The sequence below is a fragment of the Actinophytocola sp. genome (assembly GCF_049647105.1).
Classification (GTDB): Bacteria; Actinomycetota; Actinomycetes; order Mycobacteriales; family Pseudonocardiaceae; genus Actinophytocola.
Window position 1 is genome coordinate 1 of the sequence record NZ_JBARWZ010000136.1, and the last position, 46,932, is coordinate 46,932.

At 70.4% G+C, this 46,932-nt stretch carries 44 protein-coding genes; 31 read left to right on the plus strand and 13 right to left on the minus strand.

The genetic code is table 11. The annotated features are described in order from the left end of the window. The 6 genes from WBA97_RS16075 to WBA97_RS16100 all read left to right on the plus strand — a co-directional run. Window positions 1-619 (plus strand): hypothetical protein (locus tag WBA97_RS16075; protein WP_424231620.1); only part of this gene is annotated, 619 nt, incomplete at its 5' end. 121 nt (window positions 620-740) lie between these two features. Continuing rightward, the gene (locus tag WBA97_RS16080) at window positions 741-1,337 is read left to right on the plus strand and encodes a response regulator transcription factor (protein ID WP_133907713.1); all 597 of its coding nucleotides are present in this window, start codon (window positions 741-743) and stop codon (window positions 1,335-1,337) included. Window positions 1,338-1,527: 190 nt separating this feature from the next. Further along, a complete protein-coding gene (locus WBA97_RS16085; RefSeq protein ID WP_424231621.1) occupies window positions 1,528-1,998 on the plus strand; it encodes a hypothetical protein in 471 nt (156 codons plus the stop codon). Window positions 1,999-2,137: 139 nt separating this feature from the next. Then, a complete protein-coding gene (locus tag WBA97_RS16090) occupies window positions 2,138-2,710 on the plus strand; it encodes a sigma-70 family RNA polymerase sigma factor (RefSeq protein ID WP_424231622.1) in 573 nt (190 codons plus the stop codon). Then, window positions 2,711-3,649, plus strand: a complete 939-nt coding sequence (locus WBA97_RS16095; protein ID WP_424231623.1) for an anti-sigma-D factor RsdA — start codon at window positions 2,711-2,713, stop codon at window positions 3,647-3,649. 22 nt (window positions 3,650-3,671) lie between these two features. Then, window positions 3,672-3,851 (plus strand): hypothetical protein, encoded by a 180-nt coding sequence (locus WBA97_RS16100; RefSeq protein ID WP_424231624.1) that lies wholly within the window; start codon window positions 3,672-3,674, stop codon window positions 3,849-3,851. 5 nt (window positions 3,852-3,856) lie between these two features. Here WBA97_RS16100 and WBA97_RS16105 read toward each other — a convergent pair whose 3' ends face one another. Then, window positions 3,857-4,255: a DUF5319 domain-containing protein gene (locus WBA97_RS16105; protein ID WP_424231625.1), complete on the minus strand. Its 399-nt coding sequence runs from the start codon at window positions 4,253-4,255 to the stop codon at window positions 3,857-3,859. 86 nt (window positions 4,256-4,341) lie between these two features. Between WBA97_RS16105 and guaB the strand changes: the two genes are divergently transcribed. The 6 genes from guaB to WBA97_RS16135 all read left to right on the plus strand — a co-directional run bounded on the left by guaB (window position 4,342) and on the right by WBA97_RS16135 (window position 12,002). Further along, the gene (gene guaB / locus WBA97_RS16110; protein ID WP_424231626.1) at window positions 4,342-5,844 is read left to right on the plus strand and encodes an IMP dehydrogenase; all 1,503 of its coding nucleotides are present in this window, start codon (window positions 4,342-4,344) and stop codon (window positions 5,842-5,844) included. 17 nt (window positions 5,845-5,861) lie between these two features. Beyond that, window positions 5,862-6,995: a GuaB3 family IMP dehydrogenase-related protein gene (locus WBA97_RS16115; protein WP_424231627.1), complete on the plus strand. Its 1,134-nt coding sequence runs from the start codon at window positions 5,862-5,864 to the stop codon at window positions 6,993-6,995. A gap of 19 nt (window positions 6,996-7,014) precedes the next feature. Next, entirely contained in the window at window positions 7,015-8,553 is a 1,539-nt protein-coding gene (locus WBA97_RS16120; protein ID WP_424231628.1) for a GNAT family N-acetyltransferase, read from the plus strand. A gap of 84 nt (window positions 8,554-8,637) precedes the next feature. Then, window positions 8,638-10,320 (plus strand): GMC family oxidoreductase N-terminal domain-containing protein, encoded by a 1,683-nt coding sequence (locus WBA97_RS16125; RefSeq protein ID WP_424231629.1) that lies wholly within the window; start codon window positions 8,638-8,640, stop codon window positions 10,318-10,320. A 28-nt stretch (window positions 10,321-10,348) separates the two neighbouring features. Continuing rightward, entirely contained in the window at window positions 10,349-10,471 is a 123-nt protein-coding gene (locus tag WBA97_RS16130; RefSeq protein WP_424231630.1) for a hypothetical protein, read from the plus strand. A gap of 79 nt (window positions 10,472-10,550) precedes the next feature. Then, window positions 10,551-12,002, plus strand: coding sequence for an FAD-binding oxidoreductase (locus WBA97_RS16135; RefSeq protein ID WP_424231631.1), 1,452 nt, complete (start codon window positions 10,551-10,553; stop codon window positions 12,000-12,002). Between the two features lie 15 nt (window positions 12,003-12,017). On the opposite strand, the gene WBA97_RS16140 is transcribed toward WBA97_RS16135, so the two are convergent. After that, entirely contained in the window at window positions 12,018-13,472 is a 1,455-nt protein-coding gene (locus WBA97_RS16140) for an aldehyde dehydrogenase family protein (protein WP_424231632.1), read from the minus strand. A 51-nt stretch (window positions 13,473-13,523) separates the two neighbouring features. Here WBA97_RS16140 and guaA point away from each other — a divergent pair, with 51 nt between their 5' ends. After that, window positions 13,524-15,077, plus strand: a complete 1,554-nt coding sequence (gene guaA, locus WBA97_RS16145; protein ID WP_424231633.1) for a glutamine-hydrolyzing GMP synthase — start codon at window positions 13,524-13,526, stop codon at window positions 15,075-15,077. Window positions 15,078-15,124: 47 nt separating this feature from the next. On the opposite strand, the gene WBA97_RS16150 is transcribed toward guaA, so the two are convergent. Together WBA97_RS16150 and WBA97_RS16155 are read right to left on the minus strand one after the other, a co-directional pair. After that, entirely contained in the window at window positions 15,125-15,328 is a 204-nt protein-coding gene (locus WBA97_RS16150; RefSeq protein WP_424231634.1) for a hypothetical protein, read from the minus strand. Further along, the gene (locus WBA97_RS16155) at window positions 15,321-16,682 is read right to left on the minus strand and encodes a PspC domain-containing protein (RefSeq protein WP_424231635.1); all 1,362 of its coding nucleotides are present in this window, start codon (window positions 16,680-16,682) and stop codon (window positions 15,321-15,323) included. Before WBA97_RS16155 ends, WBA97_RS16150 begins: the two co-directional genes overlap by 8 nt. Before the next feature lie 212 nt (window positions 16,683-16,894). Here WBA97_RS16155 and WBA97_RS16160 point away from each other — a divergent pair, with 212 nt between their 5' ends. The 4 genes from WBA97_RS16160 (at window position 16,895) to WBA97_RS16175 (ending at window position 20,704) form a co-directional block, all read left to right on the plus strand. Next, complete coding sequence (locus WBA97_RS16160) at window positions 16,895-18,130, plus strand: PspC domain-containing protein (protein ID WP_424231661.1); 1,236 nt, start codon at window positions 16,895-16,897, stop codon at window positions 18,128-18,130. Window positions 18,131-18,143: 13 nt separating this feature from the next. Next, window positions 18,144-18,803, plus strand: coding sequence for a response regulator (locus tag WBA97_RS16165; RefSeq protein WP_424231636.1), 660 nt, complete (start codon window positions 18,144-18,146; stop codon window positions 18,801-18,803). A 54-nt stretch (window positions 18,804-18,857) separates the two neighbouring features. Beyond that, the gene (locus WBA97_RS16170; RefSeq protein ID WP_424231637.1) at window positions 18,858-19,664 is read left to right on the plus strand and encodes a MerR family transcriptional regulator; all 807 of its coding nucleotides are present in this window, start codon (window positions 18,858-18,860) and stop codon (window positions 19,662-19,664) included. 302 nt (window positions 19,665-19,966) lie between these two features. After that, complete coding sequence (locus WBA97_RS16175) at window positions 19,967-20,704, plus strand: nitroreductase/quinone reductase family protein (protein WP_424231638.1); 738 nt, start codon at window positions 19,967-19,969, stop codon at window positions 20,702-20,704. A gap of 62 nt (window positions 20,705-20,766) precedes the next feature. On the opposite strand, the gene WBA97_RS16180 is transcribed toward WBA97_RS16175, so the two are convergent. The 8 genes from WBA97_RS16180 to WBA97_RS16215 form a co-directional block, all read right to left on the minus strand. Further along, window positions 20,767-21,651: a DMT family transporter gene (locus WBA97_RS16180; protein WP_424231639.1), complete on the minus strand. Its 885-nt coding sequence runs from the start codon at window positions 21,649-21,651 to the stop codon at window positions 20,767-20,769. 120 nt (window positions 21,652-21,771) lie between these two features. Next, on the minus strand, window positions 21,772-23,376 hold the full coding sequence (locus WBA97_RS16185; RefSeq protein ID WP_424231640.1) for a serine/threonine-protein kinase: 1,605 nt from the start codon (window positions 23,374-23,376) through the stop codon (window positions 21,772-21,774). 25 nt (window positions 23,377-23,401) lie between these two features. Further along, window positions 23,402-24,742, minus strand: a complete 1,341-nt coding sequence (locus WBA97_RS16190; protein WP_424231641.1) for a serine/threonine-protein kinase — start codon at window positions 24,740-24,742, stop codon at window positions 23,402-23,404. A gap of 202 nt (window positions 24,743-24,944) precedes the next feature. Further along, window positions 24,945-25,781, minus strand: a complete 837-nt coding sequence (locus tag WBA97_RS16195) for a hypothetical protein (RefSeq protein ID WP_424231642.1) — start codon at window positions 25,779-25,781, stop codon at window positions 24,945-24,947. A 147-nt stretch (window positions 25,782-25,928) separates the two neighbouring features. Beyond that, window positions 25,929-27,140 carry a hypothetical protein gene (locus WBA97_RS16200; RefSeq protein WP_424231643.1) on the minus strand — a complete coding sequence of 404 codons (1,212 nt, stop codon included), beginning with the start codon at window positions 27,138-27,140 and terminating at the stop codon, window positions 25,929-25,931. Between the two features lie 51 nt (window positions 27,141-27,191). Continuing rightward, window positions 27,192-27,908, minus strand: coding sequence for a PIG-L deacetylase family protein (locus WBA97_RS16205; protein WP_424231644.1), 717 nt, complete (start codon window positions 27,906-27,908; stop codon window positions 27,192-27,194). A 99-nt stretch (window positions 27,909-28,007) separates the two neighbouring features. Next, window positions 28,008-28,316 (minus strand): hypothetical protein, encoded by a 309-nt coding sequence (locus WBA97_RS16210; RefSeq protein WP_424231645.1) that lies wholly within the window; start codon window positions 28,314-28,316, stop codon window positions 28,008-28,010. A gap of 62 nt (window positions 28,317-28,378) precedes the next feature. Continuing rightward, window positions 28,379-28,675: a chorismate mutase gene (locus WBA97_RS16215; RefSeq protein WP_424231646.1), complete on the minus strand. Its 297-nt coding sequence runs from the start codon at window positions 28,673-28,675 to the stop codon at window positions 28,379-28,381. A 233-nt stretch (window positions 28,676-28,908) separates the two neighbouring features. Between WBA97_RS16215 and pcrA the strand changes: the two genes are divergently transcribed. Beyond that, window positions 28,909-31,293: a DNA helicase PcrA gene (gene pcrA, locus WBA97_RS16220; protein ID WP_424231647.1), complete on the plus strand. Its 2,385-nt coding sequence runs from the start codon at window positions 28,909-28,911 to the stop codon at window positions 31,291-31,293. 127 nt (window positions 31,294-31,420) lie between these two features. Continuing rightward, window positions 31,421-31,666: a hypothetical protein gene (locus tag WBA97_RS16225; RefSeq protein ID WP_424231648.1), complete on the plus strand. Its 246-nt coding sequence runs from the start codon at window positions 31,421-31,423 to the stop codon at window positions 31,664-31,666. A gap of 88 nt (window positions 31,667-31,754) precedes the next feature. Here the strand turns inward: WBA97_RS16225 and WBA97_RS16230 are convergent, their stop codons facing one another. After that, window positions 31,755-32,429 carry a M23 family metallopeptidase gene (locus WBA97_RS16230; RefSeq protein WP_424231649.1) on the minus strand — a complete coding sequence of 225 codons (675 nt, stop codon included), beginning with the start codon at window positions 32,427-32,429 and terminating at the stop codon, window positions 31,755-31,757. Window positions 32,430-33,667: 1,238 nt separating this feature from the next. On the opposite strand from WBA97_RS16230, the gene WBA97_RS16235 reads away from it, so the two are divergent. The 12 genes from WBA97_RS16235 to WBA97_RS16290 form a co-directional block, all read left to right on the plus strand. Beyond that, window positions 33,668-35,320, plus strand: coding sequence for a hypothetical protein (locus WBA97_RS16235; RefSeq protein WP_424231650.1), 1,653 nt, complete (start codon window positions 33,668-33,670; stop codon window positions 35,318-35,320). 102 nt (window positions 35,321-35,422) lie between these two features. Then, window positions 35,423-36,601: an ADP-forming succinate--CoA ligase subunit beta gene (sucC, locus tag WBA97_RS16240; RefSeq protein ID WP_424231651.1), complete on the plus strand. Its 1,179-nt coding sequence runs from the start codon at window positions 35,423-35,425 to the stop codon at window positions 36,599-36,601. Window positions 36,602-36,608: 7 nt separating this feature from the next. Next, a complete protein-coding gene (gene sucD / locus WBA97_RS16245; protein ID WP_424231652.1) occupies window positions 36,609-37,511 on the plus strand; it encodes a succinate--CoA ligase subunit alpha in 903 nt (300 codons plus the stop codon). Window positions 37,512-37,679: 168 nt separating this feature from the next. Beyond that, on the plus strand, window positions 37,680-38,342 hold the full coding sequence (locus WBA97_RS16250) for a DUF5336 domain-containing protein (RefSeq protein ID WP_424231653.1): 663 nt from the start codon (window positions 37,680-37,682) through the stop codon (window positions 38,340-38,342). A 132-nt stretch (window positions 38,343-38,474) separates the two neighbouring features. Continuing rightward, a complete protein-coding gene (locus tag WBA97_RS16255) occupies window positions 38,475-39,758 on the plus strand; it encodes a DUF6350 family protein (RefSeq protein ID WP_424231654.1) in 1,284 nt (427 codons plus the stop codon). 82 nt (window positions 39,759-39,840) lie between these two features. Further along, a complete protein-coding gene (purN, locus tag WBA97_RS16260) occupies window positions 39,841-40,470 on the plus strand; it encodes a phosphoribosylglycinamide formyltransferase (protein ID WP_424231655.1) in 630 nt (209 codons plus the stop codon). Beyond that, the gene (gene purH / locus WBA97_RS16265; RefSeq protein WP_424231656.1) at window positions 40,467-42,020 is read left to right on the plus strand and encodes a bifunctional phosphoribosylaminoimidazolecarboxamide formyltransferase/IMP cyclohydrolase; all 1,554 of its coding nucleotides are present in this window, start codon (window positions 40,467-40,469) and stop codon (window positions 42,018-42,020) included. Before purN ends, purH begins: the two co-directional genes overlap by 4 nt. A gap of 212 nt (window positions 42,021-42,232) precedes the next feature. Then, window positions 42,233-43,024, plus strand: coding sequence for a class I SAM-dependent methyltransferase (locus WBA97_RS16270; protein ID WP_424231657.1), 792 nt, complete (start codon window positions 42,233-42,235; stop codon window positions 43,022-43,024). 146 nt (window positions 43,025-43,170) lie between these two features. Further along, window positions 43,171-44,187: an ABC transporter ATP-binding protein gene (locus WBA97_RS16275; protein WP_424231662.1), complete on the plus strand. Its 1,017-nt coding sequence runs from the start codon at window positions 43,171-43,173 to the stop codon at window positions 44,185-44,187. Further along, window positions 44,184-44,969, plus strand: coding sequence for an MlaE family ABC transporter permease (locus tag WBA97_RS16280; protein ID WP_424231658.1), 786 nt, complete (start codon window positions 44,184-44,186; stop codon window positions 44,967-44,969). Before WBA97_RS16275 ends, WBA97_RS16280 begins: the two co-directional genes overlap by 4 nt. Continuing rightward, window positions 44,969-45,826, plus strand: a complete 858-nt coding sequence (locus WBA97_RS16285) for an MlaE family ABC transporter permease (protein WP_424231659.1) — start codon at window positions 44,969-44,971, stop codon at window positions 45,824-45,826. The genes WBA97_RS16280 and WBA97_RS16285 overlap by 1 nt, the downstream gene beginning before the upstream one ends. 61 nt (window positions 45,827-45,887) lie before the next feature. Further along, a partial coding sequence (locus WBA97_RS16290) for an MCE family protein (RefSeq protein ID WP_424231660.1) occupies window positions 45,888-46,932 on the plus strand: 1,045 nt, incomplete at its 3' end.

A 46,932-nucleotide genomic window follows, 5' to 3' on the forward strand; every position in this document is an offset into this window, starting at 1 on the left:
CGCCGCGCTCGCCTCGGCCACGCTCGCCTCCCACCGCCGCCAGCTCGGTGGGCACGCGGCCGCGCGAACCCACGACGCGCGGGGCCTCGCCGCCGCGCGGTCCGACGACGCCATGGCCGACGTACTACTGGGTCTCGCCGCCGACGCCGTGGGCACAGGGCGGCTCGACGAGGCGCGCAGGCTGCGGGACCGCGTACCGCTGACCACCTGGCGCGCCAGGGTCCGGCACGGCTGGGTCTCGGCTGAGATCTGCTTGAGCGCAGGGGAAGCGGCGCGGCAGCATGCCGAGCGTGCTCTCGAGGAAGCGGCGGCGGTCAACGCGACCAGGCACCGGATCAAGTCCGAGATCGTGCTCGCCGCGGCGCTCGCCGCGTCTGAACCGGTCATGGCACGAAAGCTGGTCACCCGCGCGCGGGACGACGCTACAGATCTGCACCTGTCGTCCCTGGTCTGGCCTGCGTCATTGGTACTGGCCGAGGTAGACCCGTCCGAGGCATCCCTGCACACCCGTAACGCCGCCGTGGTCTTGCACGGTCTGTTACTGAGAGCCGATCCACGTGGGCGTGAGCTCGCCGGACGCTCTCCGTGGGTGCCCGAGCCCGCTGGCCCAACCGGGTGAACACGGTCGCTCGGACATCTGGGCGAACTGGTCAGCAGATTTACCACCAGATCGTGTCAAGGTTCGCCCCGAAGCGTCCGATAGGGAGTAGTACGTCACTCGGCTGCAGGAAGGAGTCCCCGTGACGACGGTCTTGATTTGCGACGACCGCCGCGGCGTGCGGGAAGGATTGACCCGTGTCATGTCCGCGGTTCCAGGGGTTAGTCGCATCGACTGCGTAGCGCACGGTGACGAGCTGCTCGCCCGCTTCTCCCGTGCGCCAGTCGACGTCGTGCTTGTCGGTACCCAGCGTGCGGTCCCCACCGGTGTGGAGGCTACCCGTCGCCTGGTCTCGGCGAACCCGACGGCGAACGTCATCGTGTTCGGTGCCCCGGACGATGCCAGCAGCATCGCGGCCGCCATCGCAGGCGGCGCGCGTGGTTACCTGCGGTGGGACGCCTCGCGTCCCGAGCTGGTCGCCGCGCTCGCGCACACGCTGGCGAGCACGTCGGTACCCGCGCCACGGCAGCCATCCGATCCCGGTGTCCAGCTCACCGACCGGGAGCTGCAGGTGCTGCGCGGCATGGCTATGGGCAAGAGCAATGGTCAGATCGGGCGGGAGCTGTACCTGTCCGAAGACACAGTGAAGACGCACGCGCGTCGCCTGTTCCGCAAGCTTGGTGTGCGGGACCGGGCGCAGGCCGTGGCGCACGGCTTCCGCCGGGGGCTCGTCTCCTAGGCTTTGCCGTGTGACGTCAGTCGGTGGGTCCGGTGCGACCGGACCGAGTGGTACCGGAGTGCGTGGGGATGGGTCTGGCGACAGGGATGGGTCTGCCAGGCCCTCTTCCGCTGATGAGGGGTCGGCGGACTCAGAGATCGAAGACGAGTTCGAGTTCCGGCCTTGGTGGGCCCGGACGTCGACGCTCGTCATGGTCGTCGCCATTCTGTTCGTCGTCTCCGGCGGCGTGACCGCCTGGTTGCGGATCTCCGACCTGCAGGAACGCGTTGACGCCCTTGAGGCGCAAACGTTTGCGGCCGAAACCGCCCGGCAGGACGCGGTCCTCCTCGCCGAGGATCTCGCCACCTATGACTATCGCGACCTCGGGGGTAATTTCCGCCACGTCGCGTCGCGGGCGACCGCGCGGTTCGCGGGTCAGCTCCGTGCGCTGACCGAGGAGCTGGGGCCTGAGTTGCAACAGACGAGAGCGGTCGCCACCGCCACCGCGCGTTCGGCGGGGGTGGTCCGGTCCGACACCGGAAAAGCCGTGGTAGCGGTGTTTGTCGACCAGACCGTCACCAACTCGAAGAGTCCGCGACCGAAAGTAGAGCGGAGCCGGGTGGAGCTCACTCTCGTACGAGAGGACGGGGTGTGGTGGTTAGACCAGGCGGGGGAACTCTGACGTGTCCCTTCCGGCCGGAAGGGCGTGGATTGTGTTGCGCGGTACGGTGGGTGAACCCCCGCGAGTGACGGCACAGTCCCCTCGGGGTGTGACATAGAACTGACCGTACCTGCACGTAACGTTGAGGCTGCTCGCTGCGATGACCACATTGGGGGACGGACTGGACGCATCTGTGGGCGCTGCCGTCGACGGCGATCCACGCGCCATTGACCGGGTGCTTGCGTCGATCCGGCCCCTCGTCGTGCGGTATTGCCGCGCGCGCGTAGGCAGGCAGGAGCGTTCCTTCGCTTCGGCGGACGACGTCGCACAGGAGGTGTGTCTCGCGGTGCTAACGGCATTGCCCAGCTACCGCGACCAGGGGCGACCTTTCCTGGCCTTTGTGTACGGCATCGCCGCGCACAAAGTGGCTGACGCACATCGTGCCGCTGGGCGTAACCGATCAGAGCCCGTTGCCGACGTACCTGATGAGCCCGAGACCGACGCCGGGCCAGAGCAGCGCGCCATGCAGCAGGATCTCAGCCGCCGGATGAAGGACCTGCTCGACGTGCTGCCCGAGAAGCAACGTGACATCGTGCTGCTGCGAGTGGTGGTCGGACTCTCCGCGGAGGAGACAGCGGAGGCGATCGGCTCCACCCCGGGCGCGGTACGGGTGGCTCAACACCGGGCACTGGCCCGGTTGCGGAAGACTCTGTCAGCGGAGGAGGTGGTCTGAGTGAGTGATCGAAGAGATCATGCCAAGCCCGAACTCACGGACTTCGACGAGAACGCGGACACCGAGGCCATCGACCTCGCGCTGGTGCACGCCGACGACGAATACCTCGACCTGCTCGGTGGCTCCCGTCTGGTGGACGACGAAGCGTCGTTCGGCGAGTTCGGCGACGAGCGGCTCACGGAACTTCTCATGTCCTGGCGCCGTGACGTGGACGCGGAGCCCATCGGCGACCTCGTCGACACCAAGCTCGCGACCGTGACCGTGCATGCCGCCAGGATGCGCAAGAAGCGCAGGCCTCGGCTGCTCGTGCCGGTCGCCGCCGCCGCTGCCGTGCTGGCGATCGCGTTCGCCGGCATCGGGCTCGCGGCCAGGGACGCCCAGCCAGGCGACACCCTTTGGGCACTCTCCAAGGTTCTCTACTCCGAACGTGCCCGCTCGGTCGAGGCCGCGGAGACCGTCAAGCAGGACCTCGCGCAGGCGCGTGCCGCGCTGACCGAGGGCAACGTCGAGGTGGCCAAGTCCAAGCTCGAGGAAGCCAACGACGCGCTGCCGACCGTGATGAGCGAGGACGGCAAGGACGAGCTGGAGGCGCAACACCAGGCGCTGCTCGCCCAGCTGCCCGGCAGCCCGTCCGGCGACCCAGGCGCGCCGCCGGTGCCCGACCCGTCGACACAGCCCGACCCGGGCACCGACGGCAGCTCCAGCGACGAGAACTCGAGCGACCCGGAGGCCACCAACCCGCCGGACACCACGTCCCCGAGCATCCCGCCGGACACGAGCGACACCCCCTCGCCGCCGACCACCGAGCCCACCACCGAGACCTCCCGCAGCGACCCGCACCCCGGTTCCGGCACGCCGAGCGGCGGCGGGGAGACCGGTGGCGAGCCCGCGAACATCGAGGGTTCGGCCGCCGACGAGAGCCTCTCGATCGCGGACTAGAGATCCGGGGAGGCGGCCGAGCATGACGGCGGGTCACGTGTACAGCCAGGCCCCTCGCTGCTCCCGCTGCGAGGGGCGGGCGCTGCTCACCAAGGAGGCAGCGCAGGCGCTCGTCGACGAGTCACTGGGCGGACTGTCCTCGGAGCAGTGTCCCGCCGAGGACGGCTGGCACGTGCACGCGCCGGCCAGGGACCCGAAGTAGCCGGGTCACTTGGATTTGGCCGCCTGCTTCGCCGCCGCCGTGATGCCGTCGATGAACCCGCGGCAGTACTCCCAGCTCACGTACGCGGCCGGGTTCGGGTCGAACGCCGGCTCGTGCGGGCGCATCTTGCCGTCGGCCAGCAGCTGCTCCAGTGAGGCTCGCAGCAGCGCCCAGTCGTGGTAGTGCGGTTCCTGGCACTCCGCGCAGTCGACCACGACCCCGCGCACGGACCGCTGCTCCAGCAGTGCCTGGTAGACGGCCAGGTCCCGCAGGTCGGCCAGCAGCTCGTCGCGCTCCGCGGCCGATACCGGCTCCGCGGCGGCGGGTTCCTCGTCTGAGAAGGCCCACACGGGGTCGTTCGGGTCGCCCGCGAACGGGTCCGGTGGCAGTGCGTCGTCCCTCACGCCCCGCACGGTACCGGGAAGGACCGTCGTATGGTCCAGATACCATGGGTCAACTGCGGAAACCCCGTTACCAATGAAGGGCCACGATGACCACCGCTGAGGGGATCCCGGCAAAGTTCGCCACGCTCGGCCTCACCTTCGACGACGTGCTGCTGCAGCCGTCGGAGTCCGACGTCGTCCCCAGCGAGGTCGACACGAGTACCCGCCTGACCCGCAACATCACCCTGCGCATCCCGCTGGTGTCCGCGGCGATGGACACCGTCACCGAGTCGCGCATGGCGATCGCCATGGCCCGCCAGGGTGGTATCGGCATCCTGCAGCGCAACCTCTCCATCGAGGAGCAGTCGCGGCAGGCCGAGACCGTCAAGCGGTCGGAGGCAGGCATGGTCACCGACCCGGTCACCTGCTCGCCGACCGACACGCTCGCGGAGGTCGACGCGCTCTGCGCGCGCTTCCGCATCTCCGGCGTCCCCGTCACCGACGCCGACGGCACGCTCGTCGGCATCATCACCAACCGCGACATGCGCTTCGAGGTCGACCACACGAAGCCGGTCAGCGAGGTGATGACGAAGGGCCCGCTGATCACCGCCCAGGTGGGGGTGTCGGCCGACGCCGCGCTGGGGCTGCTGCGCCGCCACAAGGTGGAGAAGCTGCCGATCGTGGATGGCGCGGGCAAGATCCGCGGCCTCATCACGGTCAAGGACTTCGTCAAGACCGAGCAGTTCCCGAACGCCACCAAGGATCCGGACGGCCGTCTGGTGTGCGGCGCGGCGGTCGGGGTCGGCGACGACTCCTGGAAGCGCGCGATGACGCTCGTCGAGGCCGGGGTGGACGTGCTCATGGTCGACACCGCGCACGGCCACTCCAGAGGCGTGCTCGACATGGTCGCCAAGCTGAAGAAGGAACTGGGCGACACCGTGGACGTGGTCGGCGGCAACGTCGCCACCACCGAGGGCGCGCAGGCTCTGGTCGAGGCGGGCGCGGACGGCGTGAAGGTCGGCGTCGGGCCCGGCTCGATCTGCACCACGCGTGTGGTCGCCGGGGTCGGGGTGCCGCAGATCACCGCGATCTACAACGCGGACCTCGCGTGCCGGCCCGCCGGTATCCCGGTGATCGGCGACGGCGGCATCCAGTACTCGGGTGACATCGCCAAGGCCATCGCGTCCGGCGCGTCCTCGGTCATGCTCGGCAGCCTGCTCGCGGGCACCGCCGAGGCGCCGGGTGACGTGATCCTGGTCAACGGCAAGCAGTTCAAGACCTACCGGGGCATGGGCAGCCTCGCCGCCATGCAGTCCCGTGGTGTTGGCAAGTCCTACTCGAAGGACCGCTACTTCCAGGACGACGTGCTGAGCGAGGACAAGCTGGTGCCGGAGGGCATCGAAGGGCGGATCCCCTTCCGTGGCCCGCTGTCGCAGGTCGTGCACCAGCTCGTCGGCGGCCTGCGGTCCGGCATGGGCTACACCGGCTCGCGCGGCATCTCCGACCTGCAGAGGGCCCAGCTGGTCCGGATCACCGCCGCGGGCCTCAAGGAGAGCCACCCGCACGACGTGACCATGACCGTCGAGGCCCCCAACTACACCACTCGCTGAGCCAGAAAGGACCTCCTGTGCCGGATCTAGTCGAGATCGGCATGGGGCGAACCGCCCGTCGCGGCTACGCGCTGCACGAGGTGGAGATCGTCCCGTCCCGCCGGACCCGCTCGTCGCAGGACGTGTCGACCGAGTGGAAGATCGACGCGTACCGCTTCGACATCCCGCTGCTGACGCACCCGACCGACGCGACCGTGTCGCCGTCGGTCGCGGTGGAGGTCGGCAAGCTCGGCGGCCTCGGTGTGCTGAACGCCGAGGGCCTGTGGGCGCGGCACACCAACGTGGAGCAGGTGCTCGCGCGGATCATCGCCACCCTCGACGACCTGGACCACACCGCGCTGACCCGGCTGCTGCAGGAGCTGCACGCGGCGCCGATCAAGCCGGAACTGATCGTCGAGGCGGTCAAGCAGGTCACCGAGGCCGGCGTGACGGCGGCGGCGCGGGTCAGCCCGCAGGGGGCCGCGCAGCTGACCCCGGACCTGCTGGCCGCCGGCGTGGAGATCCTGGTCGTGCAGGGCACGATCGTGTCCGCGGAGCACGTGTCGCGAGCCGGTGAGCCGCTGAACCTGAAGTCGTTCATCGCGGAGCTGGACGTGCCGGTGATCGCCGGTGGCGTGCACGACTACCGCACCGCCATGCACCTCATGCGCACCGGCGCGGCAGGCGTGCTCGTCGGCTACGGCACGGGTGTCGCCACGACCACGGACAGCGTGCTGGGCATCGGTGTGCCGATGGCGACCGCGATCGTCGACGCGGCCGCCGCGCGCCGCGACTACCTCGACGAGACCGGCGGCCGGTACGTGCACGTCATCGCCGACGGCGAGGTGGACGGCAGCGGCGACATCGCGAAGTCCATCGCCTGCGGCGCGGACGCGGTCATGCTGGGCAGCCCGCTCGCCACCGCCAAGGAGGCCCCTGGCAAGGGCCTGTACTGGACCGCGGCGGCGGCGCACCCGTCGTTGCCGCGCAGCCGCGTGATCCCGGCCGCCGCCGAGGAGGAGATCACCGATCTCCGCACGCTGCTGTTCGGCCCGTCCTCCGACCCGGACGGCATGATCAACCTGTTCGGTGCGCTGCGGCGGGCGATGGCCAAGACCGGTTACTCGGACCTGAAGGAGTTCCAGAAGGTCGGCCTGTCGGTCCGCGGGTGAGCGGAGCCTGGTCGCTGCCATGGAGAGAGAACTTGTCGCCTCGCGGGACGGCGTGGGGCTCGCCGCACTGACCGATGACGACCGTCGCGTGCTCGACGAGCAGGGCGACGGCGCCTACGACGTCGACCCCGACGACCGCCCGGCACCGCACCTCACGTTCGAGGTGCACCGGCTCGCGATAGTCGGCGCCGAGACCGGTGCCGTGCTGGGTGCGGTCAACTGGCACGCCGTCGGCTACGGCCGCACCGCCGCCTGCACCTCGTGGAACGTCGGCATCGGCCTGCTGCCCGGCGCGCGCGGCAAGGGCGCGGGCGCCACCGCGTTGCGGCTGCTGGTCGAGCACCTGTTCGCCACCACCGAGGTGGACCGGATCGAGGCCAGCGCCGATGTCGAGAACGTGCCGTCCCAGAAGGCGCTGCGCAAGGCGGGTATGCGGCGCGAGGGTGTGCTCCGCGGTGCGCAGCTGCGGGGCGGCGAGCGGCGCGACATGGCCGGCTACGGGATCCTGCGGTCGGATCTGCCCGACCCGGGCCAGGCCAGGGAGATCGTCGCGACCGGCGACGGCATCGCGCTCGGCACGCCGCTGCCCGGCGACGACGAGGCGCTCCGCGAGCGGTACACGAGCGACTACGACCTCGACCCCGACGATCGGCCGCTGCGTCACCACCCGAGCGTGGCGCGGCTCGTCGTGCTCGACCGGCACACCGAGGAGCCGCTGGGCACCGTCAGCTGGCACGCCGTCGGCTACGGCCCGACCGCGGCGTGCGAGGCGTGGAACATCGGTCTCGCGCTGACGCCCGGCGTGCGTGGCCGTGGCGCGGGCACGACCGCCACCCGCCTGCTCGCCGGGTACCTGTTCGCCACCACCGACGTCGACCGCCTGGAGGCGGGCACCGACCGGGAGAACGTGCCCGCGCAGCGCGTGCTCGCCAAGGCGGGCTTCCGGCCGGAGGGCCTGATCCGCGGCGCGCAGCTGCGGGGCGGCCGCCGCCGCGACATGCTGTCCTACAGCCTGCTGCGCACCGACGTCATCGAGGGCGCGGAGTCCCAGGAGCGGCACGTGGTGCTCGAGCGTGACGGTGTGGTGCTGGCCGAGCCGGGACCCGGTGACCGTGAGGCGTTCTACGTGGCGGCGGGCGGTGACTTCGCCATCGACCCGGACGACCGGCCCCGCGTCGCAGGACCGGCCAGGACGTCGCTGCTCAGCGTGCTCGACGCGGAGACCGGCGACCTGCTCGGCGGCGTCAGCTGGCACGCGGTCGACTACGGCGGCACCGTGTCGTCCTCGGCGTGGAACATCGGCATCGGCCTGCTGCCCGAGGCGCGTGGCCGCGGTGTCGGCACGCTCGCGCAGCGGCTGCTGGTCGAGCACCTGTTCGCCACGACCGAGCTGGACCGCATCGAGGCCAGCACCGACATCGACAACGTCGCCGAGCGGCGGGCACTGGAGACGGCGGGCTTCCGGCAGGAGGGCGTGCTCCGCGGTGCGCAGCTGCGCGGGGGTGTCCGGCGGGACCTCGTGCATTACGGAGTGGTCAGGAGCGACCTGGAGAGATAGCGCCCCGGCCCGGACATGGTGGCTGTCGAGTAGGTGTTCCGGTTTCCCGGCGCGGGGCGCTAGCCTCGGGGTATGGGTGAACTCATGAGTAGGACTTCGGGTAACACCCACGACTACGACGTCGTGGTCGTGGGCTCCGGGTTCGGCGGCAGCGTGGCCGCGCTACGGCTCACCGAGAAGGGCTACCGGGTCGCGGTCGTCGAGGCCGGCCGCCGGTTCGCGGACGACGAGTTCGCCAAGACCTCGTGGGACCTGCGGCGCTACCTGTGGGCGCCCGCGCTCGGCTGCTTCGGCATCCAGCGCATCCACCTGCTCAACGACGTGATGGTGCTGGCCGGGTCGGGCGTTGGCGGCGGGTCGCTGGTGTACGCGAACACGCTGTACCGGCCGCTGAAGCCGTTCTACGCCGACAAGCAGTGGGCGCACATCACCGACTGGGAGACCGAGCTCGCGCCGCACTACGACCAGGCGTCGAAGATGTTCGGGGTCGTGGAGAACCCGACGATCACCCCGGCTGACGAGGTGATGCAGAAGGTCGCGGCCGACATGGGCGTCGCCGACTCGTTCCACCCGACACCCGTCGGCGTGTTCTTCGGCACCCCGGGGTTCGAGGTCCCTGACCCGTTCTTCGGCGGCGCCGGACCACGCAGGACGGGCTGCACCGAATGCGGCTCCTGCATGACCGGCTGCCGGGTCGGCGCGAAGAACACGCTGGTCAAGAACTACCTGTACCTGGCGGAACAGCGCGGCGCGAAGGTCCTCCCGCTGTCCACGGTGACCGCGGTCCGGCCGTCGCCATCGGGTTTCGCGGTCGACCTGCGCCGTACCGGCGGCCGCGCACGGGTGACCCTCACCGCCGGGCAGGTCGTGCTGGCGGCGGGCACGTGGGGCACGCAGCGGCTGCTGCACGAGATGAAGGACAGCGGTGTGCTGCCCCGTCTTTCGCCACGGCTGGGCGAACTGACCCGCACCAACTCGGAGGCGATCATCGGCGCGGGCCGCCCGTCGGTCGACCCGGCGCGCGACTTCAGCCGGGGCGTGGCGATAACGTCGTCGATCCACCCGGACGAGACCACGCACATCGAGCCGGTCCGGTACGGCAAGGGCAGCAACGCCATGGGACTGCTGCAGACCATCGCGACGGACGGCGCCGCGTCGGTGCCGCGCTGGCTGCAGGCGGTGCGGTTCATCGCGCGGCACCCGGTGCGGACCGCGCAGCTGCTGGCGACCCACCGGTGGAGCGAGCGGACCGTCATCCTGCTGGTGATGCAGAGCCTCGACAACTCGATCACCACCTACACCCGGCCCGGCCTGTTCGGCAGGCGGAAGTACACGTCGCGCCAGGGCCACGGCGACCCGAACCCGGCGTTCATCCCGACCGGCTACGAGGCGAACCAGCTGGCGGCCAAGCACATCGACGGCATCGCGGGCGGCACGTGGGGCGAGATCTTCAACATCCCGCTGACCGCGCACTTCATCGGCGGCTGCCCGATCGGTTCTTCGGCGGAGGAGGGGGTCATCGATCCGTACCACCGCGTGCACGGCTACCCGGGACTGTCGATTGTGGACGGTTCGGCGATCTCGGCGAACCTCGGGGTGAACCCGTCGTTGACGATCACCGCCCAGGCGGAGCGCGCGTTCTCCTTCTGGCCCAACAAGGGCGAGGCCGATCCTCGTCCGGAGTCGGGATACGAACGGCTGACGCCGGTCCCGCCACGCGACCCGGCCGTCCCGGACAACGCCCCGGCCGCACTGTGGATCCGTTGACGACGGCCCCCGCTCCGCCGCGCTCGGGTTGCGGCGCAGGCAGGCGGCGGTCGTGCGCCCGGACGGCCACGTGGCCGCGGTGCTGACCGAACCACCGGGCGGCATGTCGCCGCTGATCACCAAGGCCCTGCGCCGGGCAACGGGCTGGTAGCCCCTGGCTGTCCTCGATCGGGTGGCGGTGGACAACCTCCCGCGAGCCCGCGCGTCTGATCTTCGTGGGAGGTGTCGGGGTGATCAGTCGACGGCGTTTTCTGGGGGCCGTGGCGACAGGCGCGGTGGTGTCGGCGTGCTCCTCGAAACCGGGGAACGCGCCGCCGCCGACCACGAGTACCACCCCGCCGCCGACCACCACGCAGGCGGTGGTCCCGCCCGACTGGAACGCGCTTCGCGCCCAGCTTCCCGGCGGTCTCGTCCTCCCAGGTGACAGTGGCTACCCGGTCGCCAGCCAGTCGTACAACCCGCTGTTCGACAACCACCAGCCCGCCGCCATCGCCCACTGCACCACCGCGGCGGACGTCCAGCGCTGCGTCGACGTCGCCCGCGCGGCCCGCATGCCGGTCGCCGCGCGGTCCGGTGGGCACAGCTATGCCGGCTACAGCACCCCCGACAAGGGTCTGGTGATCGATCTGCGGCCCATGGCGACCGTCCAGGTCGACGGCGAGACCGCGGCGATCGGCGCCGGTGCGCGCCTGATGGAGGTCTACACCGCGCTCGCCGCCGAGGGCCGCGCACTGCCTGCCGGGTCCTGCCCGACCGTCGGCATCAGTGGGCTCACGCTCGGCGGAGGTGTCGGTGTCACCGCCCGCAAGTTTGGCCTGACCTGCGACAAGCTCGTGTCCGCGCAGGTCGTGACCGCCGACGGCGAGCGGCAGACCGTGGACGGCGGTGACCTCCTCTGGGCGCTCAAGGGCGGCGGTGGCGGCAACTTCGCCATCGTCACGTCGTTCACGTTCGCCACCGACCCCGCACCGGACATCACCGTGTTCTCGCTCGAGTACCCGGCGGGCGCCACCACCGACGTCGTCGGGGCCTGGCAGGACTGGATCGCCCGGCAGCCGGACGAGATGTGGTCCAACTGCGTCGTGTCGGCGGGCTCGCCGCCCAGCTGCCGGGTCGGCGGCGCGCTCATCGGCGGCGAAGCACAGTGCAGGGACCTGCTCCGGGCCCTGCCGCGCGCGTCGTCCGTGCTCATCGAGGGCAAGGGTTACCTCGACGCCATGCGCTACTTCGGCGGCTGCTCACAGCGCAGCGCCGCCCAGTGCAGGCCAGAGGCCGAGGGCGGGCAACTGGGCCGCGACCTGTTCACCGCGTCGTCCCGGATCATCGGTGAACCCGTCGACCCGGCCGCGTTCGTCGAGCTGCTCGACGGTCGCGAGCAACTCGACGTACTCCTGGACGCGCTCGGCGGCGCCGTGGCCGAGGTGACGCCCGGCGAGACCGCGTTCCCGCACCGGAAGGCGCTGGCCACCGTGCAGATCTACTCAGCGGGTGACCCCCAGGCGGTGGCCCAGGTACGCGACGGGATCGGTCAGCTCAGCGGTCAGCACGGTTACGTCAACTACATCGACCCGGGCATGCCCGACTGGGCGACCGCGTACTACGGCGACAACCTCCCGCGCCTGCGGAAGGTCGCCGCCACCTACGACCCCGACAAGGTCTTCACCTTCGCCCAAGCGGTCTAGGGCGCGCCTGCTCTACTACAACTCCAGGCCGGTGAGCACCATGACGCGTTCCTCGGTCATGTCCGCCATCGCGGAACGGACGCCCTCGCGGCCGAAGCCGGAGCCCTTCACACCGCCGTAGGGCATCTGGTCCGCGCGGAACGACGGCACGTCGCCGACGATCACGCCGCCCACCTCCAGCTCGGCGCGTGCCCGGAACGCCACCTGCACGTCGCGGGTGAACAACCCGGCCTGCAGCCCGTACTTCGAGTCGTTGACCTGCGCGAACGCCTCGTCCACGCTGTCGACCACCGACACCGCCAGCACCGGCCCGAAGACCTCCTCGGCCCAGACGTTCTGGTCGAACGGCACCTCCGACAGCACGGTCGGCTCGACCGTCGCGCCGTCGCGCTTGCCGCCCGCGAGGAGCTTCGCGCCCGAGGAAACCGCTTCGTTGACCCACTTCTCGACGCGCTCGGCGGCCGACTCGTCGACCAGCGGGCCAACGTCGACGTTCGGGTCGTGCGGGTCGCCGGTGCGCAGCGCGCCGATCGCGTCGAGCAGCTTGGGCAGGAACGCGTCCGCCACCGGGCGCTCGACGATCACCCGCTGCACCGCGATGCACGACTGGCCGGCCTGGTAGTTGGAGAACGTCGCGATCCGCTTGGCCGCGAAGTCCAGGTCGGTCCAGTCCGCGCACACGACCGCCGCGCCGTTGCCGCCCAGCTCCAGCACGACCTGCTTGCGTGGCGCCGCGTCCATCAGCGACCAGCCGACCGGGCCGGAACCGGTGAACGACACCACCGGCAGCCGGGGGTCCTTGACCAGCGCCATCGTCTCCTCGTTGCCGACCGTCAGCACCGACCACGAGCCCTCCGGCAGGTCGGTCTCACCCAGCAGCTCACCCAGCAGCAGCGCGGAAAGCGGCGTGCGCGGCGCGGGCTTCACGATGATCGGCGCGCCCGAGGCGAGCGCGGGTGCGATCTTGTGCGCCACCAGGTTCAGCGGGAAGTTGAACGGCGCGATGCCCAGCACCGGCCCGCGCGGCACCCTGCGCACCACCGCGAGCCGCCCCTCGGCGTTCGGGTCGGTGTCCAGCCGCTGCAGCTCTCCGGAGAACCGGCGCGCCTCCTCCGCCGCGAAGCGGAACGTCGAGATCGCCCTGGTCACCTCGAGCGCTGCCCAGCGGAGCGGTTTGCCGTTCTCCGCTGTGATCATCTCCGCGATCTCCTCCGCGCGGGCGGCGAGCCGGCGGGACACGTGGTCCAGCGCGGCGGCACGCACGTGCGCGGGGGTGGTCCGGAACGTCAGCTGCGCGTCAACGGCCGCCGCGACGGCACGTTCGACCTGGTCGGCGCTCGGCACGCAGACGGTCGCGATCTCGTTTCCGTCATACGGGTGATGGACGGCGAGGGTCTGGTCACTCTGTTCCGCACGACCCGCGATCCAGGCAGGACGCGGAGTAGGCAGGTGCTGCTCGGTCGCGTTCATGACCCCACCGTAGTTCCATCATGGCCGTGGGGCCCATGCGATGCTGTCGCCGTGACCGACAACTTCCACCGGCCAGTCATCGTCGTCGACTTCGGTGCGCAGTATGCGCAGCTCATCGCCCGCCGCGTGCGCGAGGCGCAGGTGTACTCCGAGGTGGTGCCGCACACCGCGGCGGTGGCCGAACTGCTCGACAAGGACCCGCTGGCGATCGTGCTGTCCGGTGGTCCGTCGAGTGTGTACTCCGATGGCGCGCCCGCCGTGGACCCGAAGCTGTTCGAGGCGGGGGTGCCGGTGTTCGGCATCTGCTACGGCTTCCAGGCGATGGCGCAGGCGCTCGGTGGCACGGTCGAGCACACCGGGACACGTGAGTTCGGCCGCACCGACCTGGCGTCGCAGGGCGGGGTGCTGCACACCGACCTGCCCGCCAAGCACCCGGTGTGGATGTCGCACGGCGACTCGGTGACGAAGGCGCCGCCCGGTTTCACGGTGACCGCGTCGTCCTCCGGTGCGCCGGTCGCCGGGTTCGAGGACACCGAGCGCCGCTTCGCGGGTGTGCAGTACCACCCGGAGGTCGCGCACTCGCCGCACGGCCAGGAGGTGCTGCGCCGGTTCCTGCACGAGGTGGCCGGCATCCGGCCACAGTGGACGATCGCGTCCATCGTGGACGAACAGGTCACGAGGATCCGCGAGCAGATCGGCGACGGCCGGGCGATCTGCGGGCTGTCCGGCGGCGTCGACTCCTCGGTCGCGGCGGCCCTGGTGCAGCGGGCCATCGGCGACCGGCTGACGTGCGTGTTCGTCGACCACGGCCTGCTGCGCGCGGGGGAACGCGGCCAGGTGGAACGCGACTACGTGTCGGCGACCGGGGTGAACCTCGTGACCGTCGACGCCCGCGAACGGTTCATGACCGCGCTCGACGGCGTCACCGACCCCGAGCACAAGCGCAAGGTCATCGGCCGCGAGTTCATCCGCGTGTTCGAACAGGCGGAACGCGACCTCAAGGCCAAGGGCGACTACCGGTTCCTGGTGCAGGGCACGCTGTACCCGGACGTGGTCGAGTCCGGCGGCGGCACCGGCGCGGCGAACATCAAGAGCCATCACAACGTCGGCGGCCTGCCCGACGACCTGCAGTTCGAGCTGGTCGAGCCGCTGCGTGAGCTGTTCAAGGACGAGGTCCGGCGGGTGGGTATCGAACTCGGCCTGCCGGAGACCATCGTGCACCGGCAGCCGTTCCCCGGCCCTGGCCTCGGTATCCGGATCATCGGCGCGGTCACGGCCGAGCGCCTGGACATCCTGCGGTCTGCCGACTCGATCGCCCGCGAGGAACTGACCGCGGCCGGGCTCGACCGCGACATCTGGCAGTGCCCGGTGGTGCTGCTGGCGGACGTGCACAGCGTCGGCGTGCAGGGCGACTTCCGGACCTACGGGCACCCGGTCGTGCTGCGCCCGGTGTCGTCAGAGGACGCCATGACCGCCGACTGGACCCGCCTCCCGTACGACGTGCTGGAACGCATCTCGACGCGCATCACGAACGAGGTCGCGGAGGTCAACCGCGTCGTCCTCGACGTGACGTCCAAGCCCCCCGGCACCATCGAGTGGGAGTGAGCACAGCGAAAGGCGCCCCTCGCGAGGGGCGCCTTTCGCCTGCTGTGTCAGCGTTTGCCGCGTAGCGACGAGGCCAGCAGCAGTACTCCCACCAGTAGTGCGCCGCCAGCCAGGAGCCACGTCGGGTTCGGGATGTTGAACGCGCCGTCGGTCAGGACGTAGGCCGACACCAGCAGGGTGCCGATGCCCGCGAGGCCGGTCAGCAGGTCCGGGAAGCCCCGGCGTGTCTCGTTCTGGTCGCGCTCAGCCACGACGCACCTCCACGTTCCCCGTGTTCGCCTCGGCCTTGAGCTCGATCCGCAGCCCGCCGCGGCCGTCGTCGCCGAGGCTTTCGAAGTCCTCGATCCTCGACTCGAGGCCAGACTGCTCCTGGCCGAGGCACTCCACGTTGCCACGTTCGGCCTCGCACGTCACGATCACGTCCGCGTAGGCCGGCACGATCACCTCGACGTTGCCGATGTCGGTGCGTGCCTTGAGCTCCACCTCATCGTCGGTCATCGGCAGGGCGGTCAGGTCCACGGTCACGTCGCCGACCGACCGCTCGTACTCGTGGCCCACCTGCGCCAGCGTCGTCGGCTGCGCGGTCAGGTTGCCGAGGCCGTTGTACTCGCTGGGGTTGATGCTCGTCAGCGCCAGACCGGCCACCGACAGCGGTACCGCCAGTGCGATCAGCCCTCGGCCGCCGCGGACGAACGCGCCTGCCACCATGCCGAGGCCGAGGATGGCCAGCACCACGCCGACGATGTGCTGCGGCGTGATCCACCCGCCCATCGCGAACGACATGCCTGCCGCGGCCATCAGCGCGAGCCCGATCGTCATCGTGCCGATCCGCGACTTGCGCCTGCGTACCGGCGGCTCCGACGGTTCCTCCGGTGCCGGCGTGGCCGGTTCCGGCAGGTCCCACGCGAACGGGGCCGCGCCGAGCGGGTCCCACGCGGGTGGCGCGGTGCGGTCGTCCACCGGCGGGGGTGCGTCGACCGGCGCACCGGACGGTGGGGTGAGCGGCAGGTCGGCTCGCGCCGCGGGCTGCGGTGGTGTGGTCGGTGCTGTCATCGGTGCTGTCATCGGTGCTGTCATTGGTGCCGTCATCGGTGCCGCCGTCGTGGTCGGCGTCGGTGCCGCCGGGTCCGGCGCGGGCGCAGACGTTGGCACCTGGCCGAGATGGCCGCGGCTCTGGTGCAGCAGGTAGAGCAGCCCGCCGATCACCACGATGCTCATCCACGTCGGGAACGTGCCGATGGGTGAGCCGCCGAAGAACCAGCCCAGCGTCGGCACCAGGATGATGCCCAGCAGGATGGTGAACCCGGACGACGTGGAGCTGCGGCCCTTGCCGAGCAGCGCCTCAGCGGGCGAGGACTCGTCGTCCTCCTCGGGCAGGAACAGCCAGCCGAGCAGGTAGAAGAGGATCCCCGCGCCGCCGTAGATGGCGGCAACGACGAACCCGACCCGCACCAGCACCGGATCGATCCGGTAGCGGTTGCCGATGCCCGCGGCAACACCCGCGATCTTGCGGCCACGTCGCGGTCGCCGTGGCCGGGTGGCCCAGAAGTCCTTGACCGCGTCCTCGGCGCGCATCGCGCCGCTGTGTCCCTGTGTCGCACTCACGATAGAAAGCATGCGTCGCCACCCCCACGTCGCACATCCGGGAATCACCCTGAACCGCACAGTCGGGGTTTTTCCCTGATGGAGGGCGCGCACGGGCGTGTGACGATGGCACAGTGACTGTGCAGGCCGAGACACGAGAGCCGACACGAGAGCCGGTGGTGGACGCGGACCTCGAACGCGTGGGGCGGAACCAGGTCGACGACGAGGTGAAGATGCGTCGCCGGCGGACCGGTCGTGCCGTGGCGGGGGTCGCGGGCGGCCTCGCCGACCACCTCGGCGTCGGTGTGCTGTGGACGCGCATGGCGTTCGCGCTGCTCGCCGCGTTCGGCGGTGCCGGGGTGCTCGCGTACGGCCTGCTCTGGGTGTTCGTCCCGCAGTCACGCAACGAGAGCAAGCCGGTCGAGGTCTCGGTCAAGGAGAAGCAGCAGGCCCGTGGCCTGCTCGCGATGGGCATCGGGCTCGCGGTCGGGGTCGGCGCGCTGTCCGGGATGCTCAACGGCTGGGTCGCGAGCGGCATCGCCGTCACACTGCTCGGTGCCGCGCTGGTCTGGCGGGAGGCCGACGAGCAGCAGCGCCGCCGCTGGACCAAGTCGGGTGTGGTCGGCGCGGTCGTCGGCTCGGGCGGCCGGTCCGCGCTGGTGCGGGTGCTGACCGGTGCGGTGCTGGTCATCACCGGGATCGCGGTGTTCCTGGCCCGCAGCGTGAACCTCGACCAGATGCAGTTCGCGCTGCTCGCGGTGCTGGCCGCGCTGATCGGCGTGGCCGTGCTGACGGTCCCGTTCTGGCTGCGCCTGGTCCGCGATCTCGGCGAGGAGCGCACGCAGCGCATCCGCACAGAGGAACGCGCCGAGATCGCCGCCCACCTGCACGACTCCGTGCTGCAGACGCTCGCGCTGATCCAGAAGCAGTCCGAGACGCCCCGCGAGGTGCTGCGGCTCGCACGGGGTCAGGAACGGCAGCTGCGTGGCTGGTTGTACGGGCCGAGCGGGTACGGCCGCGGTCGGCCCGTCGAGGGCGCCCAGGCGGGCGGCGGGGGCGGTACCGCGGCGGCGACGTCGCTGTCCGAGGCGATCGCGTGGGCCTGTGGCGAGGTGGAGGACCAGTTCGCGATCAAGGTCCAGCACGTCGTGGTCGGCGACTGCCAGCTCGACGAACGGCTCTCCGGCCTGGTGTACGCGGCCCGCGAGGCGACGGTCAACGCCGCCAAGCACGCCGGTGTCGGCGAGGTCAGCGTGTACGCCGAGGTCGAGCCGGACAGCGTCGACATCTTCGTGCGGGACCGGGGCAAGGGTTTCGACCCGGACACCATTCCGGCGGACCGGCATGGCCTTGCCGACTCCATCCGGGGCAGGATGGAGCGCAACGGCGGTGAGCTGCGCCTTCGTACCGGGCCCGGTGAGGGCACCGAGGTGCAGCTGCGCATGCCGCGTGTCACAGTCGGTTCGTAGAGGGGTGTCAGCGATGGCGGAGAAGCCCGTCCGGGTGTTCCTGGTGGACGACCACGGCCTGTTCCGGGCCGGGGTGCGTGCCGAGCTGGACTCCATCACCGACGAGGTCGAGGTCGTCGGTGAGGCGGGCACGGTCGGTGAGGCGGTCGCCGGGATCGCGCACAAGAAGCCGGACGTCGTGCTGCTGGACGTGCACATGCCCGACGGCGGCGGCGCCGAGGTGCTGCGCAAGTCACGGCCCGACAACCCCGAGGTCGTGTTCCTGGCGCTGTCGGTGTCCGACGCGGCCGAGGACGTCATCGCGGTGATCCGCGCCGGTGCCCGCGGCTACGTCACCAAGACGATCTCCAGCCACGAGCTGGTCCGCGCGGTCGTGCGGGTGTCGGAAGGCGACGCGGTGTTCAGCCCGCGCCTGGCCGGGTTCGTGCTGGACGTGTTCGCCGACCGGCCCGGCGCCGCGCCGATCTCCGATCCCGAGCTGGACCTGCTGACCCCGCGTGAGCGTGACGTGCTGCGGCTGCTCGCGCGTGGCTACGCCTACAAGGAGATCGCGGCCGAGCTGTTCATCTCGGTGAAGACGGTGGAGACGCACGTGTCCAGCGTCCTGCGCAAGACGCAGCTGTCGAACCGCTACGAGCTGTCCCGCTGGGCGTCGGATCGACGTCTGGTGTGAGCGAACATCGTCATTGACCCTGACACCATGTGAGGCCATAGACCTGGGTCCATCATGTTCAGTATCGGAGACTTCGCCAGACACGGCCGCGTTTCGGTCCGCATGCTTCGGCACTACGACGCGATCGGCCTGTTGCGGCCTGCCAGCGTGGACCCGCACTCCGGGTACCGCGGGTACACGGCCGCGCAGCTGTCGCGCCTGAACCGCGTCGTCGCGTTGAAGGACCTGGGTTTCACGCTGGAGCAGGTCGCGTCGATCATCGACGAGAAGGTCGGGATCGACGAGCTGCGCGGCATGCTGCGACTGCGGCACGCCGAGCTGCGCAACCAGCTCGTGGCGGACCAGGCCAGGCTGGCGGCGGTCGAGGCGAGGCTCCGGTCGATCGAGACGGAGGGTGCCATGCCGATCCACGATGTGCAGGTCAAGAAGGTTCCGCCGGTGCGGGTCGCGGAGGTCAGCGGTGTCGCCGCCGGCTTCGAGCCGGCGTCCATCACCCCGGTCATCAACCCGCTGTACGAGGAGCTGTTCTGGCACCTGAAGGCGGCCGGGGTCGAGCCCGTCGGACCGATGATCGCCTACTACGAGGACGCGCCGGACGGTGGTGTGCTGGTGCACGCCACGTGCCCGGTCAACGTCGATGCGGTCGAGGGCGCGACGGTGGTGGACCTGCCGGGCATCGAGCGGGCGGCCACGATCGTGCACCACGGCGCGATGAACAACGTGCTGTCCACCATCCAGACGCTCGCGACGTGGATCGAGGAGAACGGGCACACGTCGGCGGGCTACAACCGCGAGGTGTACCTGGAGTGCACGGGTGATCTGAACACGTGGGTCACCGAGCTGCAGGAACCGCTGAAGTAGTCCTGAGCGGAGCTACTGGACCGGCTCCAGCGGTGCCTGGTTCAATGGCCGGGTGCCGCGTGGCCTCGCCGGTACCGAAGGGCGAGGACGGGCGAGCACCTTACTTTCCAAGGGGATGATGTCCGTGGCCAACCACAACATCGGCGCCGCCTGACCGCTGACGCCCGCGCGGTCATCCCTTTCTCCCCTCCGCAGCACTGTCTGCACAGTTATGCCCTCTTTGGCGATCGGGAGACGCCGCGCACACGCCTGTGCTCATTTCGCCTTTCCCGAAAGCAGAAAGAGGAACATTGATCATTTCGTTGACCACGACCGGTGCGCGCAGCGGCCGGTCCCACACCGTGGAGCTGGGCGCGGTGCCGGACGGGGACACGTTGCTCGTCGTCGCGTCCTCGGGCGGCGCGCCGAGGCACCCCGCCTGGTTCCACAACCTGACCGCCAACCCGAGGGTCACCGTCGACGGCCGGGGTACCGCGATCGCGGTACCCGCGGTCGCCGAGGAACGCGACCGCCTGTTCGACGTGGTGCTCGCCGAGGCGCCCGGCTACGCCGACTACCAGCGGCAGACCAGCCGGGTCCTGCCCGTCGTCGTGCTGCATCCGGAGGACCAGGACGTCGTGCGGGTCCGTGCGGCGGGTGACGAATTGGTGGCGTTGCACGGCTGGTTCCGCCAGGAGCTGGCCGCGCTGCGGTCGGGTGCCGAGGTCGAGTTCACCGACGACCTGCGCAGCAACTGCCTGGCGTTCTGCGTCGGCCTGGAACGTCATCACATGGGCGAGGACTACGCCGTGTTCTCGTTCCTGCGGCAGCGTTTCCCGGAGCTGGGACCGGTACTGGAGCAGTTGCGGGCCGAGCACGTGAAGGTCGCGCGGCTGCGTGGTGAGCTGTCGGTGCTGGCGGCGCAGGACAGTCCGGCCCCGGAGGACTTCGACCGGCTGGGCGTGGCGCTGACCGCACACCTCGACCGCGAGGAGGAGCTGCTCGTGCCGCTGTTGAACGCGTTGCCGGACGTGCCGTGGCCGAAGAGGGCGCGCGAATAGGGCATGGCGGCGCCCGCCGCCTCGATCACGACGGACATCCACCGACCCTATTCGCGCGCCCTCTAAGGTCGGCTGACCGCGACGACCGGGGGCGGCGCCACGATCTGCCTGCGCCGCACCCTGGTCAGCGCGACCCCGCCGAGCACGACGACCATGCCCGCGATCACGTGCGGCGTCAGGTCCTCGCCGAGGAACAACGCGCCGAGCAGGACGGACACGACGGGCAGCAGGTAGGCGACGGTGGCCGCGTTGGTTGGCCCCTCGTCGGTGATGAGCCGGTAGTTGAGCGCGAACGCGAACCCCGTCCCGAAGATCCCCAGGATCGCGATCGCGATCGCCGCGTCCCACCGCAGGTGGATGGCGCCGAACCCGCCAACGGGCATGGCGAGCGCCATCAGGCCGGTGGCGGCGAGGATCTGCGACGCGGACAGCGCGATCGGCGCGACCCCGCGCCCGGACACGAACCTGCCGATGTAGGCGAAGCTGATCGCGTAGCAGATCGCGGCGACGAGGATGACGAACGCTCCCCAGCCCGCGATCTCCGCCTCCCACGGCGAGAAGATCAGCAGCGTGCCGAGGAACCCCAGCACGAGCCCGCCGAGCTTCGTGGCCGACAGGTCTCGTTCGGACCGCAGCACGATCCCGATGAGCAGCACCCACAGCGGGGTGGTCGCGTTGAGCACCCCGGCGACCCCGGAGTCGACGGTCCGCTCACCGACCGCGAACAACGTGAAGGGGATCGCGTTGCCGATCAGCGCGGCGACGGTGAGGTGTCCCCACAGTCGCCGGTCGCGTGGCAGTCGTCGCCGCCCTGCGTAGCAGAGCACGACGAGCACGGCGGCGCCGAGGACGAGCCGCACGAAGGTCATCTGGATGGGTGTGAAACTGGCCAGCCCGATCTTGATCCAGAGGAAACTCGAGCCCCAGAACAGCGCCAACAGGCCCATGCGAACGAGCGTCGCCCCACCACCACGGATCACGTGGCCCACGGTGCCCCTGGCGGGCGATAAGGACAAGCAAATAGAAGCACACGAACCTGTAAGCAGAACTGAACGATCGGGGACGGCTCAGCCGTCGTCCCCGTATTCCTCGTCGTCGGACGCCTTGCCAAGGCGCTGGTAGTTGTCGATCACCAGCTCGCCGTCCTGCTCCACGAGCGTCAGCTGGTAGTCCTCGGTGGACGTCCGGTTCCGCTTCGACACGAACTCGATCGTCGCCTCGACCTCGGCACCCGACGCGGACGCCGACACCACGTCCACGGACTTCACGCCGCCCCAGAACTTCTTGTACGTCCGCGCGCCGCCCGACTTCTCCTGTGCGTTCGGCGTCATCATCGCCCACGCCGATGGCACGTCGTCCGGCAGCAGGTCGTAGTAGTCCTGGACCGCCGCCTCGTAGTCCTCCGCCGTCGGCTCGCTCTCCGCCTGCTCGTCCGGGGTGGACCCGGCCGTCGGCGTTGACGACGTGGACGTCTGCGACGCGGCACCGTTGTCGCCGCCGCCACCACCACTCGACAGCAGGCTCGCGACCAGGATCCCCACCAGCGCGGCCGCCACGATCGCCAGCACCGTCAGCACGATGGACCGCACCCGCGAGCCGCCACCGGCTGTCGCGGCGGGCCGTGGTGGCGGCGTCGGCGTCGGTTCCCGCATGATCGGACCGCTCGGCATCGGCTCCGCGAACGGGTTCACGTCGAGCCGCGTCCCGTCCGAGGGGGATGGCGGGCCGGAGGTGGCCGCCGGGCCCTGCTGGGGCGGGTTCTGCCACCTCTGCTGCGCGACGGGCGGGCGGGCGGGTAGCCGGTTGCCCGCGATGCGGTCGGTCGGTGCCGCGGCACTGATCGCCGCCTGCCTGCCCTCGGCGACCGCCAGCAGGCTGTCCCTGGTCACGGTCAGCGACGGGCGCTCCGACGGCTCCACCCGCAGCAGCTGCATCAGCAGCGCGGTCAGCGGCCCGGCCTGCCGGGGCGGCGAGATCTTGCCCGCCGCGACCGCGTACAGCAGCGCGAGGGTGTTCTCACTCAGCCCGAACGGTGAGTGGCCCTCGACCGCCGTGTACAGGGTCGAACCCAGCGAGAACACGTCCGCGGCCGGCTTGGGGTCCTCACCCTTCGCGACCTCGGGCGCCAGGTACGCGGGGGTACCGGCGAGCATCCCGGTCGCGGTGACCGTCACGTCGCCGGTGGCACGCGAGATGCCGAAGTCGGTGATCTTGACCGTGCCGTCGTCGCCGAGCAGCACGTTCGCCGGCTTGATGTCGCGGTGCACGATGCCCGCGGCGTGCGCGGCGACCAGCGCCGACGCCACCTGCGCGCCGATCCGCGCGACCTCGGTGGGCGGCAGGGTGCCCTGTTCCGTGAGTACCGTCGCGAGGCTCTTCGACGGCAGGTACTCCATGATCAGCCACGGGTCTCCGTCGTGTTCCGCGACGTCGTACACCGTGATGGCGTTGGGATGCGTCAGTCGTGCCGCGATCCGCCCTTCCCGCATGCATCTTCGCCGCGCCTCCTCGGCCTGCGCGGCCGAGAGACCGGGCTGCAGCAGCAGCTGCTTGACCGCGACCGTGCGGTGCAGGCGGTCGTCGTGCGCCTGCCACACGATGCCCATCGCGCCGCTGCCGATCTGGCGGCCCAACAGGTAGCGCCCGGCGACAACCGTGCCCTCTGCCGTCATGGCATGACCCCCCGAACGTGCGCCATCAACCCTCGACTCCGGTTGGGTCGGGCGGTGTCGTGGTGGTCGTGGTCGTCGGGGGCGCCGTTGTCGTGGTGGTGGTCGTGGTCGTCGTGGTGGTCGTGGTGGTGGTGGTCGTGGTGGTGGTCGTGGTCGTCGGAGGCACCGTCGTGGTGGTGGTCGTCGTCGGTACGGCCGAGGTGGTCAGCTCCGATGTCGGCAGGACCTCGCTCGAGTTCGTCCTCGTCTGGCTCGGATCGGTGTTGGGCGACTCGTTGTTGTCCCGGTTGGACATCAGGAACGCCACGGTCGCGATCACGGCCACCATCGCCAGCCCGGCGCCAACCACGATCGGCGCGCGGGACTTCTTCGACGGCGGTGGCGGCGGGCCCACCCGCGACGGGCGCACGGACCGCGTGCGGTCGTCGGCGCCGACCATCTGGGTGGCCGGGTCGCCGTAGTAGCCGTCGTCGTAGTCGTCATAGTCGTCGATCAGGTCGGTCTGGCGGGTGCCCGACGCCATCGGCAACGGGACGTCCGGCACCTCGCCCATGGCGACCGCGTGCAGCAGGTCCCTCGACCGCGAGGTCGACGGCCGGTGCTCCGGCTCGGCCGCCAGCATCGCCTTCAGCACGCCCGTGAGCGGGCCGGCCAGCTGCGGCGGGTTGATCCGGCCCGCGGCGACCGCGTGCAGCAGCTGGAGCGTGTTCTCCGTCAGCCCGAACGGCGGCTCGCCCTCGACGGCCGCGTACAGCGTCGAGCCCAGCGAGAACACGTCCGACGCTGGGGTCGGGTCGTTGCCGACCGCGGCCTCCGGCGCCAGGTAGGCGGGCGTGCCCGCGATCATCCCCGTCTTGGTGACGGTCACGTCGTCGGTGGCGCGGGAGATGCCGAAGTCGGTGATCTTCACGGTGCCGTCGTCGCCGAGCAGGATGTTGCCCGGCTTGACGTCCCGGTGCACGATGCCCGCCGCGTGCGCGGCCGCCAGCGCGGCGGCCGACTGGGCACCGATCCGCGCCACCTCACGGGCGGGGAGCGAACCGCGCTCCGACATCACCATCGCGAGGCTCTTCGACGGCAGGTACTCCATGATCAGGCACGGCGCGCCGTCCTCGTCGACCACGTCGAACACCGAGATGGCGTTCGGGTGGTGCAGACGGGCGGCGATCCGGCCCTCGCGCATGCATCTGGCGACGGCCTCAGCCTGCTCCTCCGGCGGGAGGCCGGGCTGGAGCAGCAGCCGCTTGACGGCGACGGTGCGGTTCAGTCTCTCGTCGTGCGCCGTCCACACGACGCCCATCGCACCGGTTCCGATGCGGTGTACCAGGCGGTACCGGCCAGCGACCAGGCGACCTTCATCGGTCATCGCGCCGAGTCCCCCCTACCTGCAGGTGATCGGTGTACATGCCGACTCCGGGATCATTTGGGAACGGCTGTCTGGCCCCGCGTGCGCCAACCCGCATCAGGCTAGGCGTTCACTCTGCGCGCACGAACAGGGACCACGTTGTGCACGGCAGAGTGTGCTTGGTATTGCGGACGGAACGAGCAGGGGGTCGCAGGCTACCGGTTCAGTTGCGTTGGGCTGACAGGAGCTGTGCCCCGACGATACGGAGGGGACTTTTCGCGACCGTGAGTAGCTGCTGGATGCGCAGGTGCCCGCCACCCAGCAGGCGCATACGCACAGTGGCCACGACCCCGTCGACGTGCTGGACCACGTCGACCGAGTCGATCGCGATGACCTTGGACCACGACTGGAGGAACTCCCCGAGGCTGCTGTGCAACAAGCCAGGGGACAGCAGTGCGAAGGCGTCCTCGGGTGCGTCCGGCAGGTTCTCGTAGAACTCGCGGACCAGCTCCAGCTCGTTCGCCGGGCCGACCTCCGCGTTGCCGACGCCCGCACTCGCGGACGTGTCGCCGACGTGCTCGGCTGACGGGCTTGTTGCCGATGGCGGCGGTGAGGCGCTCTGAGAGGTACTCGGCACGGTGCTCGGCGCGGGGGCCGCCGCCGTGACGGGCGGGAGGTTCGGCTGCGGAGCCGGTGCGGGCGCCCTCGGCAGCTCCCCGTCCATCCTGTCCGGCAGAAGTGCCTGTTCACCGGTGATCTGGGCCGCGGGTCTCGTCGAGGACCGCACGTGCTCGCGCCGCTGGTCGGCGATCATCGACGACACGGTGACCGCGCCGCACAGCACCACACCGGCCACCCCGATGGTCGCCAGCTTGGCGAACTGGGCGCCCCGTGCGGGCAGGCGACGGTGCGAGGCCGGGCCGATCACCGGGATCGTGTCGGTGATGTCGTCCGGCTCCGCTGGGGAGCTGTCCGTGCAGCGCGCTGGTGGCGCCTGTCTGACGAGCAGCTCCGTGACGGTCACCGAGCCGGCGCGTGCGTGCCGCCGACCGGTCGTCAATCGGTCCACTGTGTGATGGCCTCCGTGCGTAGCGTTAGGGGCCACTCGTACTCCGGTCGGCTGGCCTGGCGCTACCCAATCCGAGTGGATCACTCGAACGGTGTGGTACGACTCCGCGAGGTTCACACGAATGGAGTATGACCTGGGTCACCCTGTAATTGTGTCTTCGGTGATCTTCGGGTCGTCACCCCACGTGAACTTCAGCCGCCGCTGCTCGACGGTCCTGGCGCCGTTCTCGTGGACCACCTCGACCCGCGACGTGGTGAAGGCCTGGTCGCGGTCGATGGTGATGTCCTGGACCTCGACGCGCTCGACACGGCCGTAGCGGGCCTCGATGCCCTCCTCGCCCTCGCGGGCAAGGCCGCCGGTGGCCATCGCGAGCGCGGCCGCCGGATCGATCGTGACCAGCTCGAAGTACTCCTCGGTGGCATCGCCCATCTGCTGCGGGTCGGCCAGCAGGACCGGGGGCGGACCGACGGTCGTGCGCGTCGGCGCCGTGGTCGCCGCCGCCGACGTGGTCGGCGGCGCGGCGGTCGTGTCCTTGCTCGGCGGTTCGGTCGGCACGACCGACTCCTCGTCGGAGGTGCGGCCGGTGACCGTGTCCCTCGGCGGATCGTCCTGGGACGATGGCGGCGTGGCCACGGTGGTGCTCGGCCCTCGGTGCGACGTGGGAGCCCCGCCGTCGTCCGGCCTGCCGGACGACGGCGTCCCGGCGTCGTGAGGCAGCTGGGAGAGCGTGAGGGGCCCCGACGGGTAGCCGGGAAGCGCGTCGATCAGTCTGCCGTCGTCGACCGGGCGGCCCATCAGCTCGCTGGTGGCGACGGTCAGGCCAAGGGCCACGGCGGCGGAGGTGCCGACCGCGAACCACGCGGCCTTGCGCCAGCTGCGTGGCGGCGTGACCGACGCTGGCACGGTGCCGAGGTCGAACGTGCCCAGCCCGGTCAGCGGTGACTCGGTCAGTGGGTACGTCATCGCGCCTGACGGCGAACCGGCCTCTGGCTCGTCGTACCAGGCCATCGGCACGGTGTCGGCCAGCATGTCCGGCGGGGTGGCGTTGCGCTCGGCGGCCGCCATGGCGTAGGCGGGTTCGCGCGACGGGGGCCACGCGGGTGCGTCGGTCGTCTCGGGCTCCTGCGGGGGGTCGACGGGCCACACGGGCTGGTCCGTCACTTCCTCGCTGACCGGCCAGACCGGCGGCGGGGCCATGCCGGTCAGCCGGAACGCTGGCGGTCCGTCGCGCCACGCGTGGTCCGGAGCGGCGTCGGTCGGCCGCTCCGCCGGTGTCCATGCCTCACCAGTCGTGTCCCGATGGTGCCGTCCATGACGATGCTCCTGGGTGTGCCAGCCGCCGCTTGTCATGACTGGGTGGCTCCTCCCCTCCGGCTCGTAACGCGGTGCGACAAATGGTTGCTAACGGCTTGTGTCCACGAACTGGAAAGCTTCCGCCAGACGGCCATCACCCAGGCCGAACTGCTCCGCCGTCGCTGCGTGGTACTGACGGAGGTTCTGCTCAATGGTGTCGCCCGCGGGTCCCGCCTGCGACGAGTGGGAGCGCAGCGCGGCCATCTTCTTGTCGAAGCAGTCGGTGATGTCGACGGGGTGGTTCCGCAGGCGCAGGGGCCCGTCGGCGAGCCACAGCTCAGGCACGGACCACGGCTCGAGGCCCTCGTCGTCGAGCAGGGACCGGTGTGCGTACGGGTTGCGCGCGTCCGGGTACACGGCCGCGAACGTGGCCTCGCCGACCGCGCGGTGATCCGGGTGCGAGGTGGGCACGAAGTCCCAGTTGATCTCCGGTGACCACGTGAGCACCCGGTCAGGGCGCACGCGGCGGATCACCCGCGTGATGTCGCGGCGCAGCTCGAGCGACGGCGTGACGGCACCGTCCGGGTAGCCGAGGAAGGTGAGATCCTCGACCCCGACGTGTGTGGCGGCCGCTCGCTGCTCGGCTTCCCGCACCGCGGCCATGCCCGGCGTGCCGTCACCGCTGGCCTCGCCGGACGTGCATACGCAGTAGGAAACCTCGATCCCGGCCGACGTCCACACCGCGACCGTGCCGGCGGCGCCGAAATCGACGTCGTCGGGATGCGCGATGACCACCAGCGCCGACCGAACGTTCGCGGTACTCACTCAAGGCAGGATAAGTGGTTGCCGAGGGTTTGCCGTGCTGGGTGCGCATATCCCCAACGTGCTACCCCATCGAGTGACATGCCCACGCCCCGCGAGGTTCTACTCGCCAGTGCGGTACCGCTGCTGTGTCGACTGGAGCGCCTTTACTGCCACGCCGCCCGACCCGGCGGCGAGCAGGATCGCCAGCACGTCGGCGAACCCGGTCCCGTTGGTCAGCGCCCACGCGAGCAGCGCGCCCGCGGTCGTGACACCGGCGACGGGCCACCGGCTGCGGACGTACTGCGCGACCGGCGCACCGCCCGCCCGCTTGGCGGCGGCTGAGTTGAGCATCGCGAGGTAGCCGGCGTGCCCGAGGGCGGCCAGGACCGAGGCGATGGCGATGAGGACCGCGATCAGGTTGAGGACCATGTCCCCAGTGTGCCCGCGCCCGGCGCGGGCCGGATCGGTGGGAACCCTGAGATTCCGAACAGTTACCTGCCGAGCGGGCCCCTGCCGAGCGCGAGGAGGGCCATCGCGATCTTGCGGCCCTCCGAACCGAGTTCGCGGTAGCGCGCGAGCACGTCCATCTCGCGGTTGACGACGATGCGGGTGCCACCCGCGGCCATCCTGGCGGCGCCGATCGTCTGCGAGACCTCGACCCTGCGCTTGACCAGCCGCAGGATCTCGGTGTCGAGCACGTCGATCTCCTTGCGCAGGTCCGAGATGTCGCCGTCGGCCTGCTTGCCGCCGGTGGAGGTGGTGGGGGGCATGTCGTGTTCCTCGCTCATGTGGCGGATCCCCTTGGCCCCGAGCAAAAAGCCCCGGGTCCAAGGACTCCGGGGCTTCGATGGTCGATTAGCGCGCTAGGCAACCACGGGAGCCGGAGTCCGGATCCCGTAGAAAAACTCGAAGCTGCGGTTGCGCACGTCATCGATTCTGCACCCGGACGCCGGATCCTGTCCACTCGGCACGGCTTGCCGCACGTTCGATTGTCGGTGCCGCCGGGTAACGTGGACGCACAATGAGCACTCTGTTCGAATTGCCTTCCCAGATGTCCCCGCCGCCCCGCCGCAAGGCCGGAGCGGAGCTGCTCGACGGCCTCAATGACCAGCAGCAACGCGCTGTGCAGCACGTGGGCTCGCCGCTGCTCGTGGTCGCGGGCGCCGGGTCGGGCAAGACGCGGGTGCTGACCAGACGCATCGCCTACCTGCTCGCGGAACGGGACGTGCACCCCGGCCAGATCATGGCGATCACGTTCACCAACAAGGCCGCCGCCGAGATGCGCGAGCGCGTGGTCGAGCTGGTGGGCAGGCGCGCCAACGCCATGTGGGTGTCGACGTTCCACTCCATGTGCGTGCGGGTGCTGCGCCGCGAGGCCACCACACTGGGCATGAAGTCGAGCTTCTCCGTCTACGACTCGGACGACACGCGCAGGCTGATCACGCTCGTGTCCCGCGACCTGGACATCGACCCGAAGCGCTACACCGCGCGCGGGCTCGCGACGGCCATCTCGAACCTGAAGAACGAGCTGATCGACCCCGAGACCGCGAAGGACAAGGCGACCAACGACTTCGAGCGCCGCACGGCGGAGGTGTACGTCGAGTACCAGCGGCGCATCGAGCTCGCCAACGCGTTCGACTTCGACGACCTGATCATGCGCACGGTCGAGCTGCTGCAGGCCTTCCCCGCCGTCGCCGAGTACTACCGGCGCCGGTTCCGGCACGTGCTCGTCGACGAGTACCAGGACACCAACCACGCCCAGTACACGCTGGTCCGCGAGCTGGTCGGCACGGCGTCCGACGGCATCGAGCCAGGCGAGCTGTGCGTGGTCGGCGACGCGGACCAGTCGATCTACGCGTTCCGCGGCGCGACCATCCGCAACATCGTGGACTTCGAGTCGGACTACCCGCAGGCCACCACGATCATGCTGGAGCAGAACTACCGCTCTACGCAGACGATCCTGTCCGCGGCCAACGCGGTCATCTCGCGCAACCCCAACCGGCGCGACAAGCGGCTGTGGACCGCGCTCGGCGACGGCGAGCAGATCGTCGGCTACGTCGGCGACAACGACCACGACGAGGCCGCGTTCGTCGCGAGCGAGATCGACCGGCTGATGGACGGCGGCAAGGAGGCGGGCGAGCTCAAGTACAGCGATGTCGCCGTCTTCTACCGCACCAACAACCAGTCTCGCGTGTTCGAGGAGATCTTCGTCCGCATGGGGCTGCCGTACCGGGTGGTCGGCGGCGTGCGGTTCTACGAGCGCAAAGAGGTCCGGGACGCGATGGCCTACCTGCGGGTGCTCGCCAACCCGGAGGACGCGGTCAGCCTGCGGCGGATCATGAACGTGCCCAAGCGGGGCATCGGCGACCGCGCGGAGGCGTGCGTGTCCGCGCACGCCGACAAGCAGCGGATCCCGTTCAACGACGCGCTGCGCGACGCCGTGGACGACAAGGTGCCGATGCTCAACGCCCGGTCCCGCAACGCGATCGCCGGGTTCGTGGAGCTGATGGACGACCTGCGCGGGCTCGTCACGGACGGGCACGAGACCGCGGACATCCTGGAGGAGGTGCTCGAACGCACCGGTTACCGCGCCGAGCTGGAGGCCTCCGACGACCCGCAGGACGAGACGCGGATCGAGAACCTGACCGAGCTGGTCACGGTGGCCCGCGAGTTCGCGCACGAGCTGCCGCCCGCGCCGGAGGGTGACGACGCGGAAGAGGGCACGGACGAGGGTCTGGCCGAGCCTGGTTCGCTCGCCGCTTTCCTTGAGCGCGTGTCGCTGGTGGCGGACGCCGACCAGATCCCGGACGAGGACGGCGAGGGCGCCACCGGCGTGGTCACGCTGATGACGCTGCACACCGCGAAGGGCCTCGAGTACCCGGTGGTGTTCTGCACCGGGTGGGAGGACGGCGTGTTCCCGCACATGCGGGCGCTCGGCGACCCGGCGGAGCTGGCGGAGGAGCGGCGCCTGGCCTACGTGGGCATCACGCGTGCGCAGCGGCGGCTGTACCTGTCGCGCGCGATGGTGCGGTCCGCGTGGGGCCAGCCGTTGACCAACCCGCCGTCGCGGTTCCTGGACGAGATCCCGGCCGAGCTCCTCGACTGGCGGCGCCTGCAGCCGGAGCGGTCCGCGCCCAGCGCGCCGACCAGCGGCTGGGGGCGCCGGTCCTACGGCGGCGGCTCGTCATCGTCGTCCACGCCGTCGTTCGGGCCCGCGAGGGGCTGGAAGGACGCGCCCGCGCTGTCGCTGGACGTCGGCGACCGCGTCACGCACGACAAGTACGGCCTCGGCACCGTGGTGGCCACGGACGGTGTCGGCCCCCGCGCGACCGCCACGATCGATTTCGGCACCGCGGGCTCGATCCGCCTGATGCTGATCGGCAGCGTGCCCCTCCAGAAGCTTTGATCACACTTTCAGGTGATTCCCGCTTCTCATGATCGAACGGGTGTGCGAAACTGTCGGTGCCATCCGGTTGACTACTCACCACGCGGGACCACACGGGTCTCGCCTGGTGAGGCAGGGGGTCCTAGATGTGGACGAGGTGTTGTTCGGTGTGCTCGCCGAGAACATCGGCAAGTTCCTGGACGGAGTCGACCGGCGGGCTGGGCACACGGAGGAGGTGCGGCTGCTCGTGGCGGCGTGGCGGGCGATGCTCGACCTCCACCGTCCGGAGGGCCGTCGAGGTGGCTGCGCGGGCTGCGCCGCGGCCCGTCATCGCAAGGGCGGCATGTGCGACGTCTGGCGGGTCGCCAACGCGTTCTTCATCCGCGGCGGCTGACCGATGGGCGGAGCGCTGGCGCACCGTCCGCGCGCACACGGTGGCGGCGCCGGACGGTGTCAGGTTCTCCTGTGGGCCGGAGTCAGGCTCAGATGTTGACACCGTGGTCGATGAGCCAGGTCCGCGGGTTGATCTTGCGGGTGCCTTCGTCCCAGACCTCGAAGTGCAGGTGCGGGCCGGTGGACTGGCCGCGGTTGCCGATGCGCGCGATCTGCTCGCCGGCCTTGACTCGCTCGCCCTCGCGGACGGAGTAGTCCTCCATGTGGCCGTAGACGGTGATCGTGCCGTCGTCGTGCTGGATGCGGACCCAGAGGCCGAAGCCGCTGGCCGGACCGGCCTCGATGACCACACCGTCGGCGGCCGCGTAGATCGGCGTGCCGATGCGGTTGGCGATGTCGATGCCGAGGTGGCTGGTGCCCCAGCGGGCGCCGAAACCGGAGGTGAACCGGCCCTCCGCGGGCCGGACGAACTTGGGCCGCTCGGCCTCGGCCTTGGCCGCGGCAGCCGCGGCGGCGCGGGTCTGAACGATCTGGTTGGTGGAGGCGATCTTCTGCGCCTCGACCGGGGCGGTGGACATCTTGGCCACCGTCAGGACCTCTGGCGCGGCGGCGGATGAGGAGCCACCGATGCCGCCGCCGAGCTGGGCGGAGGCGTTCTTGCTGTCCGCGAGCGGAGCGATGTCGTCGGAGGGGGACTCCCCGGCCTTGAGCGTCTGACCAGCGGCAGCGGCGGCGAACGCACCAACGGCAACCGCGGCGACCACTACGCGACCACGAAGCGCGGACGAGGGGGGAGCCATCCGGTGCTGCGCCGAGCGAATCCGCTCAGCGCTGTTGCGTTCAGCCAACGCAGCGTCGAGCGCTGCGCACTCCCGTGTGTCGCCGCTGGGGGAGCGGTGTCGAGACAAGTCCTGCCCTTCCGTCTTCGGGGAGTCCGGACCCGACATGCGCCTGGCTCGTTGGGGCCGAGCTGTCGGCGTGAGCACCGGGCGGGGGATCCCGGCTGGTCGGTAACCAAACTTCATGGTTGCCGTCCTGCCCAATTCGTGACCGGACCGTGACAACGGACCGCCGGACGATAACGAAGGGGCACCGCTCAGGGCAACTTCCACGAACCATGCCCGCCAAACGAGTGGCGACCAACCCGTCGATAACCAGGCGCAATAACACAAAGTGAAATGAAGGTTACCTACTCGATGTGATCCAAGACACTGATTCCCCACCGTCGATCCACGGTTCGCGAGCCACCAACACCCCGCCCACACCGAGACCTGTAACCCCCACCGGCAAGGTCCCGACCCCCCCGAACCGACGAACGAGACAAAGGAGCAGGTCAAGCCCCACAACCACCAAAAGCACCAACCGCCCGGCGACCTCCGGCCCAGCCGCGACCACCCCCGCCAACACGGGCACCTCCCCGGCAGGGAGGTAGCAGACAGCACGGCGGAAGGCGCGAAGGCGCGGAGGACGGGAGGCGCGGAGGACGGGAGGCGCCGCGCACCACACAGGCCGGGCCTGGAGACCCACCTCGCTGACCAGCCCACTTCGCTGACTGGCTGGCGCTGCTGGCTGGCTGGCTGGCGCTGCCGCGCGGCGCGGCTGCGCACGCTGCGAGGCTCATGCCGCGAAACGCTGCTGCGTCCACGTTGCGTGCTTGCGCGACTCGGCCCGCGCTGCCCGCGCCGCGCTGCCCGCGCCGCGCTGCCCGCGCCGCGCTGCCGCGCGCATGAGCCCGGGTCGGTGAGTGGGTGGTTGGGTGCGGTCAGCGGGCCGGGGTAGGTGCTGGTGTGTGCCGTTGGCCGATGAGGGGTGGGCACGACATGTGCGGTGTCGGCGACCTTGCTAGCGTCTGCACACAATGACTGCGCGGACTCGATCAACGCTCGGTTCGGCCGGGGACCGGGGGCCTGTAACACAACAGGACGGTGCGGTTGATCGGCTCGGCTGGGCCGCTTCCCCTGTCCGCCTTCGTGTTGCTCTCCTTGTTTCTCTGGCTGGGGCCGTGCTCACGGTCGCCGGGGTTGGGCAGGGGCTCGTCGACAATTCTCCGGCACCCGGGTTCAGCAGTGGGTTTCTGCTCGCGATGCTCGCGTTCGCGCCCTCGGCGGCCGCGATCCTCTTCGTCTTGTTCGGGCGGGCGCTCGTCGGTGCCGGGGTGCTTACCGGGGCGGCCCTGCTCGCGCCCGGGCTCGCGCTTGTCGACGCGCAGTTCCTCATCGACGCGCTTCAGGCCTCGCGGCCCGAGGTGCTCGTGCCCACCTCCCTGGCCACGCTCGATCCCGGGATCGGGGCCTACCTGGTGTTTGCCGGGCACGTCGCCGCGATCGCGGCCGGGGTGCTTGCCGCCGGGCGGGCGGGTGCCGAGCCCGACTCGGACTACTTCGCCGCGCTGGATCGCACGATCTCCGTCTCCTCGCGTGGGGCGGCGATCGGGTGGGCGCTCGCCGCGGCCACGGTCAGCATCGCCGGGCTCTTCTTTCCACCGTTCCGGTCCGACAACGCCTTCCTGCTCGGTCACGACCTCGTCGGCAGTCCGGCGCTGGTTCGGTACGGCGGGATCCTTCTCGCCCTGACGCTGCTCGTCGGCGGTGTGGCCGCCGCTGGCAACGCCCGGCCGCCCATTGCTCGCGGGATGGTCGTCGGGGTGTTCCTCGCCCTCACCTGGCTTGCCCTGCCGCAGGTCTTCTCCGTCGCGGCCATCGACTGGCTGCACTTCGAGCGTGGCGGCGGCCTGCTGACGTTGGTGCCGCTGGCACTGCTCGTCGCGATCGTGTTCGTGCTGCGGGGGGACCGGGAGCACGCCGGCGAACGGTCCGAACTCCAGCTCGAGACGAGCCCGCTGCACCTCGTCACGGGTGTGCTCGGGGTGCTCACCGGGGTGGCCGCGATCTGCGGCGCCATCGGTGCGCTTGTCGTGGTCGAGGGCGGCGGCGACCAGCCCGAGAGCTACGCCAACCGGCAGCTGATCCCCGCCGGGATCGTCGTCATCGTGCTCGGTGCCGCGCTGTTCACGCGGTGGGCCGGGACTGTGCGGCCCGCGTTCGTCGTGTCGCTCGGGTCGATCGCGCTGGTCGGGCTCGCCACCCTCGACGCCGCGTTCACCGGGACCACGATCCCCGGCTCGGCGTTCAACATGCCGGTCGTCACCGCCGAGGTGCATGTCGGCGCGGGGGTCTGGTTCGCGGTCGCCGCGATCGTGTTCGCCGCGATCGCGGCCGTCGCGGCCGCCGTCGCGGGTGGTGCGGAGCGGGACGACGTGGACGTCAGCGAGCGGGAGCTGCACACCAGGATCGCGATCCCGGTCGGCGCGTCGATCCTGTTCGCGGTCGGGGCGTTCGCCTCGCCGATGATCGTCGCGCCCGACTTCACGGCGCCGGGGATCTGGTCGGAGTTCCGGCTCGCGTCCTGGGGGCTGCTCATCGCGCTCGTCGTGGTGGCCGGTGCGGCCGCCGTGGCCGCCTTCGCCCGGCCGGCCCGTGCCGCCGGGTTGCTGTTCGGCGCCGCGTCCGTGGTCGGGGTGCACCTGCTGGAGCTGCCCATGACCGGGGGCCGGGTCGCGGACGCGACCGCGGGACCGGGCACCTGGTTGTCGCTCGCGTGCCTCGTCGCGCTCGTCGCGGGCGCCGTCATGGCTATGACCGACCGCACTGAGTGAGAGACCTCACGGAAGCCGCCCGTCGACCCTAACGCGCAGGTCGCTAGGGTCTTCTGCGTGCCGGACCCCCAAGTAGAGCCGTAGATACAGGAGACCGTCGTAGTGGATCTGTACGAGTACCAGGCGAAGGACCTCTTCGGGGCCCACGGCGTCCCGGTTCTGCCGGGGGACGTCGCCGACACTCCCGACGACGCCGCCAGGATCGCGACCGACCTCGGTCAGCGCGTCGTGGTCAAGGCGCAGGTGAAGACCGGGGGCCGCGGCAAGGCGGGCGGCGTCAAGCTCGCCGACGACCCCGAGGACACGAGGGCGAAGGCCGAGGCGATCCTGGGCCTGGACATCAAGGGCCACATCGTGCGCCGCGTCCTCATCGCGCCCGCGTCCGACATCGCGGAGGAGTACTACTTCTCCTTCCTGCTGGACCGCGCCAACCGCACCTTCCTCGCCATGGCGTCCTCCGAGGGCGGCATGGACATCGAGCAGCTGGCCGTCGAGCGCCCCGATGCCCTCGCGAAGGTGCCGGTCGACGCCATCAAGGGCGTGGACCTGGACAAGGCCAAGGAGATCCTGACCGCGGGCAACTTCCCCGAGGCCGTCCTCGACCAGTCCGCCGAGGTCGTGGTGAAGCTCTGGGAGACCTTCGTCAGCGAGGACGCCACCCTCGTCGAGGTCAACCCGCTGGTCCGTGACCCGCAGGACAAGATCATCGCGCTGGACGGCAAGGTCACGCTGGACGACAACGCGTCCTTCCGCCACCCCGGCCACGCCGACCTCGTCGACGTCGCCGCCGAGGACCCGCTCGAGGCCGCGGCCAAGGCCAAGGACCTCAACTACGTCAAGCTCGACGGCCAGGTCGGCATCATCGGCAACGGCGCGGGTCTCGTCATGTCGACGCTCGACGTCGTCGCGTACGCCGGTGAGGAGTTCGGCGGCATGAAGCCCGCCAACTTCCTCGACATCGGCGGCGGCGCGTCCGCTGAGGTCATGGCCAACGGCCTGGAGATCATCCTCGGCGACCGCGACGTGAAGTCGGTCTTCGTGAACGTCTTCGGCGGCATCACCGCGTGCGACGCGGTCGCCAACGGCATCGTGCAGGCGTTCCAGCTGCTGGAGTCCCGCGGCGAGCCCGTCACCAAGCCGATCGTGGTGCGCCTGGACGGCAACAACGCCGAGGAAGGCCGCCGCATCCTCACCGAGGCCGCGCTACCGGGCCTCGAGCAGGTCGACACCATGGACAACGCGGCACGCAAGGCCGCCGAGCTTGCCTCGAAGGGGGCCTGAGCAAGACATGGCTATCTTTCTCAACGAGGACAGCAAGATCATCGTCCAGGGCATGACCGGCGCCGAGGGCACCAAGCACACCCGCCGCATGCTCGCCTCCGGCGCCAACGTCGTCGGTGGCGTCAACGCACGCAAGGCAGGCCAGACGGCCGACTTCTCCGACGTCAAGGACGGCCTGACCCTGCCGGTGTTCGGCTCGGTCGGCGAGGCAATGAAGGAGACCGGCGCGGACGTGTCGGTCGTGTTCGTGCCGCCGAAGTTCGCCAAGGACGCGGTCGTCGAGGCCATCGACGCGGGCATCGCGCTCGCCGTCGTGATCACCGAGGGCATCCCGGTGCACGACTCCGCGAGCTTCTGGGCGCACGCCTGCGCCACCGGCAACAAGACCCGCATCATCGGCCCGAACTGCCCCGGCGTGATCAGCCCCGGCAAGTCGAACGCCGGCATCATCCCCGCGGACATCACCAGTGAGGGCCGCATCGGTCTCGTGTCGAAGTCCGGCACGCTGACCTACCAGATGATGTACGAGCTGTCCGACATCGGTTTCTCGACCGCGGTCGGCATCGGCGGTGACCCGATCATCGGCACCACCCACATCGACGCGCTCGCCGCGTTCGAGGCCGACCCGCAGACCGAGGTCATCGTGATGATCGGTGAGATCGGCGGCGACGCGGAGGAGCGGGCCGCGGCCTACATCGCCGAGCACGTCACCAAGCCGGTCGTGGGTTACGTCGCGGGCTTCACCGCCCCCGAGGGCAAGACGATGGGACACGCGGGCGCGATCGTGTCCGGTTCGTCGGGCACCGCGCAGGCGAAGAAGGAAGCGCTGGAGGCGGCGGGTGTGAAGGTCGGCAAGACGCCGTCCGAGACCGCCGACCTGGCGCGTCAGCTCGTGGCCGCGAAGGCCTGAGCAGACCGAAACTGGTCACGTGGCCGTGGGGTCGGCGGCTGGTGTAGCGTCCGGCCCCACGATGGTCCGGTATTCGGGGGAACCGTCTCCTGCCGCCGGCCGTCGGAAGGTCTGAGTTGAAGAATGTTCCACGCCAATCGCGTCGAGTGAGCTGAGGAGAGCAACGCGATGACCTTCCCAGGCGGAGCTCCGGGTGGTTACCCGGGCCAAGGGCCGCAGCAGCACCAACCCGGTCCTTACGGGCCTCCGCCCGGCGGCGGCATGAAGCTCGGCCTGCCGACGATCCTGCACCTGGTGATCCTCGGCCTCGGCGTGATCAACTTCTTCGTCGGCTTCGCGGACGTGTTCGACGGCGGTGACAGCTACTTCGCCAACGGCTCGACGATTCCCGCGTTCTTCTTGCTCGGCGGCCTGTTCTCGCTGCCCGCGATCCTGCCGGGTGACAACAAGAAGCCCGGCATCGCGCCCGTCGCGTTCTCCGTGACCGGCATGTTGACCATCCTGTTCCTCACGTTCAGCGCTGACCCGGACGTGGGCACGGGCACCATCCTGATCCTGGTGTTCGGCATCCTGCAGGGCCTCGGCTCGGTCGGTGCGTACCTGTTCGACGCGGGCATCCTCAAGATGCCCGCGCCGAACCCGTACGGCCAGCCCGGTGGCGGTTTCCCGCCGAGCGGTCAGTTCCCGGCCCCGCCGCCCCAGCAGCCGCAGCCGGGTCAGTTCGGTGCCCCGCCCGGGCAGCAGACGACGTTCGCCCCGCAGCAGGGCCAGTTCGGCCAGCAGCCGGGCCATCCCGGCACGCCGCCGGGTGGTTACCCGCAGCAGGGCTGAGTAAGCAAGTTCCCTCGATGGGGTGGTCGCCAGAAGGCGGCCACCCCATCGTCGTCTGCGCGGCCCTCACCTGATCGGGTAGCGGCGGCGTGGCTGCCCAGGACGGTCAAGTCCACATGCGACAGTGACCGGATGGTCGCCGACCTCGATGGACCGGATGAGCCGGGAGCGGCCGTCGACGAGCCCGCCGAAGCGCCGATCGACGGCACGACAGACCCCCGGGCCGAGCCGCCACCGCTGATCAGAATCCGCGTTCTGGCCGGCGCCGCACTCGGCTCGCTCCTCATCGGCTACCTCGCGGTCGCCGTTCTGCTCGCACTGGTCACCGCGATCGCCACCGGCGCGCACTTCGCGACCGAGGGCGTGCTCGACGCGGCACTGCCGGGCTGGCTCGCCGCGAACCAGGTGCCGGTGCGGATCCTGGGCATCGAACTGGGAGCGCTGCCGCTGCTGCCGACCATCGGCATCGTCGCGATCACCGCGAAGGCGGCGGCGGGCGCGGCCGATCGGCTGGACCTGTACCGACCCGATCAGGCGGGCAAGCTGATCGCGATCATCGCGGTCGCACACGGGATCGCGGGCCTGGTCGCCGCCGGGCTGTCGTCGCGCGGGGACGTCACAGCCGATCCGCTTTCTGCCCTGTACTACCCGGCACTGGTGTCCGGGCTGGCCGCCACCGCCGGGGCCGCGCGGCGGTGCGGGATGCTCGACGCGATCGTCCAGCGCGTGGACAAGGCCGCTGTCGCCGGTCTCCGCGCGGGTGCGTTCGCGGCCGTGCTGCTGCTCACCGCGGGCGGGACTCTGCTGACGTTCGGGCTGCTCACGTCGATCGCGACGGCCCGCGACCTGTTCCCGGCGGGGGCGGGCAACGCGATCGGCATGCTGGCGCTGTCGATCGGCTATCTGCCGAACGCCATGATCGCCGCCACGGGTTTCCTGGCGGGGCCCGGTTTCTCGATCGGCTCGGCCACGATGTCGCCGGTCACGTTCGACGCCGGTCCCGTGCCCCCGTTGCCGCTGCTCGCGGCGCTGCCCGAGCAGGGGGCCTGGTGGTGGCCAGCCTTGTTCGCGCTGCCGCTCGCCGTGGGGGTACTGGTGGGGCGGCGGCTGCGGTACGTCGACGACGACCCGGTGGCCAGGCTGCGTGCGGTCGCGGTGGCGGCGGGTGTCGTGGCGCTGGCATTCGTGGTGCTGGCCGGGAGTGCCGGCGGGCACCTGGGGCGCGGCCCGTTCGACCCGGTCAGCCTGCGTGCCGGCGCGCTGGCGGTCGTACTGGCGTTGTGGACGGCCATCCCCGCCGCGGTGGCGACGTGGTTCGGCGGGCCGCACGACCCGGCAGCGGAACCGGAATCCGCGACGGAGCTGTCCGGGCCGGGGGACGCGGTCGAGGAGCCCGGCGAGGTACCCCGCGACTGATGCCGGTCATGGCACGTGCCGGGCGACCGGTTTGTCGGGGGGATCACGGCGGCCTCTAAGCTGCGGGTATGCCAAGGAGCCAGTGCTGAGCGAGCCCACCTCGGTGAGACCGGACGTGCCAGCGCGGCTCGTCGTACTGGTCTCCGGTTCCGGCACCCTCCTGCGGGCCGTGCTCGACGCGGCGGACCTCCCCGCGCGGGTGGTCGCGGTCGGCGCCGACCGGCAGGGCATCGAAGGTCTCGCCCACGCGGAGCGCGCCGGTGTGCCGGGGTTCGTGGTGCGGCTGAAGGACCATCCGGACCGCAGCGCCTGGGACCGCGCGCTGACCAAGGCGGTCGCGGCGCACGAACCGGACCTGGTCGTGTCGGCCGGGTTCATGAAGATCCTCGGGCCGGAGTTCCTCGACACGTTCGGTGGCCGGGTGATCAACACGCACCCCGCGCTGCTGCCCGCTTTCCCCGGCGCGCACGCGGTGGCCGACGCGGTCTCCTACGGCGTGCGGGTGACGGGTTGCACGGTGCACCTCGTCGACGCAGGCGTGGACACCGGGCCGATCGTCGCGCAGGAGGCGGTGAGCGTGGCGCCGGGCGAGGATGTCGACGCGCTGCACGAGCGCATCAAGGTTGTCGAACGTCGGCTGCTGGTCGACGTGATCGCATTGCTGACCCGGCAGGGTTACACGGTGCACGGACGAAAGGTGAGCATCCCGTGACTGACGAGCGGCGCCCGGTTCGCCGGGCCCTCATCGGGGTTTCGGACAAGGCGGGTCTGCTGGAGCTGGCGACGGGTCTGCACGCGGATGGCGTGGAGATCGTGTCGACCGGCGGCACGGCTCGTGCCATCGCGGACGCCGGTGTGCCGGTGACGCCGGTCGAGCAGGTGACCGGGTTCCCGGAGTCGCTCGACGGGCGGGTGAAGACGCTGCACCCCGGTGTGCACGCCGGTCTGCTCGCCGACCTGCGGCTGCCGTCGCACGTCGAGCAGCTGTCGGAGCTGGGCATCGAGCCGTTCGACCTGCTGGTGGTGAACCTGTACCCGTTCGCCAGGACGGTGGCGTCCGGCGCGGCGCAGGACGAGTGCGTCGAGCAGATCGACATCGGCGGCCCGGCGATGGTCCGTGCCGCGGCGAAGAACCACGCGAGCGTGGCCGTGGTCGTGGACCCGGCGCGCTACGACTGGGTGCTGGAGTCGGTGCGGTCCGGCGGTTTCACCCTCGCCGACCGGCAGGGCCTTGCCGCGGACGCGTACCGGCACACGGCGAGCTACGACATCGCGGTGGCGTCGTGGATGGGTTCGGTGCTGGCGCCGGGCGATGACGAGTTCCCGAGCTGGGCAGGCGCGAGCTGGGAGCGTCGCAACGTGCTGCGGTACGGCGAGAACCCGCACCAGAAGGCGGCGCTGTACACGTCCGGCAAGCCGGGCCTCGCGACTGCGGAACAGTTGCACGGCAAGGAGATGTCGTACAACAACTACCTCGACTCGGACGCCGCGTGGCGTGCCGCGCACGACCACGAACTGCCGTGTGTCGCGATCATCAAGCACAACAACCCGTGCGGCATCGCGGTGTCGGTTTCGGACGTGGCGGAGGCGCACCGGAAGGCGCACGCCTGCGACCCGGTGTCGGCCTACGGTGGCGTGATCGCCGCGAACCGCGAGGTGTCGGTCGAGATGGCAGAGCAGGTGGCCGAGGTGTTCACCGAGGTCGTCGTGGCCCCGGCGTACGCGGACGGCGCCGTGGACGTGTTGTCGCGCAAGAAGAACATCCGGATCCTGGTGGCTGAGCCGCCGTCGCGCGGCGGCCAAGAGTTCCGCGCGGTGTCCGGCGGGTTGCTGATGCAGCAGTCGGACATCATCGACGCCCCCGGCGACGACCCGGCCAAGTGGACCCTGGCGACCGGCGCCCCGGCGGACGACGCGACCCTGGCCGACCTCGCGTTCGCGTGGCGGACCTGCCGCGCGGTCAAGTCGAACGCGATCGTGCTGGCGTCGGCCGGCGCGACGGTCGGCGTCGGGATGGGACAGGTCAACCGCGTGGACGCGGCCCGGCTGGCGGTATCGCGGGCCGGTGACCGGGCACGCGGCTCGGTGGTCGCGTCCGACGCGTTCTTCCCGTTCCCGGACGGGCCGCAACTACTCATGGACGCCGGGGTACGGGCGATCGTCCAGCCAGGCGGTTCCGTCCGCGACGCCGAGGTGATCGCGGCCGCGGAGGCGGCCGGGGTCCCGGTCTACCTGACGGGAACGCGCCACTTCGCACACTGAGTCCGGCAAGAGCGCTGGCCGCTGGCCCCCTCGAACCACGCTACGGCACGGCACTGACAACAACGGACGAACGCGGGCTGGTTGTCCACAGGTCAGACAGTTGTTCACAGGCGAACGCCGAACCGAGCAGGACTGTCGGTGGCTGCCGGTAGCGTGGTGACCGGGGGCCGGAGGCCGCCCGGCGAAACCACCACAAGGCGTACGTTCGGGGCATGAGCGACGTTGGCGACGTGTTCGACGCTGGGCAGGACGAGTTCGCCGTGCTGGCGCCGGTGCTGTGGAACCCGCTCGGTGAGGCGACCGTGGCCGAGGCGAAGGTCCGGTCCGGCGAGCGGGTGCTCGACGTCTGCTGTGGCATCGGTTCGTCCGCCATCCCCGCCGCCAGGGCCGTCGGGCCGGGTGGGCGCGTCGACGCCGTCGACCTCGCAGAGCGGCTTCTCGAACAGGGGCGTGCGCACGCGCGTGACCTGCCTGCGCTGCACTTCGAGCATGCCGACGCCACTCAGTGGGCCACCACGGGCTACGACGTCGTCCAGTGTGTGTTCGGGGTCTTCTTCCTGCCCGACATGGACGCCGCCTGCGCGCGGCTCGCGCGTCTGGCCAAGCCCGGCGGCCGGTTCGTCGTCACCGTCTGGGGTGAGCACGCCATCAGTCCCGTGCCCGAGATCCTCGGGGAGGCCGTCGTGGCCGAGGGGAGTACGCCGGAAGGCAGCCCCGGGCGTGGTCCCGGCGCCCGGATCAACACCCCCGCCACGCTCGAAGCCTGGCTCACCGGGCTCGGACTGACCGACGTCCGCGTGGTCACGGTCGAGCACAGTATGCCGCTCGATGACGCCACGGCCTGGGCCATCGTCATGGGATCGGCCATGCGCATGCGCCTGAGCGGCGTGCACGAGAGCCTCCTTCCCCGGGTGCGTGCGCGGTTCGTCGATCTTCTCCGCGCCCGCGGGGTGGACCGCATGAACGCCGTTTCGCTCATCGGAATAGGCCGAACGGCGGAGTAGCCCGGTTTTCGCTCACATCTCCACAAATCCGCCTCCCGGGATTGTCACGGGTATCAGAAAAAGCGGCGGATTGTTGCCTGTCAGAGTGGCCGTCGTTAGCGTACTCGCCAGTAGATAAGCGGCCATGGCACCAACGGAGGTGTGTGTTGGGAGTCGAGGTCGTGGTGGAGGGCCTCTCCAAGTCTTTCGGCAACCAGCGGATCTGGCAGGACGTCACGCTCACGCTGCCCGCCGGCGAGGTCAGCGTCATGCTCGGCCCGTCCGGGACCGGCAAATCGGTATTCCTGAAATGTCTGATCGGGTTGCTGAAGCCCAATTCCGGCAAGATCCTGATCAACGGCGTTGACCTGGTCAGGTGTTCCGAACATCAGCTCTACGAAACCCGGAAACTCTTCGGGGTGCTCTTCCAGGACGGCGCGCTGTTCGGGTCCATGAACCTGTACGACAACATCGCGTTCCCGCTGCGTGAGCACACGAAGAAAAGCGAGTCCGAAATCAAGGGCATCGTGCTCGGCAAGATGGAGCTGGTCGGCCTCGCAGGCGCGGAACGCAAGCTCCCCGGCGAGATCTCCGGCGGCATGCGCAAACGCGCCGGTCTCGCCCGCGCGCTCGTGCTCGACCCGCAGATCATCCTCGTCGACGAACCCGACTCCGGGCTCGACCCCGTGCGCACGTCCTACATCTCGCAGCTGCTCATCGACCTCAACGCGCAGGTCGACGCCACGATCATGATCGTCTCCCACAACATCAACCTCGCGCGGACCGTGCCGGACAACATCGGCATGCTGTTCCGCCGCGAGCTGGTCATGTTCGGCCCCCGCGAAGTCCTGCTCACCAGCGACGTCCCCGCCGTCAAGCAGTTCCTCAACGGCAGCCGCATCGGGCCGATCGGGATGTCGGAGGAGAAGGACGAGGCCACGATGGCGGCCGAGCAGGCGCTGGCCGAGGCGGGCCACCACGACGGGTCCACAGAGGACGTTCGCGGCGTGGTGCCGCAGCTGCAGCCGACACCGGGACTGCCGTACCGGGACGCCGTGCGCCGCCGCAAGGACCGCGTCATGCGCATCATCCACACGCTGCCACCCGCGGCACGGCACGGCATCGTGTCCAGCCTGGACGCCGAGGACCGGCAGCGGTATGGCATCGGGGCGCCGCTGAGATGACGAAGCAGAAGACTCTCCCTGGCGTGGCCGCGATGCGGGAGACCGGCCGCCTCTACGCGCTCGGCCTCGACGTCATCCGCTGCATTCCCAAGCGGCCCTTCCAGTTCCGCGAGTTCATCGGCCAGTTCTGGTTCATCGCCAGCGTCTCGCTGTTGCCCGCGGCGCTCGTGTCGATCCCGTTCGGTGCGGTCATCGCGCTGCACCTCGGGTCGCTGACCACGCAGATCGGCGCGCAGTCGTTCACCGGCGCGGCCAGCGTCCTCGCGATCATCCAGCAGGCCAGCCCGGTCGTCACCGCGCTGCTCATCGCGGGCGCGGGCGGCTCGGCCATGTGCGCGGACCTCGGCTCCCGCACCATCCGCGAGGAGATCGACGCGATGGAGGTGCTGGGCGTCAACCCGGTGCAGCGCCTCATCGTGCCGCGCGTGCTCGCCGCGATGGGTGTCGCCGCGTTCCTCAACGGCCTCGTGTCCGTGGTCGGCGTGCTCGGTGGCTACTTCTTCAACGTGGTCATGCAGGGCGGCACGCCGGGCGCGTACCTGGCGAGCTTCTCCGCGCTGGCCCAGCTGCCGGACCTGTGGATCTCCGAGATCAAGGCGGTGATCTTCGGCTTCGTCGCCGGCGTGGTCGCCTCCTACCGCGGCCTCAACCCCGGCCGGGGGCCGAAGGGCGTCGGCGACGCGGTCAACCAGTCCGTGGTGATCACCTTCCTGCTCCTGTTCCTGCTCAACCTCATCCTCACGACGCTGTACCTGCAGGTCGTCCCCCCGAAGGGGGCGTGATGGCGCTCCTCGACGACAGACCCAAGGCGGACAACGCCTTCCTCAAGGCGGTCGACCGGCGGTTCACGTTCCTCGACGTCCTCGGCGACCAGATCTTCTTCTTCCTCAAGGCGGTCGCGTGGATCCCGCGTGCGATCCGCCGCTACGGCAGGGAGATCGTCCGGTTGATGGCCGAGGTCAGTTTCGGTTCCGGCGCGCTCGCGGTCATCGGCGGCACGATCGGCGTGATGGTCGGCATGACCGCGTTCACCGGCGTCGTCGTCGGCCTGCAGGGGTACTCGGCGCTCAACCAGGTCGGCACGCCCGCGCTCGCCGGGTTCATCTCCGCGTACTTCAACACCCGCGAGATCGCCCCGCTCGTCGCGGGCATCGCGCTGTCGGCCACGGTCGGCTGCGGGTTCACCGCACAGCTGGGTGCCATGCGGATCTCGGAGGAGATCGACGCGCTCGAGGTGATGGGCGTGCCGAGCATCCCGTACCTCGTCACCACCCGGATCATCGCCGGGTTCCTCGCGATCATCCCGCTGTACGCGATCGGCCTGCTGACCTCCTACATCGCGTCCAGACAGATCACCATCTGGTTCTTCGGCCAGTCGGCGGGCACCTATGACCACTACTTCCACCTCTTCCTGCCACCGATCGACGTGCTCTACTCGTTCGGCAAGGTGCTGGTGTTCAGCGTCGTCGTCGTGCTGGCGCACTGCTACTACGGCTATCGCGCGACCGGCGGGCCCGCGGGTGTCGGGGTCGCGGTGGGCCGGTCGGTGCGTACGTCCCTGGTCGCGGTCAACGTGATCGACCTGTTCCTGAGCCTCGCGCTGTGGGGCGCCACGACGACGGTGCAGGTGGCGGGATGAGCGGAGCTTGCGGAGCGAATCATCAAGCACAGTGGCCGCTCGGAGCCTGCGAGGAGCGGCCATGACCCATAAGTTGGTGAGAAGGTCAGCGGGGATCGCGTTCCTGCTCGTCATGGCCGTGCTCGCGTGGCTTTCAGTACAGGTGTATCAGGAAGAGTTCTCCGACGACGTGCTCGTGACGCTGAAGGCCGACCGGATCGGCAACCAGCTCAACAAGGCGTCCCAGGTCAAGGCGCGTGGTGTGGTCGTCGGCGACGTGCGCGCGGTGCACGCCGGGGCGGACGGCGCGACCGTCGAGCTGGCCATGGACTCGGAGACCCTGTCCCGCATCCCCCGGGACGTCACGGCGTTGCTGATCCCCAAGACCCTGTTCGGTGAGCGGTACGTTCAACTGTCCATTCCGGACGAGTCAACCGCGCCCCCGCTGTCGGGCGGGGATGTGATCCGCCAGGACCGGTCGCGGAACGCGATCGAGCTGGAGCGGGTGTTCGACGACCTGATGCCGGTGCTGAAGGCTGTGCAGCCGGAGAAGCTCGCCACCACGCTCTCCGCGATCGCGACCGCGCTGGAGGGTCGCGGCGAGCAGCTCGGCCGCGCGATGGTCAGCACCGCCGCGTACCTGGAGGAGTTCAACCCGAACCTGCCGACGCTCACCGACGACCTGCGTGACCTCGCGGAGGTCAGCGAGCTGTACGGCGACATCGCGCCGGACCTGCTCGACTCGCTCACCGACTCGTCGGTCACCCTCAACACGGTCGCCGACCAGCGCGTCCAGCTCACCGACCTGTACTCGCAGGTCACCAGGTCCGCGCAGGACGTCACCCTGTTCCTGCGCAACAACAAGGAGAACCTGATCCGGCTGGCCGCGTCGAGCCGGGGGCCACTGGAGATCGCCGCCGAGTACTCGCCGAGCTTCCCGTGCACGCTCAAGGCACTGACCGACCTGAAGCCCTCTGTCGACCGGCTGCTCGGCGCGGGCACCAACGAGCCGGGCATGCACGTCGAGCTGATCGTCACCGAGGACCGAGGCAAGTACGTGCCGGGCCGGGACGACCCGGTGTACGACGCGACCGGCGGCCCGCGTTGCTACCCGAGCGGTGTCGCGC

What these genes read in the sequence shown, in the direction of transcription:
- WBA97_RS16085 (WP_424231621.1), top strand. Translation starts at nt 1,528, where the DNA reads ATGGTCGTCGCCATTCTGTTCGTCGTCTCCGGCGGCGTGACCGCCTGG.
- WBA97_RS16090 (WP_424231622.1), top strand. Translation starts at nt 2,138, where the DNA reads ATGACCACATTGGGGGACGGACTGGACGCATCTGTGGGCGCTGCCGTC.
- WBA97_RS16100 (WP_424231624.1), top strand. Translation starts at nt 3,672, where the DNA reads ATGACGGCGGGTCACGTGTACAGCCAGGCCCCTCGCTGCTCCCGCTGC.
- guaB (WP_424231626.1), top strand. Translation starts at nt 4,342, where the DNA reads ATGACCACCGCTGAGGGGATCCCGGCAAAGTTCGCCACGCTCGGCCTC.
- WBA97_RS16120 (WP_424231628.1), top strand. Translation starts at nt 7,015, where the DNA reads ATGGAGAGAGAACTTGTCGCCTCGCGGGACGGCGTGGGGCTCGCCGCA.
- WBA97_RS16125 (WP_424231629.1), top strand. Translation starts at nt 8,638, where the DNA reads ATGAGTAGGACTTCGGGTAACACCCACGACTACGACGTCGTGGTCGTG.
- WBA97_RS16140 (WP_424231632.1), bottom strand. Translation starts at nt 13,472, where the DNA reads ATGAACGCGACCGAGCAGCACCTGCCTACTCCGCGTCCTGCCTGGATC.
- WBA97_RS16160 (WP_424231661.1), top strand. Translation starts at nt 16,895, where the DNA reads ATGCGTCGCCGGCGGACCGGTCGTGCCGTGGCGGGGGTCGCGGGCGGC.
- WBA97_RS16165 (WP_424231636.1), top strand. Translation starts at nt 18,144, where the DNA reads ATGGCGGAGAAGCCCGTCCGGGTGTTCCTGGTGGACGACCACGGCCTG.
- WBA97_RS16170 (WP_424231637.1), top strand. Translation starts at nt 18,858, where the DNA reads ATGTTCAGTATCGGAGACTTCGCCAGACACGGCCGCGTTTCGGTCCGC.
- WBA97_RS16180 (WP_424231639.1), bottom strand. Translation starts at nt 21,651, where the DNA reads ATGGGCCTGTTGGCGCTGTTCTGGGGCTCGAGTTTCCTCTGGATCAAG.
- WBA97_RS16185 (WP_424231640.1), bottom strand. Translation starts at nt 23,376, where the DNA reads ATGACGGCAGAGGGCACGGTTGTCGCCGGGCGCTACCTGTTGGGCCGC.
- WBA97_RS16190 (WP_424231641.1), bottom strand. Translation starts at nt 24,742, where the DNA reads ATGACCGATGAAGGTCGCCTGGTCGCTGGCCGGTACCGCCTGGTACAC.
- WBA97_RS16200 (WP_424231643.1), bottom strand. Translation starts at nt 27,140, where the DNA reads ATGACAAGCGGCGGCTGGCACACCCAGGAGCATCGTCATGGACGGCAC.
- WBA97_RS16210 (WP_424231645.1), bottom strand. Translation starts at nt 28,316, where the DNA reads ATGGTCCTCAACCTGATCGCGGTCCTCATCGCCATCGCCTCGGTCCTG.
- WBA97_RS16215 (WP_424231646.1), bottom strand. Translation starts at nt 28,675, where the DNA reads ATGAGCGAGGAACACGACATGCCCCCCACCACCTCCACCGGCGGCAAG.
- pcrA (WP_424231647.1), top strand. Translation starts at nt 28,909, where the DNA reads ATGAGCACTCTGTTCGAATTGCCTTCCCAGATGTCCCCGCCGCCCCGC.
- sucD (WP_424231652.1), top strand. Translation starts at nt 36,609, where the DNA reads ATGGCTATCTTTCTCAACGAGGACAGCAAGATCATCGTCCAGGGCATG.
- WBA97_RS16250 (WP_424231653.1), top strand. Translation starts at nt 37,680, where the DNA reads ATGACCTTCCCAGGCGGAGCTCCGGGTGGTTACCCGGGCCAAGGGCCG.
- WBA97_RS16255 (WP_424231654.1), top strand. Translation starts at nt 38,475, where the DNA reads ATGGTCGCCGACCTCGATGGACCGGATGAGCCGGGAGCGGCCGTCGAC.
- WBA97_RS16270 (WP_424231657.1), top strand. Translation starts at nt 42,233, where the DNA reads ATGAGCGACGTTGGCGACGTGTTCGACGCTGGGCAGGACGAGTTCGCC.
- WBA97_RS16280 (WP_424231658.1), top strand. Translation starts at nt 44,184, where the DNA reads ATGACGAAGCAGAAGACTCTCCCTGGCGTGGCCGCGATGCGGGAGACC.
- WBA97_RS16285 (WP_424231659.1), top strand. Translation starts at nt 44,969, where the DNA reads ATGGCGCTCCTCGACGACAGACCCAAGGCGGACAACGCCTTCCTCAAG.